The organism is Bosea sp. 29B (genome assembly GCF_902506165.1).
GTDB lineage: Bacteria > Pseudomonadota > Alphaproteobacteria > Rhizobiales > Beijerinckiaceae > Allobosea.
Genome location: NZ_LR733817.1, coordinates 218,715 through 272,673, shown reverse-complemented (window position 1 = coordinate 272,673; position 53,959 = coordinate 218,715). Strand labels below are relative to the sequence as shown.

General features: G+C 67.4%; 57 protein-coding genes and 1 other RNA gene (2 of these 58 only partly in view). 27 read left to right on the top strand and 31 right to left on the bottom strand.

Annotation, left to right across the window (positions count from 1 at the left end; genetic code table 11):
• Window positions 1-305, bottom strand: the 5' portion of a protein-coding gene (gene purE / locus GV161_RS01445) for a 5-(carboxyamino)imidazole ribonucleotide mutase (RefSeq protein ID WP_152012180.1). 205 nt of this gene lie to the left of the window's left edge; the window shows 305 of its 510 coding nt (coding positions 1-305); it begins with the start codon at window positions 303-305; its stop codon lies off the left edge, out of view.
• 257 nt (window positions 306-562) lie between these two features.
• Complete coding sequence (locus tag GV161_RS01440) at window positions 563-781, bottom strand: DUF465 domain-containing protein (protein ID WP_152012181.1); 219 nt, start codon at window positions 779-781, stop codon at window positions 563-565.
• 229 nt (window positions 782-1,010) lie between these two features.
• Here GV161_RS01440 and GV161_RS01435 point away from each other — a divergent pair, with 229 nt between their 5' ends.
• From GV161_RS01435 to argE, 5 genes are all read left to right on the top strand, one after another.
• A complete protein-coding gene (locus tag GV161_RS01435) occupies window positions 1,011-1,199 on the top strand; it encodes a DUF465 domain-containing protein (RefSeq protein WP_152012182.1) in 189 nt (62 codons plus the stop codon).
• A gap of 194 nt (window positions 1,200-1,393) precedes the next feature.
• Window positions 1,394-2,239, top strand: coding sequence for an AraC family transcriptional regulator (locus GV161_RS01430; protein WP_152012183.1), 846 nt, complete (start codon window positions 1,394-1,396; stop codon window positions 2,237-2,239).
• A 66-nt stretch (window positions 2,240-2,305) separates the two neighbouring features.
• Complete coding sequence (locus GV161_RS01425) at window positions 2,306-3,025, top strand: alanyl-tRNA editing protein (RefSeq protein WP_152012184.1); 720 nt, start codon at window positions 2,306-2,308, stop codon at window positions 3,023-3,025.
• A 7-nt stretch (window positions 3,026-3,032) separates the two neighbouring features.
• Window positions 3,033-3,971, top strand: a complete 939-nt coding sequence (locus GV161_RS01420; RefSeq protein WP_152012185.1) for a DMT family transporter — start codon at window positions 3,033-3,035, stop codon at window positions 3,969-3,971.
• A 6-nt stretch (window positions 3,972-3,977) separates the two neighbouring features.
• Window positions 3,978-5,087 carry an acetylornithine deacetylase gene (argE, locus tag GV161_RS01415; RefSeq protein WP_152012186.1) on the top strand — a complete coding sequence of 370 codons (1,110 nt, stop codon included), beginning with the start codon at window positions 3,978-3,980 and terminating at the stop codon, window positions 5,085-5,087.
• A gap of 18 nt (window positions 5,088-5,105) precedes the next feature.
• On the opposite strand, the gene GV161_RS01410 is transcribed toward argE, so the two are convergent.
• Window positions 5,106-6,029: a LysR family transcriptional regulator gene (locus GV161_RS01410; protein ID WP_152012187.1), complete on the bottom strand. Its 924-nt coding sequence runs from the start codon at window positions 6,027-6,029 to the stop codon at window positions 5,106-5,108.
• A 164-nt stretch (window positions 6,030-6,193) separates the two neighbouring features.
• Between GV161_RS01410 and GV161_RS01405 the strand changes: the two genes are divergently transcribed.
• The gene (locus GV161_RS01405) at window positions 6,194-7,744 is read left to right on the top strand and encodes an MFS transporter (protein ID WP_152012188.1); all 1,551 of its coding nucleotides are present in this window, start codon (window positions 6,194-6,196) and stop codon (window positions 7,742-7,744) included.
• Window positions 7,745-7,878: 134 nt separating this feature from the next.
• Here GV161_RS01405 and GV161_RS01400 read toward each other — a convergent pair whose 3' ends face one another.
• From GV161_RS01400 to GV161_RS01385, 4 genes are all read right to left on the bottom strand, one after another.
• Window positions 7,879-8,862: a Dyp-type peroxidase gene (locus GV161_RS01400; protein ID WP_152012189.1), complete on the bottom strand. Its 984-nt coding sequence runs from the start codon at window positions 8,860-8,862 to the stop codon at window positions 7,879-7,881.
• Window positions 8,863-9,003: 141 nt separating this feature from the next.
• Complete coding sequence (locus GV161_RS01395; RefSeq protein WP_152012190.1) at window positions 9,004-9,510, bottom strand: hypothetical protein; 507 nt, start codon at window positions 9,508-9,510, stop codon at window positions 9,004-9,006.
• Window positions 9,511-9,569: 59 nt separating this feature from the next.
• Window positions 9,570-11,198, bottom strand: coding sequence for an acyl-CoA synthetase (locus tag GV161_RS01390; RefSeq protein ID WP_152012191.1), 1,629 nt, complete (start codon window positions 11,196-11,198; stop codon window positions 9,570-9,572).
• 251 nt (window positions 11,199-11,449) lie between these two features.
• Complete coding sequence (locus tag GV161_RS01385; protein ID WP_152012192.1) at window positions 11,450-12,208, bottom strand: sulfite exporter TauE/SafE family protein; 759 nt, start codon at window positions 12,206-12,208, stop codon at window positions 11,450-11,452.
• A gap of 188 nt (window positions 12,209-12,396) precedes the next feature.
• Here GV161_RS01385 and GV161_RS01380 point away from each other — a divergent pair, with 188 nt between their 5' ends.
• From GV161_RS01380 to GV161_RS01370, 3 genes are all read left to right on the top strand, one after another.
• Entirely contained in the window at window positions 12,397-14,313 is a 1,917-nt protein-coding gene (locus GV161_RS01380; protein WP_152012193.1) for a propionyl-CoA synthetase, read from the top strand.
• 95 nt (window positions 14,314-14,408) lie between these two features.
• Window positions 14,409-14,732 (top strand): hypothetical protein, encoded by a 324-nt coding sequence (locus GV161_RS01375; protein WP_152012194.1) that lies wholly within the window; start codon window positions 14,409-14,411, stop codon window positions 14,730-14,732.
• On the top strand, window positions 14,729-16,423 hold the full coding sequence (locus tag GV161_RS01370; RefSeq protein WP_152012195.1) for a methyl-accepting chemotaxis protein: 1,695 nt from the start codon (window positions 14,729-14,731) through the stop codon (window positions 16,421-16,423). The genes GV161_RS01375 and GV161_RS01370 overlap by 4 nt, the downstream gene beginning before the upstream one ends.
• A 13-nt stretch (window positions 16,424-16,436) precedes the next feature.
• Here the strand turns inward: GV161_RS01370 and GV161_RS01365 are convergent, their stop codons facing one another.
• The 3 genes from GV161_RS01365 to GV161_RS01355 form a co-directional block, all read right to left on the bottom strand.
• A complete protein-coding gene (locus GV161_RS01365) occupies window positions 16,437-17,321 on the bottom strand; it encodes an MBL fold metallo-hydrolase (RefSeq protein WP_152012196.1) in 885 nt (294 codons plus the stop codon).
• Window positions 17,322-17,358: 37 nt separating this feature from the next.
• Window positions 17,359-18,093 carry a cell cycle transcriptional regulator TrcR gene (locus tag GV161_RS01360; protein WP_152012197.1) on the bottom strand — a complete coding sequence of 245 codons (735 nt, stop codon included), beginning with the start codon at window positions 18,091-18,093 and terminating at the stop codon, window positions 17,359-17,361.
• 141 nt (window positions 18,094-18,234) lie between these two features.
• The gene (locus GV161_RS01355) at window positions 18,235-19,233 is read right to left on the bottom strand and encodes an NAD(P)H-quinone oxidoreductase (RefSeq protein WP_152012198.1); all 999 of its coding nucleotides are present in this window, start codon (window positions 19,231-19,233) and stop codon (window positions 18,235-18,237) included.
• Between the two features lie 79 nt (window positions 19,234-19,312).
• Between GV161_RS01355 and GV161_RS01350 the strand changes: the two genes are divergently transcribed.
• The 3 genes from GV161_RS01350 (at window position 19,313) to GV161_RS01340 (ending at window position 20,996) form a co-directional block, all read left to right on the top strand.
• Window positions 19,313-19,510: a DUF1192 domain-containing protein gene (locus GV161_RS01350; protein ID WP_152012199.1), complete on the top strand. Its 198-nt coding sequence runs from the start codon at window positions 19,313-19,315 to the stop codon at window positions 19,508-19,510.
• A gap of 297 nt (window positions 19,511-19,807) precedes the next feature.
• Window positions 19,808-20,104: a hypothetical protein gene (locus GV161_RS01345; RefSeq protein ID WP_152012200.1), complete on the top strand. Its 297-nt coding sequence runs from the start codon at window positions 19,808-19,810 to the stop codon at window positions 20,102-20,104.
• Between the two features lie 364 nt (window positions 20,105-20,468).
• Window positions 20,469-20,996, top strand: a complete 528-nt coding sequence (locus GV161_RS01340; protein ID WP_152012201.1) for a DUF1465 family protein — start codon at window positions 20,469-20,471, stop codon at window positions 20,994-20,996.
• Between the two features lie 224 nt (window positions 20,997-21,220).
• On the opposite strand, the gene rpmE is transcribed toward GV161_RS01340, so the two are convergent.
• Window positions 21,221-21,454, bottom strand: a complete 234-nt coding sequence (rpmE, locus tag GV161_RS01335; protein ID WP_066471911.1) for a 50S ribosomal protein L31 — start codon at window positions 21,452-21,454, stop codon at window positions 21,221-21,223.
• Between the two features lie 144 nt (window positions 21,455-21,598).
• On the opposite strand from rpmE, the gene GV161_RS01330 reads away from it, so the two are divergent.
• Window positions 21,599-23,377, top strand: coding sequence for an ABC transporter transmembrane domain-containing protein (locus GV161_RS01330; RefSeq protein ID WP_244623885.1), 1,779 nt, complete (start codon window positions 21,599-21,601; stop codon window positions 23,375-23,377).
• Between the two features lie 110 nt (window positions 23,378-23,487).
• Here the strand turns inward: GV161_RS01330 and GV161_RS01325 are convergent, their stop codons facing one another.
• The 4 genes from GV161_RS01325 to GV161_RS01310 all read right to left on the bottom strand — a co-directional run bounded on the left by GV161_RS01325 (window position 23,488) and on the right by GV161_RS01310 (window position 28,541).
• Window positions 23,488-25,242, bottom strand: a complete 1,755-nt coding sequence (locus GV161_RS01325) for an ankyrin repeat domain-containing protein (protein ID WP_159650095.1) — start codon at window positions 25,240-25,242, stop codon at window positions 23,488-23,490.
• A 298-nt stretch (window positions 25,243-25,540) separates the two neighbouring features.
• Window positions 25,541-26,731 carry an extracellular solute-binding protein gene (locus tag GV161_RS01320; protein WP_152012204.1) on the bottom strand — a complete coding sequence of 397 codons (1,191 nt, stop codon included), beginning with the start codon at window positions 26,729-26,731 and terminating at the stop codon, window positions 25,541-25,543.
• Between the two features lie 37 nt (window positions 26,732-26,768).
• Window positions 26,769-27,791, bottom strand: coding sequence for an amidohydrolase family protein (locus tag GV161_RS01315; protein WP_152012205.1), 1,023 nt, complete (start codon window positions 27,789-27,791; stop codon window positions 26,769-26,771).
• A 6-nt stretch (window positions 27,792-27,797) separates the two neighbouring features.
• Window positions 27,798-28,541 (bottom strand): glucosamine-6-phosphate deaminase, encoded by a 744-nt coding sequence (locus tag GV161_RS01310; RefSeq protein ID WP_152012206.1) that lies wholly within the window; start codon window positions 28,539-28,541, stop codon window positions 27,798-27,800.
• A 231-nt stretch (window positions 28,542-28,772) separates the two neighbouring features.
• Here GV161_RS01310 and GV161_RS01305 point away from each other — a divergent pair, with 231 nt between their 5' ends.
• Window positions 28,773-29,117 carry a helix-turn-helix domain-containing protein gene (locus GV161_RS01305; RefSeq protein WP_152012207.1) on the top strand — a complete coding sequence of 115 codons (345 nt, stop codon included), beginning with the start codon at window positions 28,773-28,775 and terminating at the stop codon, window positions 29,115-29,117.
• Window positions 29,077-29,469, top strand: a complete 393-nt coding sequence (locus GV161_RS01300) for a VOC family protein (RefSeq protein ID WP_280179016.1) — start codon at window positions 29,077-29,079, stop codon at window positions 29,467-29,469. The genes GV161_RS01305 and GV161_RS01300 overlap by 41 nt, the downstream gene beginning before the upstream one ends.
• 25 nt (window positions 29,470-29,494) lie before the next feature.
• Here the strand turns inward: GV161_RS01300 and GV161_RS01295 are convergent, their stop codons facing one another.
• The 13 genes from GV161_RS01295 to GV161_RS01235 all read right to left on the bottom strand — a co-directional run bounded on the left by GV161_RS01295 (window position 29,495) and on the right by GV161_RS01235 (window position 39,454).
• Window positions 29,495-30,514 carry a peptidoglycan -binding protein gene (locus tag GV161_RS01295; protein WP_152012208.1) on the bottom strand — a complete coding sequence of 340 codons (1,020 nt, stop codon included), beginning with the start codon at window positions 30,512-30,514 and terminating at the stop codon, window positions 29,495-29,497.
• Window positions 30,515-30,566: 52 nt separating this feature from the next.
• Window positions 30,567-31,610, bottom strand: a complete 1,044-nt coding sequence (locus GV161_RS01290) for a flagellar motor protein MotA (RefSeq protein WP_152012209.1) — start codon at window positions 31,608-31,610, stop codon at window positions 30,567-30,569.
• A gap of 86 nt (window positions 31,611-31,696) precedes the next feature.
• A complete protein-coding gene (locus GV161_RS01285) occupies window positions 31,697-32,485 on the bottom strand; it encodes an inositol monophosphatase family protein (RefSeq protein WP_152012210.1) in 789 nt (262 codons plus the stop codon).
• A 97-nt stretch (window positions 32,486-32,582) separates the two neighbouring features.
• The gene (locus GV161_RS01280) at window positions 32,583-33,503 is read right to left on the bottom strand and encodes a tetratricopeptide repeat protein (protein WP_152012211.1); all 921 of its coding nucleotides are present in this window, start codon (window positions 33,501-33,503) and stop codon (window positions 32,583-32,585) included.
• A complete protein-coding gene (locus tag GV161_RS01275) occupies window positions 33,500-34,153 on the bottom strand; it encodes a thiamine phosphate synthase (protein ID WP_152012212.1) in 654 nt (217 codons plus the stop codon). The genes GV161_RS01280 and GV161_RS01275 overlap by 4 nt, the downstream gene beginning before the upstream one ends.
• A complete protein-coding gene (locus tag GV161_RS01270; protein ID WP_152012213.1) occupies window positions 34,150-35,304 on the bottom strand; it encodes a benzoate/H(+) symporter BenE family transporter in 1,155 nt (384 codons plus the stop codon). The genes GV161_RS01275 and GV161_RS01270 overlap by 4 nt, the downstream gene beginning before the upstream one ends.
• 8 nt (window positions 35,305-35,312) lie before the next feature.
• Complete coding sequence (locus tag GV161_RS01265; RefSeq protein ID WP_152012214.1) at window positions 35,313-36,137, bottom strand: TIGR00282 family metallophosphoesterase; 825 nt, start codon at window positions 36,135-36,137, stop codon at window positions 35,313-35,315.
• Between the two features lie 180 nt (window positions 36,138-36,317).
• The gene (locus tag GV161_RS01260; protein WP_152012215.1) at window positions 36,318-36,893 is read right to left on the bottom strand and encodes a 5-formyltetrahydrofolate cyclo-ligase; all 576 of its coding nucleotides are present in this window, start codon (window positions 36,891-36,893) and stop codon (window positions 36,318-36,320) included.
• A gap of 4 nt (window positions 36,894-36,897) precedes the next feature.
• Window positions 36,898-37,053: non-coding RNA, 6S RNA (gene ssrS, locus GV161_RS01255), on the bottom strand.
• A 48-nt stretch (window positions 37,054-37,101) separates the two neighbouring features.
• A complete protein-coding gene (locus tag GV161_RS01250) occupies window positions 37,102-37,560 on the bottom strand; it encodes a GNAT family N-acetyltransferase (RefSeq protein WP_244623886.1) in 459 nt (152 codons plus the stop codon).
• A gap of 11 nt (window positions 37,561-37,571) precedes the next feature.
• Window positions 37,572-38,657: a D-alanine--D-alanine ligase family protein gene (locus GV161_RS01245; RefSeq protein WP_244623887.1), complete on the bottom strand. Its 1,086-nt coding sequence runs from the start codon at window positions 38,655-38,657 to the stop codon at window positions 37,572-37,574.
• Window positions 38,658-38,777: 120 nt separating this feature from the next.
• Window positions 38,778-39,146 carry a cell division protein ZapA gene (locus GV161_RS01240; RefSeq protein WP_152012217.1) on the bottom strand — a complete coding sequence of 123 codons (369 nt, stop codon included), beginning with the start codon at window positions 39,144-39,146 and terminating at the stop codon, window positions 38,778-38,780.
• Window positions 39,146-39,454: a DUF4164 domain-containing protein gene (locus GV161_RS01235; RefSeq protein WP_244623888.1), complete on the bottom strand. Its 309-nt coding sequence runs from the start codon at window positions 39,452-39,454 to the stop codon at window positions 39,146-39,148. Before GV161_RS01235 ends, GV161_RS01240 begins: the two co-directional genes overlap by 1 nt.
• A gap of 258 nt (window positions 39,455-39,712) precedes the next feature.
• On the opposite strand from GV161_RS01235, the gene tkt reads away from it, so the two are divergent.
• The 6 genes from tkt to fba all read left to right on the top strand — a co-directional run bounded on the left by tkt (window position 39,713) and on the right by fba (window position 46,356).
• Entirely contained in the window at window positions 39,713-41,716 is a 2,004-nt protein-coding gene (tkt, locus tag GV161_RS01230) for a transketolase (protein WP_152012218.1), read from the top strand.
• A 107-nt stretch (window positions 41,717-41,823) separates the two neighbouring features.
• Window positions 41,824-42,834 carry a type I glyceraldehyde-3-phosphate dehydrogenase gene (gene gap, locus GV161_RS01225; protein WP_152012219.1) on the top strand — a complete coding sequence of 337 codons (1,011 nt, stop codon included), beginning with the start codon at window positions 41,824-41,826 and terminating at the stop codon, window positions 42,832-42,834.
• A 71-nt stretch (window positions 42,835-42,905) separates the two neighbouring features.
• Complete coding sequence (locus tag GV161_RS01220; RefSeq protein ID WP_152012220.1) at window positions 42,906-43,364, top strand: hypothetical protein; 459 nt, start codon at window positions 42,906-42,908, stop codon at window positions 43,362-43,364.
• Window positions 43,361-43,930: a putative glycolipid-binding domain-containing protein gene (locus tag GV161_RS01215; protein WP_152012221.1), complete on the top strand. Its 570-nt coding sequence runs from the start codon at window positions 43,361-43,363 to the stop codon at window positions 43,928-43,930. The genes GV161_RS01220 and GV161_RS01215 overlap by 4 nt, the downstream gene beginning before the upstream one ends.
• A gap of 13 nt (window positions 43,931-43,943) precedes the next feature.
• Window positions 43,944-45,137 (top strand): phosphoglycerate kinase, encoded by a 1,194-nt coding sequence (locus tag GV161_RS01210; RefSeq protein ID WP_152012222.1) that lies wholly within the window; start codon window positions 43,944-43,946, stop codon window positions 45,135-45,137.
• Window positions 45,138-45,273: 136 nt separating this feature from the next.
• On the top strand, window positions 45,274-46,356 hold the full coding sequence (fba, locus tag GV161_RS01205; protein ID WP_152012223.1) for a class II fructose-bisphosphate aldolase: 1,083 nt from the start codon (window positions 45,274-45,276) through the stop codon (window positions 46,354-46,356).
• 108 nt (window positions 46,357-46,464) lie between these two features.
• Here fba and GV161_RS01200 read toward each other — a convergent pair whose 3' ends face one another.
• The gene (locus GV161_RS01200) at window positions 46,465-47,817 is read right to left on the bottom strand and encodes a globin-coupled sensor protein (protein WP_159650094.1); all 1,353 of its coding nucleotides are present in this window, start codon (window positions 47,815-47,817) and stop codon (window positions 46,465-46,467) included.
• 176 nt (window positions 47,818-47,993) lie between these two features.
• On the opposite strand from GV161_RS01200, the gene GV161_RS01195 reads away from it, so the two are divergent.
• Window positions 47,994-48,740, top strand: a complete 747-nt coding sequence (locus tag GV161_RS01195; protein WP_152012225.1) for a YebC/PmpR family DNA-binding transcriptional regulator — start codon at window positions 47,994-47,996, stop codon at window positions 48,738-48,740.
• A 42-nt stretch (window positions 48,741-48,782) separates the two neighbouring features.
• Here the strand turns inward: GV161_RS01195 and GV161_RS01190 are convergent, their stop codons facing one another.
• Window positions 48,783-49,562: a sulfite exporter TauE/SafE family protein gene (locus tag GV161_RS01190; RefSeq protein ID WP_152012226.1), complete on the bottom strand. Its 780-nt coding sequence runs from the start codon at window positions 49,560-49,562 to the stop codon at window positions 48,783-48,785.
• A 308-nt stretch (window positions 49,563-49,870) separates the two neighbouring features.
• Here GV161_RS01190 and GV161_RS01185 point away from each other — a divergent pair, with 308 nt between their 5' ends.
• Both GV161_RS01185 and ruvC read left to right on the top strand, forming a co-directional pair.
• A complete protein-coding gene (locus GV161_RS01185; protein WP_244623889.1) occupies window positions 49,871-50,401 on the top strand; it encodes a hypothetical protein in 531 nt (176 codons plus the stop codon).
• Between the two features lie 104 nt (window positions 50,402-50,505).
• Complete coding sequence (gene ruvC / locus GV161_RS01180; RefSeq protein WP_152012229.1) at window positions 50,506-51,024, top strand: crossover junction endodeoxyribonuclease RuvC; 519 nt, start codon at window positions 50,506-50,508, stop codon at window positions 51,022-51,024.
• Here the strand turns inward: ruvC and GV161_RS01175 are convergent.
• Entirely contained in the window at window positions 51,006-52,217 is a 1,212-nt protein-coding gene (locus tag GV161_RS01175; protein ID WP_244623890.1) for an FAD-binding oxidoreductase, read from the bottom strand. The genes ruvC and GV161_RS01175 overlap by 19 nt on opposite strands.
• Window positions 52,218-52,308: 91 nt before the next feature.
• On the opposite strand from GV161_RS01175, the gene ruvA reads away from it, so the two are divergent.
• The 3 genes in view from ruvA to ruvB are tightly spaced (at most 23 nt apart) and all read left to right on the top strand, a layout consistent with a single transcriptional unit that may run on beyond the window.
• Entirely contained in the window at window positions 52,309-52,926 is a 618-nt protein-coding gene (gene ruvA, locus GV161_RS01170) for a Holliday junction branch migration protein RuvA (protein ID WP_152012231.1), read from the top strand.
• Window positions 52,923-53,411 (top strand): GNAT family N-acetyltransferase, encoded by a 489-nt coding sequence (locus GV161_RS01165; RefSeq protein ID WP_152012232.1) that lies wholly within the window; start codon window positions 52,923-52,925, stop codon window positions 53,409-53,411. The genes ruvA and GV161_RS01165 overlap by 4 nt, the downstream gene beginning before the upstream one ends.
• Window positions 53,412-53,434: 23 nt before the next feature.
• Window positions 53,435-53,959, top strand: the 5' portion of a protein-coding gene (ruvB, locus tag GV161_RS01160; RefSeq protein WP_152012487.1) for a Holliday junction branch migration DNA helicase RuvB. It continues 498 nt past the right edge of the window; 525 of the gene's 1,023 nt are visible here — the first part of the coding sequence; its start codon is at window positions 53,435-53,437; its stop codon lies off the right edge, out of view.

Below are 53,959 nucleotides of genomic sequence, written 5' to 3'. Positions count from 1 at the left end.
AGGCTGTCCTGGCCGGAGAGCGCCTTGGATTCGACAGGGACGCCGAAGACGGGCAGGGGCGTGAGCGAGGCCGTCATGCCCGGCAAATGCGCCGCGCCGCCGGCACCGGCGATGATGACCTTGAAGCCTTCGGCCTTGGCGCCCTTGGCGAAGGCATACATCCGGTCCGGCGTGCGATGGGCCGACATGATGCGCGCATCGAAGGTGATGCCGAGCTCGGCAAGCGTGTCGGCGGCATGGCGCATCGTCGCCCAGTCGGACTGGCTGCCCATGATGATGGCGACGGGTGGGGTCGGCTCGGCCATGAAATCGGCGCTTCCCGGCAGGAGGGGGGAAGCGCGCGATCTAGACCGGCCGCAGCGTCACAGGCAAGCGCCGAATCGTATTGTGACTGCTTCTCCCAGCAGATTGTCCCGCATTTCCCACCCAACCGTGGTCATCCCGGACAAGCCGCGTAGCGGCGCCGATCCAGGATCCATTCCGGAGCTTTTCCGAAAGAGGTTCCGGAATGGATCCCGGGTCTCCCTCCGGTCGCCCGGGACGACCCGGTGTGTGGAGACAATCAGGCGATGATATCAGGCGTCAGCTGGTCTTCGAGATGGGAGATGCGGTCGCGCAGATAGAGCTTGCGCTTCTTCAGGCGCTGGATCTGGATCTGGTTGATCGGGCCGAGGCGTTCGAGCGCATCGATGGCGCTGTCGAGATCGCGATGTTCCTCGCGCAGACGCGCGAGTTCCGCCTGCAGGCCCTCGATCTCCTCCTGGCTCAGTTCGAATCCCATGAAGCCGTCTCATCATCGCCGCGATCGCGGCCGACTATGCGCAGGCGCGGGCGGCCCGGCAAGGGTGTCGTCGGCGCGATGCGGGCCGGCTCGCTTGCATTCACGCGCCTCGGGAAAGGTCTCGGAAGGGATCACAGAAACTCATGGTGCAGTGCACGCCTGCCCCGCAGACGTGAAGCCGGCTCTGTGTCAAACTTCTCTTGCTAGAACGCTCATCAGGAGGATCCAGATGTCGCTGCAGACACATCTCGCCGAGCTCGAACGCAAGCATCGCCAGCTCGAGGAAGCCATCGCCCAGGCGGTCGCCAGTCCCTCGTCGAACGATCTTGGCGTGGCAGAGCTCAAGCGGAAGAAGCTGCTGCTGAAGGATGAGATCGAGCGCGTGCGGCTGACCATGCCGGCACCGACACTACACTGAAATGACAGAGCGGACTGCGGCAGTCCGCGACGAATTCGCGCAAAAGGCGCGCTTTACCGGCCCCGAAAGGGGCCGGTTTTTTGTGACCACGAGCGCTGCGACCTGCCACCTGCGCTGGTGGCCCTGACGGACGCCGGGCTTGGACGCGATTGAGAGATCGTGCGAGAATGCGTGCAGTCGAGAGGAATGCGCCGTTGGCCCGTGTCGATAGACACAACACCGCACGCTACTGGAACGCGACCGGCGTCGACGGACTCAGCTGCCTCCACGCCGACTTCACCACGCATGACTACGCGCCGCACCAGCACGAGGCCTTTGTCGTCGCGGTGACGGAGAGTGGCGGCTCCGAGTTCAAGAGCCGCGGCCGCAGCGACGAGGCCCGCGAGAGCGTGCTGCTCGTCTTCAATCCCGCCGAGCCCCATTCCGGCCGCATGGGCTGGAGCAAACGCTGGCGCTATCGCTCGTTCTATCTGACGCAGCCCGCCATCGATCAGGTCACGACCGATCTCGGCATCGACCGCCCAGCCTATTTCATGCGCAATGTCGTTGGCGACGCCGATCTGATCGCGGCTTTCGGCCGGCTGCACCGCAGCCTGGACGACGGCCATGACCCGCTCGAAGAACGCGAGCTCCTCGTCGCCAGCTTCGGCCAGCTCTTCGCGCGCCATGGCGACGGCGCCCACGCGATCCCGACTGCGCCGCGCGACGAGGCTGCGCTTTCGCTCGTGACCAGGCGGATGGCCTCGCAGCATGCGGAAAGCGGGCTGAGCCTGACCGAGATGGGGCTTTGGGTCGATATGACCCCGTTCCAGCTCATCAGCCTGTTCAAACGCACGGCCGGCCTGACGCCTCACGCCTATCTGACCCAGCTCCGGCTGAAATCGGCGATTCGGCAGTTGAAGGCCGGCGCGCCGATCGCGGACGCGGCGCTGGCCAGCGGCTTCTATGACCAGAGCGCGCTGACGAGACACTTCAAGCGCTCGTTCGGCATCACGCCCCTGCAGTACCAGCGAGCAGGTGCTGTCGGTCTCGCCCGCTGATTCCTCAATTTCCGCCAATACCGCGCTAAACCCGATCGCCAGACTTCTTCGAAAAGGAGTCTTCGTGTGACGCGCTATTTCTGCCTGGACGAGCCAGAGGTGTTCGCCCTCGAAACCGTCGTGACGGCCGCCGAGCCGGGCCGTATCCGGCTCGACCGATCGCCGTTCTATCCCGGCGGCGGCGGCCAGCTTCCCGACAAGGGCGCATTGCAGTGGTCGGGCGGCGAGGTCGCGATCGCCGGCTTCGAGGATACAGGCGATGGCATCTGGCATCTTCTGGCCGAGCCGATCTTGCTCTCGGGGGCTGTGGTCGCCGAGGTCGACCGCCCGTTCCGGCAGCTCATGCGCGAGCTTCATACCGACCTGCACATCGTCAATGCGCTGGTCTATCAGGGCTTCGACGGTGCGCTCGTCACCGGCGTCCAGATGAACGAGGACGGCACGGCGCGGATCGATTTCGACCTGCCCGAGGCCGACAATGAGCGCCTGCGCGGCCTCGAGGGCGCCATCAACGACGTGATCAGGCAGGACCTGCCGGTTCGCGAAACCTATGTCGGTGAGGACGAAGCGTTCGACGAGCCTGGCCTGATCCGCTCGCGCTCGGTGACGCCGCCGCCGACGGCCGATGGCCGGATCAGGGTCGTCGAGATCGCCGGGCTCGATCGCCAGGCCTGCGGCGGCACGCATCTGGCTTCTACGGGGGCGTCGCGGCCGCTGCGCATCCTGAAGATCGACAATAAGGGGCGGCACAACCGGCGCCTGCGCATCGGCCTCGACGGTCTGTGAGGCCACCATGTCCACGCTGTTGAAAAGGCTCTGGGCGCGTCCGCTCCTGCTGCTCTGGCTGCCGCCGCTGTTCTGGGCGGGGAATCTCGTGCTCGGCCGCGCATTGGGGCCGAGCTTTCCACCGGTGTCGCTCGCCGTCGGGCGCTGGCTCGTGGCGCTGGCCTGCCTTGCCCCCTTCATCGGCCGGCAGGCCTGGCGGGAGCGGGCGCTGCTGCGGCAGCATCTTGCCCTCATCGTCGCCTGCGGCGCCTTCGGCATCGCCGGTTACAACGCGCTCGGATATCTCGCCTTGCGGACGACGCCGGCCGCCAGCGTCGCCTTCCTCAACTCGACCCTGCCGCTGATGGTGCCGCTTGCGGCTTTCGCACTCGGCGTCGAGCGTGTCTCTGGCCGGACGTTCGCCGGCATCGCACTGTCCTTCGCCGGCGTCGTCTGGATCGTCGCGCGCGGCGACCTGCAGCAGCTCGGCGGATTGCGGGCCGATGGCGGCGAGTTCCTGGTGCTGATCGCCGTCGCCAATTACGCGATCTATTCCGTCCTGCTGCGGCGCAAGCCGGCAGCCTTGAGCCCGCTGGTCTTCCTGGCCGCGACTATGGCCGCCGGCCTGCTGGTGCTCGCGCCGTTCTGGGCCTTCGAGCTGGCGCAAGGCGCGCGCATCCCGACAGATGCGGGCTCGGTCGCAGCCGTTCTCTATATCGGCGTGTTCGCCTCGCTCCTCGCCTTCATCCTCTGGGGGCATTGTGTGGCGACCCTCGGGCCGAGCGTCACCGGCGTCTCGTTCCATCTGGTCGCGCTGTTCACAGCCCTGCTCGCGGTCGTGGTGCTGGGCGAGCCGGTACGTGGTTTCCACCTCGTCGGCATGGCTCTGATCCTCGCCGGATTCTTCGTCGCAACCGGAAGATGGGCCGGCGCCCGGTTTCAGCCGGCACGGCAGCGGGGCGCTTAGGCAGACATGGATACCGTCGAGATCCTGCGCAGGCTCGTCGCCTTCGACACCACCTCACGGCGCTCCAATCTCGATCTGGTCAATTGGACTGCCGACTATCTCGATCGTGCGGGCGTGCGGGTCCGACTGACCAGCGATGCCTCTGGCGAAAAAACCAACATCCTGGCGATGATCGGGCCGGATGAACCGGGTGGCATCGTCCTCTCCGGGCATACCGATGTCGTTCCGGTCGATGATCAGGACTGGGCGAGCGACCCGTTCGAGCTCGCGAGCCGGGATGGGCGTCTGCACGGCCGGGGCGCCGTCGACATGAAGGGTTTCGTCGCGGCCTGCCTAGCAGCCGTCCCGGGCTGGCGGGCCCGAGAGCTGGGCAGACCGATCAATCTGGCTTTGTCTTATGACGAGGAGGTCGGCTGCCTCGGCGTTCCCTCGCTGATCGCCGACATGCTCGCGCATTGCCCGCCTCCCGCGCTCGCCATCATCGGCGAACCGACGCAGGTGCGGATCGGGCTCAGCCATCGCGGCTTCTACGGCTATCGCAGCGTCTTCCATGGCCGCGCCGCCCATTCGAGCGACCCGCGCCTCGGCTCCAGCGCGATCGAGCCGGCGGCGGCATTCGTCGCAGCGCTCGCCGGCTTCGGAAGGCAGGGCGACCGGACGGCGACCACCGTCAACATCGGCAAGATCGCGGGCGGCAGCGCGATCAACATCGTTCCCGAACGCTGCGAGGTCGTCTGGGAGTTCCGGCCGCCCGACGAGATTGCCATTGGCTCCGTGCTCGCAGCGGTGGAGAACTTCGTAGCTGGACTGCCTGACGGGGTAAGTGTCGAGACACTGCCGCTGGCGCGTGTCCTGCCGCTCGATTGCGCAGCGGACAGCCCGGCCGTGGCGGTGGCGCGTAAGCTCGGTGGCCTGTGGCCACCGCTTGCGATGCCGTTCGGGACCGAAGCAGGCTTCTTCCAGCAGGCTGGAATACCGGCCCTGGTCTGCGGACCCGGCTCGATCGCGCAGGCGCATCAGCCGAACGAATGGATCGCCATCGCCGAGCTCGCGGCGGCGGATCAATTCCTTGCACGCGTTGGGGACTGGGCGGCTGTCGACCGCAGCAGCGCCTGAGGCTGCGGCAAGCGACGCTCAGCCCGCCTTGACGCCGGCCATGAGGTCGCAGCGCGTCGAGAACAGCCGCTGTCCGACGAAGTCGACGAACACCCGCACTTTCGGGGAAAGATTGCGGTTGGATGGCCAGATCAGGCTGAACTGGCCGGGACCCTCGACCTCGGTATCCAGGAGCGTATGGAGCGCGCCGCTGATCAGCGGTTCGCGCACCAGGAAGTCCGGCATGCAGGCAATGCCGAGTCCCGCGACCGCAGCTCCTCGGACTGCCTCCATGTTGTTGCAGACCAGGGCGGTGCGCGGCGTTGGCGCCTGCTGGCCGGGAGGAAGGCGCAGCGGCCAGGGTTGAATCTTGCCGCTGTTGGGAAAGCGGAAGCGGATGCCGTGATGCCGACCGAGATCGCTCGGCGAGGCAGGAACGCCATGACGCTCCAGATAGGAAGGGGCGGCGCAGAGCAGCATCTGGAACGGGCGGAGCGGCCGCGCCATCAGGCGGGAATCCGGAAGCTCGCCGCTGCGGATCGCGACATCGATCCCTTCCTCGATCAGGTCGACGATGCGGTCGTTGAAATCGATGTCGACCTCGATATCGGGATACTGCGCCATGAATTCGGGCAGCACCGGAAGCAGCAGATGGTAGCTGACGATCGGCGCGCTGATGCGCAGCGAGCCGCGCGGGGTTTCCGCCGCTCGCGCGACCATCGAGCGGGCATCGTCGAGATCATCGAGAACGCGCCGGCAGCGCTCATGGAAGGCGCGGCCTTCTTCGGTCAGGCGCAGATTGCGGGTCGAGCGCTGGAAGAGCCGGACCCCCAGCTCTTCCTCCAGCCGCGACACCGCCTTGCCGACCGCCGAGGCGGAGATTCCCAGAACACGCCCCGCCGCGACGAAGCTACCGAGATCGGCGGTCCGTACGAAGGGCAACAGCCCGCTCAGCCTGTCCATGCCCTGCCTCTCGCCAGCATCAATTCGAGCGTTTTATTCCAGTATGACTGGAAGTCAGCCAATCTTATTGGGAGATTGCGTCCGACATAGCATGCTTTCAGTCGGAAGATGACGAAGCGGTTGTGCATCGCGTCTTCCGCGACAGCGAACGGAACCAGCTCATCATGACGGATCAGATCACGCGGTCGCGCGCGGCCGAGCGGGCGCTCGTACTTTTGTCTGTCTGCCTCGCGGCTGCCGCGATGCCGCTGACCTTTACCGGGACGGCGGTCGCTCTCCCGGCCATCGGCAAGGCGTTGGGCGGCAGCCCGATCGCCCTCAACTGGGTCACCAACGCTTTCATGCTGACGTTCGGATCGAGCCTGATGGCGGCCGGTGCGCTGGCGGACGCCTATGGTCGCAAGCGCGTCTTCCTGATCGGTATTGGAGCCTTTGCCGCAGTTTCGGCGGCGCTTGCCGCCGCGCCGGACATCGTCTGGTTCGATTTCGGCCGGGCAGTGCAGGGCGCGGCGGCGGCGGCGGCCTTCTCCGGAGGCATGGCCGCGCTCGCCCAGGAGTTCGACGGCGCGTCGCGCGTGCGCGCCTTCAGCATCGTCGGCACGAGCTTCGGACTCGGCCTCGCCTTCGGCCCGATCGGATCGGGCATGATGATCGATGCGTTCGGCTGGCGCAGCATATTCGGCCTTGTCGTCGTGCTGGCCATGCTCTCCCTGCTGCTCGGTGCGTGGAGCCTGTCCGAATCCCGCGATCCGCAAGCCCGCGGCCTCGATTGGCCGGGTGCGCTCAGCTTTACGGCCGCGTTGGCGTTGCTCACCTATGGCATGCTGCTGGTGCCGGAGCGTGGCTGGACCGATCCGAGCGCGCTTGGGCTGCTCGCCGGCGCCGTCGCCATGTTTGTCGCCTTCGGGATGATCGAGCGACGTGTCGCTCGGCCGATGCTGGATCTCACGCTGTTTCGCTATCCGCGCTTCGTCGGCGTGCAGTTGCTGGCGGCGGCGCCGGCCTATGCTTTCGTCGTCCTGCTGATCCTGTTGCCGATCCGGTTCATCGGCATCGAGGGCCTGAGTGAGATCGCAGCGGGCCGATTGATGATCGCGCTGTCGGCGCCGCTGCTGATTCTGCCGCTCGTGGCCGGACTGCTGACCCGCTGGCTCACGCCTGCCACGATCTGCGGTCTCGGCCTGCTGGTCTGTGCGCTCGGCCTGTTCTGGCTGAGCCGCGTGCCGGTTGGCGGCGATGTCACAGTGGTCATCATGCCGATGGTGCTGATCGGCATCGGCATCAGCTTGCCCTGGGGGCTGATGGACGGCCTTGCCGTCAGCGTCGTGCCGAAGGAGCGGGCCGGCATGGCCACGGGCATCTTCAGCACCACGCGCGTCGCCGGAGAAGGCATCGCGCTGGCGGTGGTCGGCGCCGTCCTGTCGGCGCTGACGGCACAGCATCTGGCGGCCGACGGTGGGGCGGCGGGCCAGGCGGGGCCTGCTGCTCAGAGGTTGGTCACAGGGAACCTCACCGGCGCGGCCGAGGCGATGCCGGTAGCCAGTCGCGCTGACCTGATCGCCGGCTATGGCGACGCCTTCACCATGCTGCTCCTGATCCTCTGCGCCGTCACGGTCGTCACTGCCTTCGTCGTCTTCGCCTTTCTCGGATGGAAGCGCGAGCCGGTTTCGGAGGCGGTCGAGGGCGTCGAAGACGGAGCGGCCTCGCGAGCCTGAGTGGCTCCCGGGCGCATTTGCCGGTCATGTGCCGCTCTCGGCCGCGCACGAAGCGGGCAGCGCCGAGCATGCGGTCACGACACCGACGCCATCGCGTTCAGCCCGAACTTCCGGACCTTGCAGAATTCGACCGGTCAGGACGCGGCAAGCTTCTCCTGCGCCGCCTGCACCAGCGCTTCCAGCGTCGGGCGGGTCGGAGCAAAGAAGGTCGTGCCGGTGTGCGGCGTCGAGAAATCCAGCAGCCGATCGTAGGCACCGGGCGGGGCGCCGACATACATGCGCTCCAGCATCGTCTCGATCACCCAGAGATAGCGCGAGTAGCCGATGAAATAAGTGCCGAACTCGCGCTGGCCGGGCCGGCCGAACGGCATGTTGTCGCGCAAGATGTCGTGCTCGTTGCCGTCGGCATCGACGATCGTGGCCAGCGACTTGTGCGATTTTCGCGGCGCGGCATCATCGTCGATCTCGACGTTGTCGATCTTGGTGCGCCCGATGATCGCTTCCTGAAGCGGCGTCGGAATCGCCGCCCAGGCCTTGAGGTTGTGCAGGTATTTCTGGATGACGACGTAGCTGCCACCGGCGAAATCGGCATCTTCGTCGCCGACCAGCGCCGATGCCGGCAGGTCGAGGCCGGTCGGATTGGCGGTGCCGTCGACGAAGCCCAGAAGATCGCGTGCGTCGAAATAGCGAAAGCCCGAGACCTCGTCGACGACCGCGACGCTGTCGCCGAGGCTGTCGAGCAGGAGGCGCTCGAATTCGAAGCACAGATCGGGGCGTTCCGAGCGGATATGGAAAAGCAGGTCGCCCGGCGTCGAAGGGGCATTGTGGACCGCTCCCGCGATCGGCGCGAAGGGCTTCAGCTCCCGCGGCCGGTTGCCAGGATCGAGACGGTTCCAGAGGCTGTGGCCGATGCCGACGATGCAGGACAGCCGGGCGGATAGGTCGCGGAATCCCACGGTCTTGACGAGGTCATCGAGCCCGTCGAGTGCTGCGCAGGCCTTCGCCAGGGCGGCTTGCTCGCTTCCGACGGTAGTCACGAGAAAGATTGCGGCGCGCGACAAGGGCGCGTCGATGCTTTGCGCCTCGATAGGCACCCTGTCCCAGTTCTTGCCCGTCATCCCGAGTGCTCCAGCCTGTTTCAGGAAGAGGTATCGATTCTGCGGTGCAGTACACCTGCATCGATGCAGCAGATCATGACATTGGCGCCATGACACCATGACACGAAATCGGGTGTCGACACGGTGCGGGGGCCTTGCGTCTCAGGGAGCGGCAGCAAGAGAGATTCCAGGGCTCTGCGGCGCGAAGCTGACTGCGGGAGCGTCGATGCGGCAGGCGTTGTCGATCGATGGCTTGGTGGTCGTTCTGGTCAGGTCGAATCTGGAGCACAGCCTGCCATAGCCCGGCGTTTCCACGGTTCCCGACATATTGGTGCCGCCTTGCCCGACCCGACCGTGGAGATCGACGGTAATGTAGCCGGCCGGCCGCTTGATCCATGCGGAGCCGGCGATGTCGAACGCTCCGCCGCTCCTGATACGGCCCGAAACCGTGAAGCAGCCTTCGGGCACGGTGATGTTCTCGCGCAGCGGGTAGAACTGGAAGACGCCGGAAAACGTGCTGCCCTCCTGTCGATCGATCGTCAGCGTCAGCCCGGTCTTGCCCTGTGCGCAGGTATAGGTGCCTTGCCAGTTCCCGGTGAGTGCGGCGGATGCGTCCTGGGCCCGAACCGGCGCTGCCAGCATGGCCATGAGCGCCAGCGCCGTGATCACATGAGCAACCGCAGGCCCGCTCCAGCGCGTCGTGGAGTGGCCCGTTTGCCCGCGCGCCATCACAGCGCCCGCGCCATCTCGCGCAGCTTGAACTTCTGGATCTTGCCGGTCGAGGTCTTCGGCACTTCGGTGAAGACAACGGTCCGTGGGCATTTGAACGAGGCTAGCAGTGTCTTGCACCAGGCGATGATCTCGTCCTGCGTGGCTGTCTGCCCCGGCTTCAATTCGACGAAGGCGCAGGGCGTCTCGCCCCATTTCTCGTCAGGCTTAGCGACCACGGCGGCGGCCTGCACCGCCGGGTGCTTGTAGAGCGCATCCTCGACCTCGATCGAAGAGATGTTCTCGCCGCCGGAGATGATGACGTCCTTGGAGCGGTCCTTGAGCTGGATGTAGCCGTCGGGATGCATCACGCCGAGATCGCCGGAATGGAACCAGCCGCCCTCGAAGGCGGCCTTGGTCGATTTCGGGTTCTTGAGATAGCCCTTCATCACGACATTGCCGCGGAACATGACCTCGCCCAGCGTCTCGCCGTCATGCGGCACGCGCTGCATGGTTTCCGGGTCGAGCACATCGAGCCCTTCCAGCGCCGGATAGCGCACGCCCTGGCGCGCCTTCAGCGCCGCCTGCTCGCCGCCGGGCAGGGCGTCCCAGGCGCTGTTCCATTCATTGACCACGGCGGGGCCGTAGACCTCGGTCAGCCCGTAGAGATGGACGACGTTGAAGCCGGCCTGCGCCATGCCGGCGAGCACGGCCTCGGGCGGCGGGGCGGCGGCTGTGAAGAAATTCACCTTCTGTGGGAAGCTGCGGCGCTCGGCATCGGGCGCATTGAGCAGCGCCGACATCACGATCGGCGCGCCGCACATATGGGTGACGCCATGGTCGGCCAGGGCGTCGTACATCGCCTTGGCCCGGACCTGACGCAGGCAGACATGGGTGCCGGCGAGCAGCGAGATCGTCCAGGGGAAGCACCAGCCATTGCAGTGGAACATCGGCAGGGTCCAGAGATAGACCGGGTGCCGGCCCATGCCGCCGGTAAGCACGTTCGAGGTCGCCAAGAGGTTGGCACCGCGATGGTGGTAGACCACGCCCTTGGGATCGCCCGTCGTGCCGGAGGTGTAGTTCAGCGCGATCGCATCCCACTCGTCGGTAGGCATCAGCCAGTCGAAATCGGGATCGCCCTGCTTGAGGAAATCCTCGTATTCGATGCTGCCGAGGCGCTCGCCGGGGCCGTCATAGACCGGGTCGTCATAGTCGATGACCAGCGGGTTCACCTTGCAGAGCGCCAGCGCCTCCCTGACCGTCTTCGAGAACTCCCGGTCGGTAATCAGCACCTTGGCCTCGCCATGGTCGAGCGAGAAGGCGATGACCGCGGCGTCGAGCCGAGTGTTGAGCGTGTTGAGCACCGCCCCGCACATCGGCACGCCGTAATGGCATTCGAGCATCGCCGGGGTATTCGGCAGCATCGCCGCGACCGTATCGTTCTTGCCGATGCCGTGCTTGCTCAGAGCCGAGGCGAGCCGGCGGGTGCGGGCGTAGAGCTCAGCGTAATTGCGCTTCAGGGGTCCGTGGATGACGGCGACATGGTTCGGGAAGACGCTGGCCGCGCGCTCGAGGAAGGGCAGCGGCGAGAGCGGCTGGAAGTTCGCCGGATTGCGATCGAGATCGGTGTCGTAAGGAGAGAGCGGCATGGCGTTCGGCGTTCCCGGCGGTTGTTGCCGGACAGCCTAGAAGCGCGCCCCGTCACGGGCAATTGGCAGAGGAAGAAGCCGCGAAAATTCCCTTCCCCCCGCTTGCGGTGGGGAAGGGCTAGGGATGGGGGGCAGGAAAGCAGGGCGAGGACATTCTTCGGCATAGCGCCAAGCGGCACTGCCCCCCACCCAACCCTCCCACCGCAAGCGGGGGGAGGGCTATCGCTGCAACGACCTGCGATGCGACGAGATCAGCCGAAGAGCGGACGCAGCCCGTCGAAGACCAATTTCAGGCCGACCGCGATCAGCAGCCAGTAGATGATGGTGTAGAAGCGCTCGGCCGGGACGCGCCGGACCAGCCAGACGCCGGCGACGGTCGAGAGGATCGCGACCGGCGCGAGTGCGGCCGAAGCCATCAGGTTCTGATGGCTGAACTGGCCGAGGAAGAAATACGGCAGCACCTTGATCCAGTTCATCAGCGCGAAGAACAGCGCGCCGGTGCCGACGAAGACCGCCGGCGGCAGGCGCTGCGGCATGGTGTAGATCTGGAAGGGTGGGCCGCCGGCATGGGCGATCATGCTGGTGAAGCCGCAGATAGCGCCCCAGAGCGTGCCGGCCGCATAGTTCGCCTTCGTCACCGGCTGGGCCGCGGTCTTGCCGGCGAGGAGGCGGCGCAGCGCAAAGCCGATCGAGATCACGCCGACCGCGAGGCCGACGACGGCGTCGGAGACCTTCGCCGCCAGGAGGTAGCCGGCGAGCACGCCGAGCAGCATGCCGGGGATGAGCGTTGCGAGGTTCCGGCGGTCGAAATCACGGCGATAGGACCAGACCGAGACGACGTCCTGGATGATCAGGATCGGCAGCATGATCGCCGCTGCCTGCACCGGCGAGACGATCAGCGCCATCAGCGGCAGCGAGAGCAGGCTCAAACCCGCGAAACCGCCCTTGGACAGCCCCATCAGGATGACGGCCGGCACCATGGCGGCGAAGAAGGTGAGGTCGAAGGTCATCGTCCCGCGCGGCTGCCGGCTGAGCCGGCTGTGCAGCACAGCCCATGCGGTTGCGCTGAAAGTCTGACAGAGGAGCGCTTGCACGCAAGCGGCGGACATGGGCACGATCCCGCGCCAAATCCGGCCCGCAGACGGCCAGCCCGGAGTTCAGCTCTAGGCGCAATACCCGGCGAAGAGGAACGCTTTTCATGACTGCCAGCCATGCAAGCCGCTATGCTGAGATCTATGCCGCCTGGCAGCGGGACCCTGAAGCCTACTGGGCCGAGATCGCCGGGGGCATCGAGTGGATCAAGCCGCCACAGAAGATCTTCAATGCGAGCGCCGGCATCTATGGCCGCTGGTTCCCTGATGCGAGCTGCAACACCTGCTTCAATGCGCTGGATAGGCATGTCCGTGATGGTCGCGCCGAGCAGACGGCGCTGATCTACGACAGCCCGGTCACCGGCACCAAGCAGCGTTTCACCTACGCGCAGATGCTCGACGAGGTTTCGACACTTGCTGCCGTGCTGCAGGACCAGGGCGTCGGCAAAGGCGATCGCGTCATCCTTTACATGCCGATGATCCCGGAAGCGGCCATCGCGATGTTGGCCTGCGCCCGGATCGGCGCGGTGCATTCGGTGGTGTTCGGCGGCTTCGCCGCCAAGGAGCTGGCGACCCGCATCGACGACGCCACGCCGAAGCTGATCATGACCGCGACCTGCGGCATCGAGCCGACCCGCGTGGTCGAATACAAGCCGCTGCTCGACGCGGCGATCGATCTCGCCACGCACAAGCCCGATGCCTGCATCGTGCTGCAGCGGCCACAGGTCGATGCCTCCATGCATGTCAGCCGCGACAAGAACTGGCGTACGCTCGTCGCCGCAGCCCGTGCAAACGGGCGCAAAGCTGACTGCGTCGAGGTCGCTGCGACCGATCCGCTCTATGTGCTTTACACCTCCGGCACGACTGGCCGGCCCAAGGGCGTGGTGCGCGACAATGGCGGGCACATGGTCATGCTGGTCGCGACCATGACCCAGCTCTACGACGTCAGGCCCGGCGAGGTGATGTTCACCGCCTCGGATGTCGGCTGGGTCGTCGGGCACAGCTATATCGTCTACGGGCCGCTGATCCAGGGCGCGACTTCGGTCCTCTACGAGGGCAAGCCGGTCGGCACGCCTGATCCCGGCGCCTATTGGCGCGTGATCGCCGAGCACAAGGCGGTGGCGATGTTCACTGCGCCTACCGCCTTCCGGGCGATCCGCAAGGAAGATCCGCAGGCGACCCATCTCAAGGATTACGATCTCTCGCAGTTCCGCACGCTCTTCCTCGCCGGCGAGCGCGCCGATCCCGATACGCTGAAATGGGCCGAGGAGGTGCTGAAGGTGCCGGTGGTCGACCATTGGTGGCAGACCGAGACCGGCGCCTGCATGGTCGGCAATCCGGTCGGACTAGGATTGCTGCCGATCAAGCACGGTTCGCCGAGCGTGCCGCTGCCCGGCTACGACATCCAGTGCCTCGACGAGGGCGGCCGGCCGGTGCCGGCCGGGACGATGGGCGCGATCGTCGCCAAGCTGCCGCTGCCGCCCGGCGCGCTGCCGACGTTGTGGCAGGACGATGGGCGCTTCCGCAGCGCCTATCTCGAGACCTATCCCGGCTTCTACAACACCTCGGATGCCGGCTTCATCGATGCGGACGGCTATGTCTTCATCATGGGGCGCACCGACGACATCATCAACGTCGCCGGCCACCGGCTTTCGACCGGCGGCATGGAAGAGGTGCTGGCCTCGCACCCGGCGGTGGCCGAATGCGCCGTGGTCGGCATCAGGGACGCACTCAAGGGCGAGCAGCCCTGCGGCTTCGTGGTGATGAAGGCAGGCGTCACGCAGTCGCCGGCCGAGGTCGAGAAGGAGCTGGTCGGCCTGGTGCGCGACAAGATCGGTCCGGTCGCCGCCTTCAAGCTGGCAATCACCGTGGCGCGGCTGCCGAAGACACGCTCCGGCAAGATCCTGCGCGCGACGATGAAGAAGATCGCCGATGGCGAGGAGTATGCGATGCCGGCGACGATCGAGGACCCGGCCGTGCTGGGCGAGATCGGGACCGCGCTGAAGGGCAGGGGACTCGGCTGAAGGCGCTGCCGAGCAGTTCGACGAAAGTACAACTTTACGTTGCTTTAAACAAAATCGTTCAGGATCGCAGGCGCTTATCCCGCCGGATTTAAACGATGGCGCCTCGCCCACGCATCGGATTGCTGGCCTTGGCGATTGGCGCGCTGCTCGCGCCGATCGGCGTCGTCCTCGCCCCGCGGGACGGAGCTGTTGTCGTCGTGCTCGCCACGAGTTCCGCCACGGCCGCCGAAGCGGTGAGCCGGGCGAACGGCGTCATCCTGGCACCGATCGGCCGCTTCGGCCTGCTGGCCCGTTCGGATATTCCCGGTTTCTCGGTGCGCCTCTATCAATCCGGCGCCGCGCTCGTCCTCGCCGGCCTGGGCGGCGGCTGCACCGGCCAGGCGCGCGATCCCCTCATTCCAGCGAGACGGTCCCTATGAGCCAGAGCCTCGAGACGTTCCGCCACGCCTTCGCCAAGCCGCTGATGACCGGGCAATGGCTCTTGGTGCCGGTGACCTGCGCCGTCGGCTGGCTCGCCGGCCACCCGGCGCTCGTCGCGATCGGGCTGGTCTCGATGCTGCTCGCCGCGGCGACCACCCTGGCCTGGCGCTCGGACGGGATCGGCCTGTCGACTCGCCTGATCTCGACCATCGCGATCAACGGGCAGGTGGCACTGCTGGTCTTCGCTGCCGAGGGCACGCGCTACCAGATCGACATGCACATGGCCTTCTTCGCCGCCCTGGCGGTGATGACGGCCTGGTGCTGCTGGCGCTCGATCCTGGCCGCGACGGTGGTCGTGGCGGTGCACCATCTCGTGCTCAACTTCGTCTATCCCGCGGCTGTGTTCCCCGATGGCAGCGAATTCGCCCGTGTGATCGTCCACGCCGTCATCCTGCTGGCCGAGGCGGGTGCGCTGATCTGGATCGCGCAGCGGCTGGCGGCGGCTCTCAGCCAGGCTGACGAGGCAGCCTCGACGGCACTGACCAATCAGGAGCGTGCCGAAGCACTCCGGCATGACAGCGAAGCGAGCGAGACCGAGCGCGCCGCGGTCGAAGCGCATTTGCTCGAGGCCGTCGCCGGCGTCGTCGATGCGGCCAAGCGCGGCGATTTCTCGGCCAGGACCGTTCGCACCGATGATCTCGGCCGGTTCAGCGCACTGGTGAGCGGCATCGACGAACTGACGCAGGCTTGCGAATCCTTCCTGGACGAGACCGACCACGCGCTCTCGGCGCTGGCCGATGGCGACCTCAGCACACGGATGTCGATCCGTTTCGAAGGCCGTCTGGCTGCCGTCGCCGGCAATTTCAACCGCTCGGCCGAGGCGCTCGCCGGAGCGCTGGCAGCGGTCGCGAGCAACGCCGCGCAGACGCGCAGCGCCGCAGACGACATCCTCTCGGCGACGCTCGATCTATCGCAGCGCGGGCAGAGCCAGGCCAATGCGTTGCAGGACACCTCCAGCGTCGTCGAGGAGATCGCGGCGACGGTGCGCCAGACCTCCGAGATCGTCCAGGTGGCAGCGCGCAAGGCGCGTTCGACCGCCGACGACGCCGGGGCCGGCGTCGCGGTGGCGGGGCGCGCGGTCGAGGCGATCGACAAGATCGACCAGCAAGCGCGCCGGATCGTCGACATCGTCGAGGTCATGGACGGGCTCGCCTTCCAGACCAATCTGCTGGCGCTGAACGCCTCGGTCGAGGCGGCGCGGGCGGGCGAGGGCGGACGCGGTTTCGCCGTGGTCGCGACCGAGGTCCGCCGGCTCGCCCAGCAATCGGCCGATGCGGCGCGTGACGTTCGGGCGCTGATCAGCGAGACCAAGGTCCATGTCGACGAGGGCGTGAAGCTGGTGCGCGAGACTGGCGCCAGCCTGACCGCCATCTCCGGCGAGGTCGAGGAGGTCGCGCAGGCCTTCGGCGAGATCAACCAGGCGACCGCTGAACAGTCGCAGGGCGTCGGCGCGATCGAGCGGGCGTTGGCCGAGATCGATGCCGCCACGCAGGACAATGCCCGGGCGGCGGAACGCACCGCAGCCGCCGGGCGCGGCATGGCCGAGGCGGCCGAAGCGGTTACGAGGCTGGCGGGGGGCTTCCGGTTCGATGGTTCGCAGGCCGGCGCCGGATTGCGCCGGGCGGCGTGAGCCGCACGGGCGGTCAGAACCCGATCGCGGCGCCATTCCAGCGCAGCAGCCGCGCCGGCAGCTCCAGCCGCATCAGATCCTCGCCGACGATCAGCGGCTCGGCATAGCCGCCGGCCCGGAGCTCGGCGAAGAGCGCCGCGGTGTCGGCCCCCGGCGGGACGAGATGGGTCAGCGCCAGCGTCTTGACGCCGGCGCGCCGGGCGAGGCCGGCCACAACCGCCGGGGTCATGTGATAGCTCTGCACCGAGGCCACCGTCTGCGCCGAGCGCACGCCGGCGGTGACCGGCATCTGGCTGTCGATGAAGACCTCGCAGACCAGGAGATCGCAGCCTTGCGCGGCCTGTTCGAGCGACGGCGTCAGGCGGGTGTCGCCGGAGAAGACGATACGGCTGCCATTGGCCGAGAGGCTGAGCCCGAAGGCCGGCTCGACCGGCTTGTGGTCGACGAGGAAGGCTTCGACAGCGAGGGCGCCGAGCCCGGCGACCGGGCCTTCCCGCAGCTCCTCGAACACGACTTCCAGGCCGGTCGCATCAGGGCGCTTCTCGAAGGCGATGCGCAAAGCGCGCTCGCGAGCGAAAGCCTCGTACTGCCCGCGCATATTGGCGAGCGCCGGCTCCGGCGCGAGCACGCGCCAGGGCCGATTGCGGCCCTGATGCCAGGACGAGACGATCAGCTGGTAAAAATCGACCAGATGGTCGGAATGCTCATGGGTGACGATGAGCGCGTCGATCTGCGCCCCGGCATGGCCGGCGGCGACGAGGCGCTGGCTGACGCCCGAGCCGCAATCGACCAGAACCTTGACCCCACCCGCCTCGACGAGATGGGCCGGGCCGGCGCGGCGCAGGCTGACGGGTGGCGCGCCGCTGCCGAGAAAGGTGAAGGCGAGGCCGGTTGTCATCGTCACTCGCCTCCAATCGTGGTCCGGTCGGCCGGGCTCAGTAGCCGCCGTCGTCGTCCTCGTCGGCCGGGCGCTTGAGCTGCTTCAGCTTGGCGAAGACCGAATCGACGTCGATCTTCTCCTCGTCCTGCCGCTTCGGCCGGCTCATGTCGGCGAAGGGCTGCGAGGACGGGGCCGGCTCAGGCGCGGTGGTCACCTCGGCCGGGAGCAGGGTCGAGCCGGTGTTCTGCAGGACCATGGCCGGCCGCTCCTTGGCGGCGCGGGCCACTTCGAAGTCGAGGTCGATCTGCGAGGCAAGGCCGAGGCTGACCGGGTCGATCGGCTGCAGCTGCTGGGTATTCCAGTGCGTGCGGTCGCGGATCTGGGCGATCGTCGTCTTGGTCGTGCCGATCAGGCGGATGATCTGCGCGTCCTTGAGCTCGGGATGGTTGCGCAGCAGCCAGAGGATCGCGTTCGGGCGGTCCTGGCGCTTCGAGACCGGGGTATAGCGCGGGCCCTTGGTGCGCTTGATCTCCGGCACCTTGACCTTGCGCTCGGCCAGCTTGAGCTGGTGCGACGGGTTCTTGGCGGCGCGCTCGAGCTCCTCGCGGGTGAGCTGGCCGGAGGTGATCGGGTCGAGGCCCTTGATGCCGGCGGCGACTTCGCCATCGGCGATGCCGCGCACTTCGAGCGGATGCAGTTTGCAGAACTCGGCGATCTGCTCGAAGGTCAGCGAGGTGTTCTCGACCAGCCAGACCGCAGTGGCTTTCGGCATCAGCGGCGTTTGTGACACGGGCCGTCTCCTGGAATGTCGCGGGCAATAGCTCTCAGGCGCCGACCGGCCGCCCCGGCCGGTCATCCAAATCATCAACGATGAGGAGGATAGGCCGCCTTATAGGCAAAGCCGGGAAGGCTGTCCAATCAATCCGATCGCTCAGATCGTCAGCACGATCTTGCCGATATGGGCGTTGCTTTCCATCAAGGCGTGCGCCTGTGCTGCCTGTGCCAGCGGGAAGCGGGCGTGGATCACCGGCTTGCAGCGCCCTTCCGTCAGCAGCGGCCAGACCTTGTCCTCGAGCTCGCGCGCGATCGCGGCTTTCTCGGCAATCGTGCGCGGGCGCAAAGTCGAGCCGGTATGGGTCAGCCGCTTCATCATCAGGCGGCGGAAATCGACCTCGGCCTTCGGCCCGTTGAGGAAGGCGATCTGGACGATCCGGCCGCTCTCGGCGGCAGCATCGTAATTGCGGTTGATGTAGTCGCCGCCGACCATGTCGAGGATCAGGTTGACGCCGCGCCCGCCGGTCGCGGCCTTCGCCGCTGCGACGAAATCCTCGGTACGATAGTTGATGGCATGGTCGGCGCCGAGATCACGGCAGGCGGCGCATTTTTCGTCCGATCCCGCGGTCGCCAGCACGGTCGCGCCAAAAGCCTTGGCGAGCTGGATCGCGGTGGTGCCGATGCCCGAGGTGCCGCCATGCACCATGAAGCTCTCGCCCTTCTTCAGCCCGCCGCGCTGGAAGACATTGGTCCAGACGGTGAAATAGGTCTCGGGGAGCGCGCCGGCTTCTTCCAGCGACAGCCCGGAGGGAATCGGCAGGGCATTGTCCTCATGGACCACGGCGTATTCGGCGTAGCCGCCGCCGGCGACGAGCGCACAGACCTGGTCGCCGACCTCGTAGCGCGAGACACCTTCGCCGAGCGCGACGATCCGGCCGGCGATCTCCAGCCCGGGAATGTCGGACGCCCCGGGTGGCGGGGCATAGCCGCCCATGCGCTGCAACACGTCGGGCCGATTGACGCCGGCGACCGCGACATGAACCAGAACCTGGCCGGGACCGGGCTGCGGCACCGGGCGCTGCTGCGGTTTCAGCACATCGGGGCCGCCGGGGGCATCGAAGCCGATGGCGGTCATTGTCGCGGGCAGGGCGGTCATGCGGTGTCTCCTCGCCTGTGGTGCTGGCGTTGTGCTGCGATTAAGCTCCCGCGCTCCGAGGATGCAAGGCGAGGCTATGATGGCTGGATTTCTCGACGATGATCGCCCCGTGCCGAAGCGGGCCCATGAGATCGGGCAGGATCTGTCGCAACTCGCGGTCACCGAACTCAGCGAGCGGATCGCGGTTCTGGAAGCGGAGATCGAGCGGCTGAAGGAAGCGCGCGAGAAGAAGTCGGCCTCGCGCTCGGCAGCCGACGCCTTCTTCAAGAAGGCCTGAGGCGAAACCGCGGCGGTCAAGAGCGGCAACGGGCAGGGCGGCATTTCCGCTGGCGGGTGAGTCCTTCCCGCCACGCGACAAGATGCACCAGCCGATGAACGGATATTCATCTTCGCAGCGCGAGCCGAAGCGCCTATCCTGAGGACGTGGACAGAAGGCGGCCGAACGCCGCCCGCCCGCGCCGACGCAACGTCTCGGCCGGGGCCGCTTCCGACAATGACAACAGGTGGAAACGAGCGGAGAGACGGCTGCACGCCGTCCCCGATCGCGCGCCTGCTTTCGACAGGAGACAAGACGATGCGCCTCGTCGCACTCGCCATAGCCTTGCTCGCCGCCATGCCGGCTCTCGCCGTTGAGGACACTGCCAGGATCGGGCTGCGCGAGGATGGCGGCAAGCCGCTCGCAGCCTTCCAGCTCCGTTGGCCGCAGACCACCGTGATCATGCAGGCGCCGGTCACGGTGCTCGGTGGCCACAGCATCGAGATCCGGCGCGAGATCGCGCCCAGCGTCAGCCTGGGAGGCACCTATCGCTATTCGCTCGGCGAGCGCTTCGTCAGCGAGCGTTTCGGCCTGAAGCTGACGGTGACGCGCTGAGATTCTGGAATGCGTCAGGATCGTTCGAATTTGTCGCATTTTCGGGCGGCGTTAACGGCCGCTTAACGATTCCAAAGTATGAATCGCATCATCCAGTTTGTCTGGATGTCGAGTGGCTCCTGCCCACTCTGTTTGACGCCTCCCTGTTGACCTTCGAGCCGCCTTCGGGGCGGCTCTTTTTTTGGTCTGCTGCCCGGATTATCGGGCAAGGGCGGGGCGCCACCGGGCCGGACCATGGCACCGTTAACCTTAATGATATGTTACCGCGGCGCCGACAGAGTGATGGCGTTATCCTTGCGATGTCCCGGCCAGTCCGGCGTCGCGTCCTTCGATCGCGCGCCACTGTGCCGATTGGAGACATGGGATGACCGATTTGACGATGCTGAGGCCCGAGGCCGACGATGGCGCGATCCCGTTTGCGCGCAGCTTCGTCAAGTCTGACGCGTTCATGCAGCTGTTCCGCGAAGGCATGGGTTTGGTCGAGGCCACCGCCTCCTATCTCGATGGCGAGGGGCGGGCCGAATCGGCCGCTCTGCCGCGCGAGGTCTCGCTGACCTATGCGACCGAGAGCATGCGCCTGACGACGCGGCTGATGCAGATCGCCTCCTGGCTCCTGGTGCAGCGCGCCGTCGCCGAGGGCGAGATGAGCGCCGATCAGGCGCGCAGTGAACACAACAAGGTGCGCATCGCCGAGCCGATGCTGCAGCCGAGCAGCGCCGAGGCGGCGCGTCTGCCGCAGCGCCTGCGCGATCTGGTCGCTCACTCGATCCGCCTGCAGGAGCGCATCCGCAATCTCGACCAGCAGATGTCGGGCGCCGTTCGCCCCGCGCTGGCAAATCCAGTGCGCGGCCAGATCGAGAGCCTGCAGGCCCGGCTCGGCCTGCTGCGCTGAAAATTCCAGACGTCATGCTCGGGCTTGACCCGAGCATCTCAGGCCGGAGGAGGCTCCTGATAGCGCCTTCTCGTCCTGAGATTCTCGGGTCTACGCTTCGCTTCGCCCGAGAATGACGCCAAGCCTGACCGCGGCCTATCGTCGCCATCAACGCAAAAAGCCCGGCCGTGAGGCCGGGCTTTTCTGTCGTGCTCGCGGGCCCGAAAGGCCGCGAAACCCGAGAATTACTTCTTGCCGAGGGCGCCCAGCGCGCCGAAACGCGAGTTGAAGCGCGAGACGCGGCCGCCGCGGTCCAGCATGTGCTGGGTGCCGCCGGTCCAGGCCGGGTGGGTCTTCGGGTCGATGTCGAGGTTGAGGGTGTCCCCCTCCTTGCCCAGCGTCGAACGCGTGAAGTATTCGGTGCCATCGGTCATGACGACCTTGATGGTGTGGTAGTCGGGATGAATGCCGGTCTTCATGGCGAAATCCTCAATTCGAAAAGCTGGCGGCCGGAACTCGGCGCGCATCGCCGGCTCTTCGAACAATTCGTATGAGCCTGTTGTGAAGTGGGCTGCCCATAGCGCAGCCGCAGCGACGGTGCAAGCTTTTCAGGATGAGTGAGCGTGGCGAACGAGAACAACGAAGACCAGAAGGCGCGGCCCGATTTCAGCGCGCTGCGCTCGTTCTGGCCCTATGCGCTGGCCCAGAAGCAGCGGATCGCCTTCGCGCTGGTTGCATTGATCGTCGCCTCGGTCGCGACCCTGGCGCTGCCCATGGCGGTCCGGCGCGTCATCGACGTCGGCTTTTCCGGCGGCGAACAGCAGCTGGCGAATTCCTATTTCGCGATCCTGATCGGCGTCGTCGCCGTTCTGGCGCTGGCGAGCTCGTTTCGCTTTTACCTGGTGATGACGGTCGGCGAGCGTGTCGTCTCGCAATTGCGGGCCGACGTCTTCGCGCATCTGACCCGGCTCGAGCCGGCCTTCTTCGATGCCAGCCGCGCCGGTGACCTGGTCTCCCGCCTGACCGCCGATACCACGCAGATCAAGTCGACCTTCGCCTCGACCGCCTCGATCGCCCTGCGCAACGGCATCATGTTCCTTGGTGCGCTGGCGCTGATGATCGCGACCAGCCCGCAGCTCTCGGCGATCGTGATCGGCGCGATTCCGCTCGTCGTGCTGCCGCTGGTCTTCTCGGGCCGCAGCGTGCGCAAGCGTGCCCGTGCCGCGCAGGACCGGCTCGCCGACGCCTCCGCCTTCGCCTCGGAAGCGATCGGCGCGATCCGGACCATGCAGTCCTTCGGCGCCGAGCGCGCGACGACGCAGCGCTTCCAGGGCGCCTCGGACGGCGCCTATGACGCCTCGCGCGATGCGACGCGTTCGCGCGCCTGGCTTTCCGGCATCGCGATCTTCCTGGTCTCGGCCAGCGTCGTGCTGGTGCTCTGGGTCGGCGCGACCGAGGTCTTCGCCGGGCGGATGAGTGGCGGGCGCCTGTCGCAGTTCGTGCTCTATGCTGTGCTGGCGGCAAGCTCGCTCGGCCAGCTTTCGGAAGTCTATGGCGATATCTCCGCCGCGGCCGGCGCAGCCGGACGGCTCGGCGAGATCCTTGCGACCAAGCCGGCGATCGCCGCGCCGCCGCATCCGAAGGCGTTGCCGACACCACCGGTGGGCGCGCTTTCCTTCGAGGGCGTCTCCTTCCACTATCCCGGCCGCAGCAATCTCGCGCTGGCCGATCTCGACCTTTCGATCAAGCCAGGCGAGCGGGTCGCGCTGGTCGGGCCTTCCGGCGCCGGCAAGAGCACGGTGCTGCAACTGGCGCTGCGCTTCTACGACCCCTTCGCCGGTCGCGTCGTCGTCGACGGCGTCGCGGGGCCCGAGGCCGATCCGACCGAGTGGCGCAGCCGCTTTGCGCTGGTGCCGCAGGAGCCGACCGTGTTCGGCGTCTCGGTGGCCGACAACATCGCCTATGGCCGTCCTGGAGCGAGCCGGGCTGAGATCGAGGACGCCGCTCAGCTCGCCGCCGCCGACGGCTTCATCCGGGCCTTGCCCGAGGGTTACGACACCATCATCGGCGAGCGCGGTGTCACCTTGTCGGGCGGACAGCGCCAGCGCCTCGCCATCGCGCGCGCCGTGCTGAAGGATGCCCCCATCCTGTTGCTGGACGAGGCGACCTCGGCGCTCGATTCGGAAAGCGAACGCGCCGTGCAGGATGCGCTCGACCGGCTGATGCAGGGGCGGACCACTTTGGTCGTCGCGCACCGCCTTGCGACGATCCTCTCCGCCGACCGTATCCTGGTGATGGAGGACGGGCGGGTGGTCGAGGAAGGCACCCACGCCGCCCTCGTCGCCAAGGGCGGGCTCTACGCGCGGCTTGCGGCGCTCCAGTTCGGGCTGGAGGCGGCCTAAGCTTCCTTTTCCCTGGAGCCTCCTCCTCCCCTCGGGGGAGAAGGTCCGGCAGGGGATGAGGGCGGTTCGACCGGGTGAGACGAAAAAGGGCCGCTTGCGCAGCCCTTCCCTCATCCGTCAGCGCTTCGCGCTGCCACCTTCTCCCCCGAGGGGAGAAGGGAGGCTTCGATCAGCGCTGCGGCATCCAGCAGCCCTCGCTTGCGCGCGACTTCCGCCGGCGTCAGCTCTTCCGCGTTGCGTACCTTCGGATCGGCCCCGGCCGCCAGCAGGAAGTCGACGAGATCGCAGGCGCTGATGTCGTCGTCGGGGAGGCAGAACAGCGGCGCCTCGCCGGAGCGGGCCGGCGCAGTGGCCAGCGCCGGCTCCTCAGCGATGAGCGCCTCCAGCCGCTCGATCTCGGCGGCTTCGCACAGAGCCTGGATGTCGCTGCTGCGCGAGGCCAGATAGATCTGCGCGGCACTGGCGCCCTGATGCCGCGCCCAGCCGAGCGGGGTCGAGCGATAGCGGCGCTCGATCGGATCGATCTGCGCGCTCGCCTCGACCAGGAGTGCAACGATCTCGATCGCATCGCTCCCTGCCGCCTCGTGCAAAGCGCGGACGCCGTCGCGTGTCTGTGCATCCGGCGAGACGCCTAAGCGGAGCGCCAGCGCCGCGATCTCTGGCTTGCCCTGCCGGATTGCGACGAACAGGGGCGCAGGGCTGAGCAGGAACTCAGGATTGCCGGCGAGCAGTTGGCGCGCCTGTATCTCGTCGCCACGAGCTACCGCTGCGGTGAAGGCCTCCTGCCCATGGAGCTCGACCGGGCTGGCGCCATTGTCGACGAGCAGGCGCACGAGATCGCTGCGGCCGTCGAGCATGGCTTGCTTGACCAGGCTTTGCTGCGAATAGGCGTTGAGCGCGTGGGCATCGGCGCCATGGGCGAGAAGCCAGGCGGCGCGCTTTGGCTGGCGCGGCACGGCGTTGCCGAGGAGGTAGTCGAGCGGCGGCGCCGGCAGCTCCCTCACCGGCTCGCGCCAGCGCCCGATCTCACCGCGCTTCTCCGTCTCGTTCCAGAGCAGGTCGAGCCAGGTGACGTCGTCGGCGCCGAGCGAGGAGTTGTAAAGCGCCTGACCATTGAGCGGATCGGCGCCGCGGGCGATCAGGAGCCGCGCCAGCGCCTCTGCCCGCGGGTGCGGGGGCTGGTTGCCCTCGCCGCCGCCGATGACGCCGGTCAGCGGGGTGAAATGGTTGCTGCCGTCGCTGAACAGGGCATTTGGGTCGGCGCCATGGTCGAGCAGGAGCTGCGCGATCGCGACAGCGTTGCGTGACAGGGCTTCGTTCGGCAGCCGGGTGAAGGCGAGGCGGACGAGCGGCGTCCAGCCATCGAATTCGCTCGGCTTGTTTGAGAGCGCGGCATCCTTGCGCAGGAGGGCGCTGACAGCATCGAGATCATGCGCGGCAACGGCCGTGTGGATGCTGTCACGGGCGATGTCCGGATGGCGTTCGAGCAGGCGCTGCGCCAGCGCGCCGCGCGCTGGCCGGTCGGCCTCGTACTCGCCCCAGCTTTGCGTTCCCGGCCTGACGCCATAGCGCAGCGCCGACTTTTCCAGGAACAGCGCGACGAGCGTGGCATGGCCGCGCGCCGCCGCCTCGCGCGCGATCAGCTCCTGCTTCAGCGCCGCCCAGTTCGGGAGACCGTAATCGCGGGCGAGGGCATGCTGCACCTCGCGCAGCTTCGGCGCGCCGGCATGGTTGGGGATCAGCTTGCGGAAGCGGGCAATGGTCTCTGTATCGCCGGCCTCGATCTCCTTCAGCCAGCGCTTGGCCTGGCGGCGGATCGTTTCGAGGGTCGAGCGGGACGTGAGTTCGCGGGTCGCGTCAGACATGGGTCTTCCTTCCGAGGAAAGCCTGATGTCCGCTCGACAGGCCGGAAGAAAGCGATGATGCAATGTCGTCGCTTGAATATGGGTGGGAGCAGGCTCCCTTGCCGCGGACTGGTGGCGCCCCATGCGCTCTGCGCTGATGAAAAGCGCATGGCAACGGCGAAGTCAATGCGCGCCAGCCATCTGCCGTCATGCTCGGGCTCGACCCGAGCATCTCAGGCCGAAGGTGTCTCCACTGGCACCTTCTCGTCCAGAGATTCCCGGGTCGGCGCGATGCGCCGCCCGAGAATGACGCCTGGACTCACTTCGCCCGCTTCGCACCCACCAGCTCGTCCCACTTCCGGAACGCCACGACCATCTTGTCGGGCTTCAGGGGCAGTTCGATCGGGTTGTTGGCGATGAGGTCGGCATATTCCGGCCGGCCGAACTCGGCGATGACCTTCTGGCTCGATTCCGGCGCCAGCGAGAGCGGCACGTTCTTCACCGCCGGGCCGGGATAGAGATAGCCTTCGTCATAGGAATAGGCCTGCATCTTCGGCGTCAGCACATGCGCCATGATGTCGAGGACGACGGCGAGCCGGTCATTGGGCAAGCCCTTGGGCACGCACATGAAGAAGGCGTCGGAGACCCAGTGGAAGCCCTTCAGCGTCTGGATCTTGGCTTCCTTCGGGACGATGCCGAGCGCGCGCGGGTTGATGTCCCAGCCGGTGGTCGAGATGATGATGTCGCGCGAACCGTCGCCGAACTCCTTCATCGTCGCGCCGGTGCCGGCCGGATAGTACTCGATGTGCTGGCCGAGCTCCTGCAGATAGGCCCAGGTCTTGTCCCAGCCGCCGACCGGGTCCTGCGGGTCCTTGTCGCCGAGGAGATAGGGCAGGCCCATCATGAAGGTGCGGCCCGGGCCGGAATTGGTCGGGCGCGCATACATGAACTTGTTCGGATTGGCCTTGGCCCAGGCGAGCAATTCCTCGGCCGTGGTCGGGACATTCTTGACCCGGTCCGGCATGTATTCGAGCAGCGGGCCGGAGGGGTAGTAGTTGACGACGACTCCGAAGCCGTCGCCCTGCGCCTTGTGCAGGTTGAGCGCGGCCGGCTCGTAATTGGCCTCGATGTTCGGGAATTTGTCGGCGAAGTCGGGCAGGATCTTCTGCCAGAGCTTCTGCTCGAGGCCGGCGGCAAGGCCGTCGCTGCCGGTCAGGATCAGGTCGAGGTCGACCTTGCCGGCATCCTGCTGCGCCTTGAGCTTGCTGGCGAGTTCGGGGGCAGGGGCCTTCACGAAGGCGATGCGCGAGACCAGCTTGGGATTGGCAGTGCGATAGTCCTCGAAAGCCTTCTGCATCAGCGCCAGCGCGCCGCCGACGTCCATGACGCTGATCACGACCGGGCTGGTCGGCAGCGGCGGCGAGGCGGCGAGCGCCGGCCCGCCGGCCGCGAGCGCGCCCAGGCCGCCGAGCACGGTGCGGCGGTCGATGCCCTTGAGATGCTTGGTCATTGCCTTCCCCTCTTGTTGTTGCGCCGTTTGGTGGCGCTCATGCGTCGTAGCGGCGTTCCTGATCGGCGAGGCGGACGCGCCGGACGAAGAGATCATCCGACCATTCGATCTCACCCTCGGCAAGCACGATGCCATGTGCCTTGAGCGCCGGCCGGATCGCGGCGAGCGCATGGTCGGAGGCCATGGCGAAAGCCTGTGCGGGTGTCGCGATGCCCCAGGCGACGACATTGCGGACAGCTTCATCCAGACACAGCGCCGAGCCGGCGAGCAGGCCAGCCTCCTGCCGCACCGAGCCATCTGGCATGCGATCGACGGCCATGCCGGCGAAATGGTAGCGGCCGACCGGCGCCGCGGCGGCGACCACCGCATCGGTGACCAGGATCGAGCGTTCGAAGCCCTTGGCCCGGATCAGCGCGGCAAGCGCCCTGGGATGGATATGGATTCCATCCGCGATAAAGCCGGCCATCAGCCGGTCCTCGGCGAGCTGGGCGAAGATCGGGTTGGCGAGCTTGTGCAGCGTCTGCGGCACGCCATTGCCGAGATGGGTCGAGAGCGAGAGTCCGGCATCGGCAGCGGCAGAAACCTGTTCGAAATCGGCGGCCGAGTGACCGATCGCGACGATCTTGCCGGCATCGGCCAGGCTCTTCGTCAGCGCGACCGCACCTTCGCTCTCGGCGGCGAGCGTCACCATCAGGATCGGCCGCGTCAGGCCGCGCTCGATCTCGGCGATCAGCTCCGGCCTTGCCGCCGTCATCGCCTGCGGCGGATGGCAGCCATGATAGCCCGGCGCCGGGTTCAGGAACGGCCCTTCGAGATGGTAGCCCGGGCACATCAATGGCCCGAGCCTGCTGCCGGCGGCGGCTTTGTCCAATGCCCGGAAGCGCTCGACCAGCTCGTGCGGATGGGCGGTGATGATCGTCGGCAGGCAATGCGTGACGCCGGTCGCGAGCATCGCCTCCAGCGCCCGGTCGAGATCGGCCGGGGTGATCGCCGGGTCGTTGAAGTCGACGCCGGCGAAGCCGTTGATCTGGAGGTCGACCAGGCCGGGCGAGACGGGCATCGCCGCTCAGCCCTGCTTCAGCAGCGATGCCGCCGGCGGATCGAGGAACAGCACCGTGTTCGGGTGGCGCTGCAGGATCGAGGCCGGGTGCAGCGGCGTGACCTCGCCTTCGAGTGCGTCCTTCACCGCCTGCGCCTTGCGGGCGTCCGGCACCGAGAGGACGATGAACTCGCTCTTCAGGATCTGGCGGATGCTCATCGAGATCGCCTGTTCCGGCACCGCTTCAAAGGTCTCGAACCAGCCCTCGCCGAATTGCTGGTTGCGGCAGGCCTCGTCGAGCGTGACGACGATATAAGGCTCTTCGGTCTCGAAATCGGCCGGCGGATCGTTGAAGGCGAGGTGGCAGTTCTCGCCGAAGCCGGCGAAGCAGAGATCGATGCGGCGGCCGGCGATCAGCGCGTTGAGGCGCTTCGTCTCGGCGGCAGGATCGCCCTCGCCATTGACGAAATTGAAGGCCGGCTTGACCGCGAGCGGGGCAAGGAAACGCTCCCTGAGATAGCCGCGGAAGCTCGCCGGGTGGCTCTCGGGCAGGCCGACATATTCGTCGAGATGGAAAGCGGTGACTTTCGACCAGTCGATGCCCTCGGCAACGACGAGGTTCTGCAGCATCTCGAACTGGCTCGCACCGGTGGCGACGATGATCGTCGCCTCGCCATGGCGGGCAATCGCCGCGCGGATCGCCTTGGCGCCGAATGCAGCGGCCTGCCGGCCGAGCTCGTTCTTGTCGGGGGTGACGCGGATATCGATCATGCTGCTCCCTGTCCGCCAAGCGTGCGGTATTTTTCGTGTGGTATACTACCATACCAGCCAGCATGCTAGCACGGACACGAGAGCGCGCACCCATCGCAAAGGCATGGCGCTTCGCAGCTTTTCGCGGGGCTTGCGCGCATAGGTTTTCCAGACGAGCAGGCGCAGCCTGTGGCGATCTAATCATGCAATCATTTGATTGCATGATATCTACCCTCGTGCTAACAACCGCCCATGGATTTCGACCGCCTTTTCCGGGCGCTGGCCGATCCGACCCGCCGGCGCATGCTGGACGAGCTGGCGGAGCGGGACGGCCAGACGCTGTTCGAATTGCATGTGCGCCTGATCAGCTGGCACGGGGCGAGCCTGTCCCGGCAGGCCCTGTCGAAACACCTGCAGGTGCTGGAGGAGGCGGGCCTTCTCCGTACGGAATGGCGCTGGCGCAGCAAGCACCATTTCCTCGAACGCTCGCCGCTGCGGCAGATGTGGGATGTGTGGATGCGGCCGCTGGCCGAGCCGCCGGAGAAGGAGACGAGCGATGCCGATCAAGATCGTCGTGACGAGCCTGCTGGTCGATGACCAGGAGAAGGCGCTGCGCTTCTACCGCGACATTCTCGGCTTCGAGCCGAAGGACGACATCCCGATGGGCCATCATCGCTGGCTGACCCTGACCTCATCAGGCGATCCCGACGGCGTCGAGCTGCTGCTCGAGCCCGACGAACATCCGGCGGCGAAGCCCTGGAAGACCGCGCTCGTCGCCGACGGAATCCCGGCGACCTCGTTCGGGGTCGAGGATGTCCATGCCGAGCATAGGAGGCTTGCGGGTCTGGGCGTCGCCTTCACCCAGCCGCCGGTAAATCTCGGCCTGGTCACGACAGCAGTCTTCGACGACACCTGCGGCAACCTGATCCAGATCGCCCAGCGGCATTGAGGGAGTGTCGCCAGGAAAAGCTCTCTCACCGCTCGGTGATCTTGAACTCGATCCTGCGGTTGCGGCGCCAGGCGTCGTCATTGTTGGCGACGTCGAGGGGCTGGAACTCGCCGAAGCCGGTGGCGGCGATGCGGTCGGCGGGAATGCCCTTGCTGACGAGGTATTCGACCACGGCGACGGCGCGGGCGGTCGACAGGCTCCAGTTCGACGGGAATTGCGGCGAGCGGATCGGCCGGTTGTCGGTATGGCCGTCGACGCGCAGGATCCAGGGCAGGTCTGGCGGCATTTCGCGGGCGAGATCGGCGATGATGGCGCCCAGCTTGTCGAGCTCGCCGCGGCCTTCCGGCTTCAGCACGGCCTGGCCGGCGTCGAAGAAGACCTCCGACTGGAAGACGAAGCGGTCGCCGACGACACGGATGTCGGGCCTTGTGCCGAGTACCTGCCGCAGGCGGCCGAAGAAGTCTGAGCGGTAGCGCGCCAGCTCCTGCACGCGCTGGGCCAGCGCGACATTGAGGCGCGAGCCGAGCTCGGAGATGCGCGTCTGGGATTCCTTGTCCTTGACCTCGGCGGCGGCGATCGCCTCCTCCAGCGCCGCGAGCTGGCGGCGCATGGCGACGATCTGCTGGTTGACCAGCTCGACCGTGGCCTGCGCCTTGGCGGAGAGCTGCTTTTCGGCGTCGAGCGCCTTCTGCGTCTCGGCGAGCTGGGTCGGCGCGTTGGTGCGGGCGGCGCCGTCGAGCAGGCCCTGGACACGGGCGCGTTCGGCCTGCTCGCCGGCGAGCGAGGATTGCAGCAAAGCGAGCGAATCCTTCGCCTCCTTGCCGGTCGAGCGCTCGAGGGCGAGCAGGTCGCTGAGCTCGGCGATCTGGCGGTTGAGCCGGTCGAGCACTGTGTCGCGGCCGGAAATCTCCTGCGACAGGAAGAACTGGCCGAGGACGAAGACCGACAGCAGGAAGACGATGCCGATCAGCATCGTCGAGAGCGCATCGACGAAGCCCGGCCAGAAATTGACCTCTTCCCGGCGATGCGAGCGCGACAGGGCCATGCTCAGCCTTTCCTGCGATCAGTGCCCGCGATGCCGCAGCACCATGGCAGGCTCATGACTCGCTCACCCGTTCGGCGGCGAGGCGCTCGATCAGGCGCTTCAGATCCTTCTCGCGCACGGCCTGCGCCTCGACCCAGTCGCGGATCAATTGCTGCTCGGAGCGCATGTGCTGGACGAGACCCTGGATGCCCTCGGCGAGATTGGCCAGCGCCTGCGTCGCCGCACGGTTGTTGGAGCCGTCCTGCATGGCGGCCTGGAGCTTGTCGAGGCGCTCGACCACGACGTCGCCGGCAACCGTCGGGCCGGCGACCGACATCGCCAGCGGGATCGTCGCGGAATGCGCCGTGGCGGTGCCGAGATAGCCCTCGATTTCGTTGCGGAAGCGGCGCTGGCCCTGGCCGACTTGCAGGTCGAGGAAGCCGAGGATCAGCGAGCCGGCGATGCCGAACAGCGAGGACGAGAAGGACAGGCCCATGCCGGCGAGCGGCGCGGCAAGGCCCGCCTTGAGTTCGTCGAAGAGCACGCCGGCCTCGGCGCCGGTGCGCAGGCTCTTGATGACGTTGCCGACCGAGGAGACGGTCTCCAGCAGGCCCCAGAAGGTGCCGAGCAAGCCGAGGAAGACGAGCAGGCCGGCAAGGTAGCGCAATACCTCGCGCCCGTCGTCGAGCCGGACCGCGATCGATTCGAGCAGGCTCGCCGCCTGGCTGGAAGCGAGGTTGCGCTGCTCCAGCGCCGGCAGCACGGGGGCGAGCGGGCTGATCACCTGGTTGCGCCGGATCGTCGCCCCGGCCGGATTTGCGGCGAGGCGGGTAGCGGCGCGCGCCTCGCTGTCGACGCGCCAGAGCTCCCGCAGCGACAGGAGGACGCCGACTGCCAGCGCGCCAGTGATCAGGCCGTTGAGACCGGGATTGGTCATGAAGGCGGTGAGCAAGCCCGCCTGCAGGATGAAAATCAGGAAGCCGATCAGCGCGAGGAAGACCAGCGCGCGGAGGAAATAGCGCAGCGGGCGGGAGAAGCGGAACGTCTGCGGCCGATTGGGGCTCGTCGCTGGGGGCTCCAGCGGCGGGACCTCCGGGGCCGCCTCGTCATTGGCCATGCCTGCTCATCCGATCCGGTTTCGTCGCGGCGGCGACTGTCGCCTCCCGCCACGCCGGGATCAAGCTGAAAACCGCCGCGATTTCGTCAAAGAACGGTCTTGAGGACTGCGCGCAACGCCGGCTCGCCGGCCTCGTTGCCGCAGATCACGTCCTTGGCCGAGGTCGGCTGCTTGCCGTCGAGCGTGCCGAAGGTGCCGCCCGCTTCGCGGACCATCACGGCGCCGGCGCCGAAATCCCAGGTGTTGAGGCCGCGTTCCCAATAGGCGTCCATGCGGCCGGCGGCGACATAGGCGATGTCGAGCGCGGCCGAGCCCATGCGGCGGACATTGGCGAAACGGCTCATCACCGCGCCGAGCTCCTTCAGGAAGAGCGGGTGGCCGCCCTTGCCGATATGCGGCACGCCCATGCCGATCAGCATGTCCGCCGATTCGCGCCTGCCCGAGACGCGCAGGCGACGGTTGTTGGCATAGGCGCCCTTGCCCTTCTCGGCGATGAAGAGCTCGTCCTTGGCGGCGTCGTAGATCACGCCGGCGATGAACTGGTTGTCGCGCTCCAGCGCCACCGAGATGTTCCAGTGCGGGATGCCGCGCAGGAAGTTGTGGGTGCCGTCGAGCGGGTCGATGTGCCAGCGATTGCTCTCGTCGGTGCCGGCGACGACGCCGCTCTCTTCCATGACGAAGCCGTAGCCGGGCCGGGCCTTCTCCAGCGAAGCGCGCAGAATCTCCTCGGCCTTGTGGTCGGCCTTGGAGACGAAGTCGCCCGGGCCCTTGGCCAGGACCTGCAGGTTCTCGACCTCGCCGAAATCGCGCTTCAGCGAACGCGACGCCTTCATCACGGCGTCGGTCATCACGGTCATCAGGGGGGAGCGGATCATTGTACAAACCTCGAGGCGCGCGACGCGCGGCGGAAGAGAACAGGCTATCAAAGAGCGATGGTGGGGTGGCGCCAGCGTTGCGCCACGAATTTCGCCGTCACTTGCTCGGTTGGCTCGGCGTCGTCAAGGCCGTGGCCTCGATCCGGTCGGCGGCGAGGCGGGCGGCGCGGGCACGCTGCTCGGGCGAAAGCCGCTCCAGCACCTGGTCGAGCGTGGCGTCGGCAAGGCCCTGGGCGCGCGCGGCGAGGTGCCAGGCGGCCGCCTCCGACAGGTCGGGCGGAACGGCGCGGCCGAACTGGTAGAGCTTGGCCAGGCGGTTCTGGGCGATAGCGTTGCCCTTATTGGCAGCGCGGATGAAGAGCTTGGCTGCTGCGCGCTCGTCCTTGGCGATGCCGTCGCCGTTGAACAGCATGATCGCATACTCGACTTCGCCGGCGATCAGCCCGTTGGCGGCAGCCTTGCCCATCCATTCGGCCGCCAAGGCATCGTCCTGCGCGACGCCGCGGCCAATCTTGTAGAGCACGCCGAGTGCGTGCTGGGCGTCGGCGAGATCGGCCGCTGCGGCGATCCTGAGACAGGCTATGGCGCGCTGGTCGTCCTGCGGCCGCCCGGTCGCGAGCAAGGCGAGGGCGAGATTGTAGTTGGCGGCGGGATGTCCGGCGGCGGCGGCCTTCTCCAGCAGGGCGCCGCCGGTCTTCGGATCGCGCGTCAGGCCACGACCTTCCAGCATCGCCATGCCGAGGGCGAAGATCGCATTGACGTCGCCCTTGTCGGCCGCGAGGCGATACCAGTCGGCGGCGGCCTTGGGATCGATGCGGACACCGAGCCCCTGCCGGTAGATCTCGCCGAGCAGCGTCATCGCCGCGGCGTCCTTCGGATCGGCCTCGAGCCGCTTCAAGGCGTCCGCTTGGGCGCGCCGGTAGTGTCCGGTCTGATAGGCGCCATAGGCGAAGTCCGGCTCCGCCGCGGTGGCAGGGAGGGCGAACGTCAGGGCGAGCGCTACGAGCGCAAGCCTCATCGTGCCATCCTGCGGGCGTGCTGCGCCGCAATCGCGGCATCGGCCTGTGCGACCGCGGCGCGGATGTCGACATCCTCGGCGAAGACCCATTCGCCGAGGGCGACGAATTCGGCACCGGTCTCGATCAGCGCCGGAACCGACTCGGCATCCGGGCAGTAGGCGATGCAGGGCGTCTCGAAGATCTCGGCCCACCAGGAAGCGCGCTCGATCACCGCCGGCAGCGCCGGCAGCGAGCCGTCCGGCCGCGGCTCACCGAACATGACGTAGTCGACGCCGGTCTCGCCGATATCCATGGCGTCATGGCGCGAGCGCAGGCCCCCGGCGCCGATGATGCGTTCCTGCTTCAGGCTGGAGCGCGCCTCGGCGACCGCCTCGGCTCCCGCCGTCAGATGGACGCCGTCGGCGCCGCCGCGGCTGGCAACCTGCGCCGAGGCCTCGACGACCAGGGCGACATTCTGCGCCTGCACCGGCGGGGCCAGGGCCTTGACCCGTTCGGTGAGGCTGCGCTCGTCGCCGGGCGCGAGCCGCAGCAGCACAGCGGCGACATCGCCGCCCGCGAAGGCCTGCATCAGGCGAAAGGACAGTGCGCCGGGATCCAAGATCGGCGGCGTGACGAGCATCAGGCGGGTGCGGGGGACAGATGTATTCATGATCGTCCGCGCAAACGGCCCGCGGCGTGGTCCAATGTCAAGACCATAAGCCCGGCGACGAGGCTCCAGAAAGCGGAGCCGACGCCGAACAGCGACAGGCTGGAGGCCGCGACGGCGAAGGTGACGACCGCGGCGAAGCGGTCCTTGTCGCTGCCCATTGCCTGGCTGAGTGCGCCGGTGAGCGAGCCGACGAGGCCGAGGCCGGCGACCGCGACGATCAGCGCCTTCGGCATGGCGAGGATCAGCGACAGCAGCAAGCCAGCGGTCGCCGCGACGACAAGCCAGAGCAAAGCGTACCAGATCCCGGCCTTCCAGCGCTCCTTCGGATCGGGATGGGTGTCGGCACCGGTGCAGATCGAGGCGCTGATCGCCGCCATGTTGACCATATGGGCGCCGGTCGGGGCGGTCAGGAACGACATCAGCCCGGTGACGAACAGGCAGGATGCCGTCGGCGGCTGGTAGCCGGAGGCGCGCAGCACGGCGAAGCCCGGCAGGTTCTGCGCCGCCATGGTGACGAGATAGAGCGGGATGCCGATGCCGACGATGGCGGTGAGGTCGAGATGCGGGACGATCAGCTCGATATGCGTCAGCGCGACGGGGCCGGCGGGCAGTGTCGCTGTGCCGGTGGCGAAGGCGAGGGCGAGCCCCGCGCCGAGCGCCGCGATGACGCCGAGGAAGGGGTTCCACAATCGCGCCAGCAGGAAGACCATGAGCAGCGTCAGCACCAAAGCCGGCTGCAGGCGCATCTCGTCGAAGACGGCGACGACGAAGCGGAAGATCACGCCGGCGAGCATGGCCGCGGCGATGCTCATCGGGATCCGCTCGACCAACGCCCCCAGCGGGCGGAAGGCGGCGGTCGCCATCATCAGCACGGCGGCGGCGAGGAAGGCGCCGACGGCCGAGGCTATGTCGACGCCGCTCACCGCCGCGATCAGCGCCGCACCGGGCGTCGACCAGGCGCAGATGATCGGCATCCGATGCCGCCAGGACAGGATGAGGCTGGACAGCCCCTTGGCGATGGCGAGCCCGGCGAGCCAGGAGACAGTTTGTCCTGGCGTCGCGCCGACCGCCTGCGCGGCGGCGAGGATCACCGCGACCGAGGCCGCGTAGCCGACGAAGACGGCGACGAAAGCAGAGAAGAGCTGCGACATCGGCGGGTCTATTCGTCCCAGGCAGTCGGCCAGGTCTCGGCGAGGGTGGCGCCCAGGCGCACCGGCCAGGCCGCCTTGGCGAGGCCGGTGCGGTCGTCGGTCTCGACCGCGATGCCCGAGAGCGTGCCTTCGCCGAGGGCAGGCTCCAGCCGTGAACCCGGTGTCTTCTGCAGGAAGCGGCGGATCGCCTCCTCCTTCTGCATGCCGAGGATCGACTCGTAGTCGCCGCACATGCCGGCATCGGTCTGGTAGGCGGTGCCGGCGGGCAGCACGCGCGTGTCCGAGGTCGGGACATGGGTGTGGGTGCCGACGACGAGGCTGGCGCGGCCGTCGAGATAATAGGCCATGGCGAGCTTCTCGCTGGTCGCCTCGGCATGGACGTCGACGATGACGGCGTCGGCGGCGTCCCCGAGCGGGCAGGCGGCGAGCTCGCGCTCAAGCGCGGCGAAGGGGTCGTCGAGCGCGTCCATGAACAGGCGGCCCATGACGTTGACGACGAGGACCCGCGCGCCGTTGCGCGCCTCGATCACAGTCGCACCACGGCCGGGCGTACCGGGCGGATAGTTCGCCGGACGGATCAGGCGCGGCTGGCGCTCGATGAAGACCAGCGCCTCGCGCTGGTCCCAGGAATGGTTGCCGAGCGTCACGACATCGGCGCCGGCGGCGAGCGTCTCGTCGCAGATCGCCTCGGTGATGCCGAAGCCGCCGGCGGAGTTCTCGCCATTGATGACGACGCAGTCGAGCTTCCAGCGCTCGCGCAGGCCGGGGAGGCGATCCTGGACGGCGAGGCGGCCGGCGCGCCCGACGATGTCACCGAGAAAGAGCAGACGCATGTCACTATCCAACGCTTGGGCCGTGCATCACGGCCCGTTATTTCGCATCTCCGCACAAGACAGCCGTCCCGGCTTTCCCCAGGCCGCGCGGTACGATTGTGCGGTCCGGAAAAACACGGCAGGACGGCGGCGTCTTGAAGGAAAGGCGCAGCCGCTAATGACGTGATCGCTGCGGCGAAATCAACCGCAGCGGATCGCCTCGTCCTGCGTGACGACCCAGTCGAGGCGGCGATCATGCGGCTCGGCGGGAACGTCCGCGATCTCCTGCGCCGCATAGGCGATGCCGACGGTCAGGACCGGTTCGAGCTCGGTGATGGCGCGGTCGTAATAGCCCTTGCCATAGCCGATGCGATAGCCGCGCCGGTCGAAGGCGGCGAGTGGGACGATCAGGATGGCGGGCTTCACCTCAGGCTGCTCGGGAGCCGGCACCAGCGTGCCGAAGCCGCCGGGCACGATCGGCTCCCAGGGCGCCCAGCGCCGGAAATGCATGCGCTTCTCGACGATCGCCGGCAGGCAGAGCGGCAGGCCGCGCTCGTGCAGGGCTTCCAGGATCGGGCGCGGATCGGCTTCCGAGCGCATCGGCCAATAGGCGGAGACCGGTCCCTGAGTGAACCCCGGCAGCTCCAGCACGCGCGCGACGATGGCCTCGTCCCAGAGCAGGCGATCGTCCAGTTCGAGTGTGTCGCGCCGGGCGAGCGCTTCGGCTCGCAGCGCGGCCTTGCGCGGGGAGGGGGCGAGAGAGACGTTGTCGGTCATAGGGTGCGGAGCCACCTCGGCCGTGGAGATTTCGATCCCGGGACACCTACAAAGTAGGTGGGCGCCGTGTGTCCGGGTCCAGGGACCCGGTCAGGGACAGCTCCCTAGGGAGTCGTATGGGCCCGGGAATACATGACTCGCACGTACCAGGCAGCCCCGCCGGCTCAATGTAGGGAAAGCGCAGGTGAAGCGCCAGTGGCGATTGTCGCTACAACTCCATGTGGACGATCTCTATCGGTTGCCCGCCTAGGCCGTGCGAGAAATGGCCGCGGCCGATGCTGCGGAAGCCATGCTTCCGGTAGAAGCCCTCGGCGTTCATCGTGGATTCCAGCCTGATCGCTCCGACATGCCCGGCGCGCGCGCGTTCGATGCCGATATCGAGGAGCCGCCTTCCCAGCCCGGTGCCCGCCGCCTCCGGCAGCAGGAACAGCCGGGTCACCTCGCCGGGCTCGGCGTCCACGAAGCCGACAACCGCCCCCGCGCGTTCGGCCACCACCATGCCGCCCTTGGCGATCAGCGCCTCGTAATAGGCCGGCGTGCGCTCGCCCATCCAACCGGCGATCTGCTCCGGTGAATAATGCTCCGACGCCAGCGCGGCGACCGAGCGTCGCGTGATCTCGAAGACCGCCGCGCCGTCGCCTCGCGCCGCGTCGCGCAGCACCGCCATGTCCGTCGTCGTCATGCCCCGGCCCCGCGCGCCATCCCATGCCGGATCACCCGGTCGATCAGGTCGGGATAGGCGACGCCGCTGGCGGCGAGCGCCTTGGGGAACATGCTGATGTCGGTGAAGCCGGGAATGGTGTTGATCTCGTTGACCAGCGCACTCCCGTCCGGGCGCAGGAAGAAGTCGACGCGAGCCATGCCGTCGCAGCCGAGCGCGTAGAAGGCACGCTTCGCCAGCTCCTGCAGGTTGGTGATGGTTTCCTCCGGCAGATGGGCCGGAACCTCGACGCGAGCGCCATCCTCGTCGAGATATTTGGCCTCGTAGGTGTAGAAGCCGTGGCTCGCGGCGGCGACGATCTCGCCCGGCAGCGAGACGATGGTCTCGCCATCGGCCTGCTCCAGCACGCTGAGCTCGATCTCGCGGCCGGCGATGAACTCCTCGACCAGCACCACGCTGTCGTGCCGGAAGGCCTCGGCGAGCGCCGCTGCGAAGCTCTCGGCATCCATCGCCTTGCTGACGCCGACCGAGGAGCCCTGCCGCGCCGGCTTGACGAAGAGCGGCAGGCCGAGCGCGGCGCTGGCCTGCTCGAAGCTCAGCGCCTCGCCCCGTCGGACGGTGAGCGAGCGGGCGACGCCGAGGCCGGCCTCGCGCAGCAGCCGCTTGGCGATGTCCTTGTCGAGCGCATTGGCCGAGCCGACGATGCCGCAGCCGGCGAGCGGGATGCCGGCGACCTGGGCCAGCCCCTGGACCGAGCCGTCCTCGCCATCGAGACCGTGCAGCACCGGGAAGAGCACGTCGATCTTCGGCAAGGTCTGCGGTGCCGCGCCGTCCTGCAGGCGCAGGAGGCGCCCGTTCCCACCCGGCAGCAGGCAGAGCTCGGCGCCGTCCTGCGGGATCGGATCGGGCATCACGCCGTTCTGCAATTCGAGCTCGCGCCACTCGCCGGCCTTGGTGATCAGGATCGGCACGACGTCGTATCTCGCCTTGTCGATTGCCTTGACCACATTGGTGGCGGACATCAGCGAGACCTCGTGCTCGGAAGACCTGCCGCCGAGGAGAATCGCCACCCGAACCCTGTCGCCCATTGTCGCCGCCTTCATCGATTCGCTTCTGCCTGGAAGCGTCAATCAGGCATGATTGAGGAATTGCAAAGGCGGCGGGGAAGCGTTCGCTCTTCCATCGCGATTAAGGGAGCATGACGGCGTTGCGGAGCTCGCCGCCTATCCCACCTGCCCGGGCAGCAGGCTTCTCGCCACGGTCTCGATGCGCTCGGCTGCGGTATTGAGCGCGGCAGCGGCCCTCTCCTCGACATCGCCGGCGCGCTGGTCGGCGAAGCCGGCATCGCCTTGCAGCGACTGCAGACGGCCTTCCAGCGTCTCGATCTTCTTCTTCAGCTCGGTGACCTCGTCGGCGACCATCAGCGCCGCCATCACGTGCAGGCGCATGTCGCCGATCTCGCCGAAGGCCTGGCGCATCTCCTCGATCTTGCCGTCATAGAGCTGGGCGAGCGCCTCCAGATGCGGCTCCTCGCCTTCGCCGCACGCCATGCGATAGGCCTTGCCGGAAATGGTGACGTTGACCTGGGGCATCAGGCGTCCTGCTCGGCTTCTTCGTCGGGGTGGGCCTCGACGCGGGCGATCACTTCGGTAAGCGCCGTCATGGCGCGGTCGAGCTTGCGGTCGACCTCCTGCGCGACGCCCTCGACCTGGCCGATCCGGGCCATGGCGCCGTCGAGCTCGACGGCGAGGCGGGCGCGATCGTCCTGCATCAGGGTGAGTTCGGTTTCGAGATTGGCACGACCACGCTCGACCTCGAGCCGCCTGCGGGCGGCTGCTTCGAGCTGGCCGAGCGCGCCTTCGAGGCGCGACAGGGCGTGATCCAGTGCTGGAGACGCCACGCTTCTTCCTTTGCGTGCCGGGGAAGCCGGCTCATCCGATTCGGAAGCCTAGTTTAACAAATATCTCCGTGGAAAGCGCTTCGACGGGTTCGATCTGATCGAAGCGTGGGGAAAAGTCGAGATCTGCGTCCTTGCAGGCGAATTGACTCCGCTTGAGCGGGCGGCCTATCGAACGCGCGACCTTTTTCTCAAGAGTTCGCTGCTCGCCGCCGGCCAGCTTCGGCGCGAGCCTCGTTCCGCCTCCGCCGGAGAGATTCCATGACGACGCCTGCGATCGACCGCGCCCAGCACGAGCGGCTCGCCAACGCCATCCGCTCCCTCGCCATGGACGGCGTCGAGCAGGCCAAGTCCGGCCATCCCGGCCTGCCGATGGGCGCGGCCGACGTCGCGGCCGTGCTCTTCACCCGCATCCTGAAATACGATGCGGCCGAGCCGCGCTGGCCTGATCGCGACCGTTTCGTGCTCTCGGCCGGCCATGGCTCGATGCTGATCTACGCGCTGCTCTATCTCACCGGCACGCCCGGCATGGAGCTCGACGACCTCAAGAAGTTCCGCCAGCTCGAATCGAAGACGCCGGGCCACCCCGAGAACTTCATGACCGCCGGCGTCGAGACCACCACCGGCCCGCTGGGCCAGGGCCTGGCGACCGCGGTCGGTATGGCGATGGCCGAGCGCATGCTCGCCGCCGAGTTCGGCAAGAAGCTGGTCGACCACAAGACCTACGTCCTCGCCTCCGATGGCGACCTGATGGAGGGCATCAGCCAGGAGGCGATCGCTCTCGCCGGCCATCAGAAGCTCAACAAGCTGATCGTGCTCTGGGACGACAACGGCATCTCGATCGACGGGCCGCTCTCGATTTCCGACTCGGTCGACCAGCTCGCCCGCTTCAAGGCCTGCGGCTGGAAGGCCGAGCGCGTCGACGGGCATGATCCCGACGCGATCGAGGCGGCGATCCGCCGCGCCCAGAAGTCGAACAAGCCGACGCTGATCGCCTGCAAGACCGTGATCGGCTTCGGCGCGCCGAAGAAGGCCGGCACCTCCAAGGCGCATGGCGAGCCGCTCGGCGCCGAGGAACTCGCCGCCGCCAAGAACGCGCTCGGCATCACCGGCGGGCCGTTCGAGGTCGCGGCCGACGTGCTCAAGGCCTGGCGCGGCTTCGGCGCCACCGGCTTCGCCGAGCGCAAGGAATGGAACGAGCGGCTGGCGGCGACCTCCGGGCGCAAGCGCGCCGAGTTCGAGCGCCGCCTGGCCCACACCGTGCCGGCCAAGCTCGCCAAGACGCTGGTCGCGCACAAGAAGGCGCTGGCGGCGAACCCGGTCACGGTCGCGACCCGCAAGGCTTCGGAACTGGCGCTGGATGTGATCGTGCCAGTGATGCCGGAGCTGGTTTCGGGCTCGGCCGACCTGACGCCGTCGAACAACACCCGCGCCAAGGGCTTCGAGGACTTCACGCCGAAGACCCCGAAGGGGCGCTATGTCCGCTATGGCATCCGCGAGCACGGCATGGCCGCGGCGATGAACGGCATCACCCTGCACGGCGGCTTCCGCACCGCCGGCGGCACCTTCCTGGTCTTTGCCGACTATGCCCGCCCGTCGATGCGGCTCGCCGCGCTGATGGGCCTGCCGGTCGTCTACGTCATGACCCATGATTCGATCGGCCTCGGCGAGGACGGTCCGACCCACCAGCCGGTCGAGCAGATCGCCTCGCTGCGCGCCATGCCGAACATGCGTGTGCTACGTCCCGCCGACGCGATCGAGACGGCGGAAGCCTGGCAGATCGCGCTGGAGCGCACCGACGGCCCGACCGTTCTGGCGCTCTCCCGCCAGAACCTGGCGCCGGTCCGTACCGAGGGCACGGCGACGAACCGTTCGGCCAAGGGCGGCTACGAGCTGCTGGCGGCGGAAGGCGGCAAGGCGCAGGTCTCGCTCTTCGCCTCGGGCTCCGAGGTCGAGATCGCGGTCGCGGCCCGCAAGCTCCTGGCCGAGAAGGGTATTCGCGCCCGTGTCGTCTCGGTGCCTTCGCTCGAGGCACTGCTGGAGCAGGACGAGGCGACCAAGGCTGCGATCATCGGCGATGCCCCGATCAAGATCGCGGTCGAGGCTGCCGTGCGCTTCGGCTGGGATGGCGTGATCGGTGCCGATGGCAGCTTCGTCGGCATGTCCTCTTTCGGGGCGAGCGGCCCCTACAAGGAGGTCTACAAGCATTTCGGCATCACGCCGGAGGCGGTTGCCGAGGCTGCGATCAAGCGCCACAACGGCTGACTTCCTTGAAATTTTTAAGGCCTGCCCTTGCGTTCCGCCATGGTTTGGCCGATTTGCCCGCGTGAATGACCCGGCCCTGCCGGTGAACGGCGAAGGAGAGGATTGAGATGACGGTCAAGGTGGCGATCAACGGCTTCGGCCGTATCGGGCGCAACGTTCTGCGCGCGATCATCGAGTCGAAGCGCAAGGACATCGAGGTCGTGGCGATCAACGATCTCGGCCCGGTCGAGACCAACGCCCATCTCTTCCGCTTCGACTCCGTGCATGGCCGCTTCCCCGGCACCGTCACGGTTTCCGGCGACACGATCGACGTCGGCCGCGGCCCGATCAAGGTGACCGCGATCCGCGATCCCAAGGATCTCCCGCACAAGGCGCTCGGCGTCGACATCGCGCTGGAATGCACCGGCATCTTCACCACCCGCGACAAGGCGGCGGCCCATCTCGCCGCCGGCGCCAAGCGCGTGCTGGTCTCGGCCCCCTGCGACGGCGCTGACCTGACCGTTGTCTTCGGCGTCAACAACGAGGCCCTGACCAAGGATCACATCGTCGTCTCGAACGCCTCCTGCACGACCAACTGCCTGGCCCCCGTGGTCCGGGTGCTGCATGACGCCGTCGGCATCGACAAGGGCTTCATGACCACGATCCACGCCTATACCGGCGACCAGCCGACGCTGGATACGATGCACAAGGATCTCTACCGCGGCCGCGCCGCCGCGATGTCGATGATCCCGACCTCGACCGGCGCCGCCAAGGCGATCGGCCTCGTCATTCCCGAGCTCAAGGGCCGGCTCGACGGCACCTCGATCCGCGTGCCGACGCCGAACGTCTCGGTCGTCGATTTCAAGTTCATCTCGAAGCGCAAGACCACGGTCGAGAAGATCAACGAGGCCATCATCAAGGCGAGCAAGCGCGGCGCCCTGAAGGGTATCCTCGCCGTCACCGACCAGCCCAACGTCTCGATCGACTTCAACCACGATCCGGCGTCGTCGACCTTCGCGCTCGACCAGACCAAGGTCCTGGACGAGAAGTTCGTCCGCATCCTCACCTGGTACGACAACGAGTGGGGCTTCTCGAACCGCATGAGCGACACTGCCGTCGCCATGGCGAAACTGATCTGACGCATACTCCCTTCGCAGCCGTGCCGGACTGGCGCGGCTGCGCCTAAAACTGCCGAGGAACGGACCGCGCAATGAACAAGATCGAGCCGACCGTCGCCACGTCGACCGTCGAGACCATCGCCGTGCCGCCGGCGCCCAGCATGGCCGAGATCGCTGCAGCGCGGACGACCGAGGCGAAGCCGGCCGAGCCGCTCGCGCCGAGCGATCCGCGCAAGCTCGACCAGCTCTCGCGGATCGAGGACAAGACGGCCCGGATCGAAGAGAAGTTCGCGCGCTACGAGGCGGTGCTGACCCGCGCCGAAGCCTCTTTGGAGCGCAGCGCCCAGAAGGTCGATCTCGCCGCTGGCACCATGGACTTCGCCGGCCTGCGCGAGGAGCTCTCGGCCCTGCGCCAGCGCGTCAATTCGACCCCGCGCTTCGGCGCGCTGCTGCTGACCGGCATCGTTACGGCGGTTCTGACCGTCATCCTGACGGTGATCGTGCTGAAGAGCGGCGTTCCCGGCGTTCTGCCGCCGATCCTGCCGCGATGAGCTTCCGCCCGGCCGCCGATCTCGCGGACGGGCGCAGTGTCCGCTGGCGGGCGCTGGAAGGCGACGGGCTTGAACATCTGACATTGCGCGCGCAGGCGGATGGCTTTCGCGCCGATGCCGCGCTGGTCGGTGAGCGCGAGGGGCGGCGCTTCGGCGCAAGCTATCGGATCGATTGCGCCGCCGATTTCACGGTGCGCTCCTTCGAGATCGCGACGACCGATGGCCGTGGTCTCGCGATGATGCGCCGAGACGGCGCCTGGCATGACGGCGAGCGTGGCCATCTGCCGGCCTTCGACGCCTGCGTCGACATCGACCTCTCCGCCACCCCCTTCACCAACACCTTGCCGATCCGCCGCTGCTCGTGGCAGCCGGGCCAGCAGCGCCGCATCGCCATGTTCTTCGTGCCGTTCGACAGCTTCGAGCCGTTCGTCACCGAGCAGATCTACACTTGCCTGGAGCCAAGGCTCTTCCGGTTCGAGACGGCCGATGGCAGTTTCACCGCCGAGCTCCCGGTCGACGAGGACGGCCTCGTCATGGATTATCCCTGTCTGTTCCAACGCCTGTAAGAGAGCGCCCTCCATGCCTGCTTTCCGCACCCTCGACGACGCCGATCTCGCCGGCAAGCGCGTCCTCGTCCGTGTCGACCTCAATGTGCCGACGGAGGAGGGCAGGGTCACCGACACCACCCGGATCGACCGGATCCTGCCGACGATCCGCGAGATCGCGCAGAAGGGCGGCAAGGTCATTCTGCTGGCGCATTTCGGCCGGCCGAAGGGGCGCGACGAGAAGAACAGCCTGCGGCAGGTCGTGCCGGCGCTGGCGCATGCGCTCGGCCAGCCGGTGATCTTCGTCGGCGACTGCATCGGCCAGGAGGCGCCGAAGGCGATCGCCGCCGCCAAGAACGGCGAGATCCTGCTGCTGGAGAACACCCGCTTCCACGCCGGCGACGAAAAGAACGACCCTGAGTTCGTCAAGGCGCTCGCCGCCAATGGCGATCTCTATGTCAACGACGCCTTTTCGGCCGCGCACCGCGCCCATGCCTCGACCGAAGGGCTGGCGCATCTGCTGCCGGCCTATGCCGGGCGCACCATGCAGGCCGAGCTGGAGGCGCTTTCCGCCGGTCTCGACAACCCGGCCCGGCCGGTGATGGCGATCGTCGGCGGCGCCAAGGTCTCGACCAAGCTCGAATTGCTGGGGAACCTCGTGCAGAAGGTCGATGTGCTCGTCATCGGCGGCGGCATGGCCAACACCTTCCTCGCCGCCCGCGGCGTCAATGTCGGCAAGTCGCTCTGCGAGCACGATCTCGCCGGTACCGCCCGCGAGATCGAGGCGAAGGCCAAGGCGGCCGGCTGCGAGATCATTCTGCCGGTCGATGCGTTGGTGGCGCGCGAATTCAAGGCCAATCCCGGCCATCGCGTCGTCTCGATTGGCGAAGTCGGGCCCGACGAGATGATCCTCGATGCCGGCCCGCTCAGCGTCGCCGAGGTCGTGCTCAAGCTCAACACCGTGAAGACCGTGGTCTGGAACGGGCCGTTCGGCGCCTTCGAGCTGCCGCCCTTCGACACGGCGACGGTCGCCGTGGCCAAAGCGGTGGCGGAGCGCGTCCGCGACGGCAGGCTCGTCGCGGTCGCCGGTGGCGGCGACACGGTTGCAGCGATGAACCATGCCGAGGTCGCCGAGGACCTCACTTATGTCTCGACCGCCGGCGGCGCCTTCCTCGAATGGATGGAAGGCAAGGCGCTGCCGGGCGTCGAGGCGTTGCGGAAGAGCTGAGCGAGAGGAGCGTGTCGGGGTGCTGAAAGCACCCGGCCGCTGATCGCGTTCACTTTTTTGGCCGGTTTCGCTTTGCGTCCGCCACAGTTCGATTCTAAACCCTCCGGATAAAGCAGAGCCCAACCGGAGGATCATCGTGGCCCGCATCACGCTTCGCCAATTGCTCGACCATGCCGCCGAGAACGACTACGGCGTTCCGGCCTTCAACATCAACAACATGGAGCAGGCGCTCGCGATCATGGCCGCGGCGGACGCGACGGACGCGCCGGTGATCATCCAGGCCTCGCGCGGGGCGCGCTCCTACGCCAACGACATCATGCTCAAGCACATGATGGACGCGGTCACCGAAATCTACCCGCACATCCCGGTCTGCGTGCATCTCGACCACGGCAACGAGCCGGCGACCTGCATGACCGCGATCCAGGCCGGCTTCACCTCGGTGATGATGGACGGCTCGCTCAAGGTCGACGGCAAGACCCCGGGAGACTGGGACTACAATGTCGGCGTGACCAGGCAGGTCACCGAGATGTCGCATCTCGGCGGCATTTCGGTCGAAGGCGAGCTCGGCGTGCTCGGCTCGCTCGAGAGCGGCGAGGGCGAGAAGGAGGACGGCCACGGCTTCGAGGGCAAGCTCAGCCATGACCAGCTCCTGACCAACCCCGACGAAGCCGTGAAGTTCGTCGCCGAGACCAAGGTCGACGCGCTCGCCATCGCCATGGGCACTTCGCACGGCGCCTACAAGTTCACGCGCAAGCCCGACGGCGCGATCCTCGCCATGCATGTCATCGAGGAGATCCACAAGAAGCTGCCGAACATGCATCTCGTCATGCACGGCTCCTCCTCGGTGCCGCAGGACCTGCAGGACGTGATCAACCAGTACGGCGGCAAGATGCCCCAGACCTGGGGCGTGCCGGTCGAGGAGATCCAGCGCGGCATCAAGCACGGCGTGCGCAAGATCAATATTGACACCGACAACCGGATGGCGATGACCGGCCAAATCCGCAAGATCCTGTCCGAGCACCCCGGCGAGTTCGATCCGCGCAAGTATCTGAAGCCGGCGATGGAGGCGATGACCGCGCTCTGCAAGAAGCGGTTGGAGGAGTTCAACACCGCCGGCCAGGCCTCGAAGATCAAGCGTGTGATCACGCTGGCCGACATGGCCAAGCGCTATGCCAAGGGCGAGCTCGACCCGACCTTCGGCGCCAAGAAGGCGGCGTGACGATCCTGTAGGCCGATACTCCGGCTTTCACAGAACAAGGACGCCCGGCTCAGGCCGGGCGTTTCTCGTTTCAGAAGGCGCCGGACAGGCCGGTGCGGCGCGTTCCGTTCAGGCGACGCGGTTCTGCCTGCTCAGATTCTCGAAGGCTTCGGTCAGGGTCCCGGCCCGCTGGGCCAGCGTCTGGGCGAGGCCGAGCATTTCGCCGACGCCGGCTCCGGCGGCCTGGGCAGAGTCGTTGACGCTGGCGATGGCTTGCGCGACCTCCTGCGTGCCCTGCGAGGCGAAGCTGATGCTGCGCGCGATCTCCTGGGTCGCCGCCCGCTGCTCGTCGACGGAGCTCGCGATCGTCAGTGTCGTCTGGTCCATGTCGCCGACGAAGCCGACGATGCTCTCGATCGCCTCGACGGCTTCCTGCGTCGCGGCCTGCATGGCCGGCACCTGGGCCGCGATCTCGTCGGTCGCCCTGGCGGTGCGCGCGGAGAGCTGCTTCACCTCCTGGGCGACGACCGCAAAGCCGCGCCCGGCCTCGCCGGCGCGGGCCGCCTCGATGGTCGCATTGAGTGCCAGCAGATTGGTCTGGGCGGCGATGTCGCGGATCAGGTCGACGATCGAGCCGATCGTCTGCGCCGACTGCGCCAGGCCCTTGACGATCGCTTCCGTTCGCAGCGCCGCGTTGCTGGCATGGTGAGCCTTGGTCGTGGCGCTGGCGACCTCCCCGGAAATCGCGCTGAGGGAGATGGAGAGCTCCTCGGTGGCGCTGGCGACGCTGCCGACATTGTCGGAGGCCTCATCCGAAGCCCGGGCGGCGGCGACGGCCTGCACGCCGGTCTCCCTGACGAGCCCGTTCATCGTATGGGCCATGTCCTCGACGATGCGGGCGCTGCCCGTCACGGCGCCGACGACCTCCCGGATCGTGACCTCGAAGGCCGAGATCTCGCGCCGGGTAATCTCGCGGCTCTCGCGCTGGACATGGGCATAGGTCTCGAGCAGCAGTTCGAGGTCGAGCTGCACAGCCTTGTTCAGGGCGGCGCGCAGGGCGATGCGCCGGTTGTATTCCTTGGCCTGCCAGACATGGCTGAGCTTGGCGAGGCCGTCGCGCAGCAGGCCGAGCTCGGCACCGATCGCGTTGCCGACGATCGCATGGCAGATCGCGACGGCATGGGCGGGGACGCCATTGTCGTTGAAGGCGCTGGCGAGGGCGCGTGCCGATTGCAGGTAGCCGTCCTCGAACTCGCCCGAGACCAGCCTGATCCAGTGCGCGAGCCTGAGCTCATGCACGTCCGGCCGCTGCATGGCGCTCAGGATCTCGGGCCACGCTTCGAAATGCGGGTGCAGTTCCGGCAACAGGGTGGGCAGGCGCTGGCGCGCGAAGTCCGCCTGCTGCCGCAGCTGGCCGATATCGGTGGCGTCGATCCGGAAGGTCCGCAGGCGCGCCGTATGCTCGACGATGGCGTTGGTCATGCGCGCTGTGTTCGATTCCGCTTGAGGTCCGACAGGGACATTGCGGACAGTTCGCCAACAAACGCTTAAGCATGGGGCCAAGAGCGGATAGGCTGGAAAGCCTGCGGCTGCGCTTGCCTCGCGCCGAGCCGGCTGAGTATAAGCCGGCCGGCGCATTACAGCGGAGATCAGGGCGTATGGCCGGCCATTCACAGTTCAAGAACATCATGCACCGCAAGGGCAAGCAGGACGCTGTGCGCTCCAAGCTGTTCTCGAAGCTGGCCCGTGAAATCACCGTCGCCGCCAAATTGGGCATGCCCGACCCGAACATGAATCCGCGTCTGCGCATGGCCGTGCTGGCGGCGCGGGCCGAGAACATGCCGAAGGACAATATCGAGCGCGCCATCAAGAAGGCGCTCGGTGGCGAGGGCGACAACTATGACGAGGTCCGCTACGAGGGCTATGGACCCGGCGGCACCGCCGTGATCGTCGAAGCGCTGACCGACAACCGCAACCGCACGGCCTCGGCGGTGCGCTCCTACTTCACCAAGTCCGGCGGAGCGATGGGCGAGAGCAATTCGGTCTCCTTCATGTTCAACCGCGTCGGTGAGATCAGCTATGCGCCGGAGGCCGGCGACGCCGACAAGGTGATGGAAGCCGCGATCGAGGCCGGCGCCGACGATGTGATCTCCGATGAGAACGGCCACACCATCCTGTGTGCCTTCGACGCTCTGAACGAGGTCTCCAAGGCTCTCGAAGCTTCGCTCGGAGCGCCGGCTTCGGCCAAGCCGGTCTGGCGGCCGACCACGACGGCGCCGCTCGACGAAGAGAAGGCGGCGTCGATGATGAAGCTGATGGAAGCGCTCGACAATGACGACGACGTCCAGAATGTCTTCGCCAATTTCGAGATCGCCGACGACATCATGGCCAAGCTCGGCGGCTGAGGCCGTTCTGCCGTCATGCTCAGCCCGAGCATGACGGCCTTGCTACCGCCCGATCAGCCCGTCCCAGATCGGCAGGCTGACGAGCGCGCTCAGGAAGATCGTCAGATAGGCGATACGGCGGAAGGTCTGCTCGGAGGCGATGCCGAAGGCATGTGTGCCGAGCCAGAGGCCGATGCCGTAGATCGCAAAGAGCGGTAGCGCCATCAGCGCCGAGGCGAGCGTGATGATGCCCTTCAGCGCCAGGATCGCGCCGCTGACAAAGGTGCTGAGGCCGATATAGGTCTGGAGGTTGGCGCGGGTCTTGTGCCGGTCGTTGCGCTGGGCGCCGAGCCAGAACACTGCGAGCGGCATGCCGCCGATGCTGGCGAGGCCATTGCACAGGCCCGACGCCGCGCCGACCCCGAGCGAGAGCGGGATGCCCGGCTTGCCGTGATAGCGCCAGCCCGAGGCCATCAGGCCGACCGCCGTCAGCACGAGCAGCGCCAGGATCCAGCGCATCGTTTCCCGATCAAGCCAGGTCAGCAGCGCGATGCCGACCGGCAGGGTCAGTGTCGCGGCGATCAGCAGCGGGATGACCTCGCCCCACTCCGCGCGCTTTGCCGCCCTGAACCCGATGGGCAGGGCAAAGGGCATGTCGATCACCCAGATCAGTCCGAGCGCCGCGACCGGACCGAGCACGAGCGAGGCGAGCGGCATGAACACCATGGCGAAGCCGAAGCCGGTGAAGCCACGCACCAGCCCGCCGAGAAAGGTCGCGACGAGGAGGATGGCGATGCCCTGGAGCGTGACACCGGGAAAGAGCAGGGGAAGGAGATCGGTCATCACGCCGCCGGAGAAGGATTTTCTTTCCTTCACGCAAGCAGCGAAGCGATCAACCCCCGTTGCAGTGATGACAGTGATGATTCCCGTTCATCGATGCCTCGACTGCGTCTCCGTCTTTCGCTCTGCTTCCCGGTTGGACGGGCTCTTGTGCGAGGGTGGATGGCCGGCGCGGCGGTGGCAATACCTTACGAAACTTTAATGGGGCCCATCATCTCGCGTTCATCTTGGCGGTCCTAGCGTCCTCTCGCCGCGTGACCTCCCGGAATGTCCCGCCAGGCCGACGCAGCGCCCACCCGGCCCCATAGGGGATGACGCTCATGACACGCACCAGATTCGCGCTTGCCGCCGGCCTTCTCGCGCTCAGCGGCGGTTTCATGTTGCAGACATCGTCGCCGGCGCTCGCGCTGACGATGAAGGAGTGCAGCACCAAGTATAATGCCGCCAAGACGGGCAACACGCTCGGCGGCCAGTCCTGGAACGATTTCCGCAAGGCGCAATGCGGCGATGCCGCTGCCCCCGCTGCGGCGACCCCCGCCGCGACGGCGGCTCCGGCAACGGCCGCCCCGGCCAAGCCGGTCGCCGTGGCCCCCGCGGCTGCGGCCAAGCCCGCGGCCAGCGCTCCTGCCGCTGCCGCCAAGTCTGTCGCAGCCGGCAATGTTGTGTTCCCGAACAAGGTCGATCCGAAGTACTCGACGCTCTCGGCTGGCAAGCAGCGCTTCAAGACCTGCAACGACCAGTACGACGCCAACAAGGCCAATGGCGGCAATGGCGAGCTGAAATGGATCCAGAAGGGTGGCGGCTATTACAGCCAGTGCAATACCCGGCTGAAGGGCGCCTAAGCGCCAATTTCGATCCGTACCGCGAAAAGGGGGGCCGGGCTTCAGCCCGGTCCTGCATCAATCGACTGGATGCGCCGGGGTGCGATCGGGCATAGCGTTCGCGCATGTCCGATCCGATTCGCATTCTCGGCCTCGATCCCGGTCTCAGGAAGACCGGCTGGGGCCTCATCATCAGCGAGGGGACGAAGCTGTCCTTCGTCGCCTGCGGTGTGGTCGAAAGCGACGAGAAGCAGCCCTTGGCCGATCGTCTCAGGCAATTGCACGAGGGCATCGCCGACGTGATCGCGCGGCATCAGCCGCAGGAGGTCGCAGTCGAGGAGACCTTCGTCAACCGCGACCCGCAATCGGCGCTGAAGCTCGGACAGGCACGCGGCATCGCGCTGGTCGTGCCGGCGCTGGCCGGGCTCGACGTCGCCGAATACGCCGCCAATCTGGTGAAGAAGACCGTGGTGGGCGTCGGCCATGCCGACAAGAAGCAGGTGCAGGCGATGATCCGCGTGCTGCTGCCCAGGGCAGAGACGCGCAGCGCCGACGCGGCGGACGCTCTTGCCGTCGCGATCTGCCATGCCCAGCACCGCGGCGCCCGGGCGCTGCTGGCACAATATCAGCTGCGGAAGGCGTAGAGCTCGGCGTCGGGGTCGCCCTTGCCGGTGAGACCGGCGCGGACGATCTCGGCGCCGACGCGGCTATAGGTGATGCCGTTGCCGCCGAAGCCCATCACCGTCCAGCAGTTCTTGAGGCCAGGCATCGGACCGATGGTCGGCAGCCCGGTGGTCGAGGCGCCGAATGTGCCGGTCCAGCTGTAATCCGCCTCGGTCGATACCTCAGGCAGGAGCTTGCCGAGCTTGCGCTGCAGGGCCGCGACCTTCTGTCCGAGCAGTGCATCGCGCTTATCCTCGTCGACGAAATCCTCGTCCTCGCCGCCGCAGATGATGCGGCCGTCCCGGGTCGTACGAAGATAGAGATAGGGGTCGGAGGCCTCCCAGATGAAGCAGCATCGCGGCCAGAGGCTGCCTTTCTGCGGCGCGGTGGCGAGCGCCCAGGTCGAGAGCACGCCGTGCCCTTTCGGCATCTCGCCGAACGGCAGTTCGTAGCCAGTGCAGAAGATCAGGTGGCGGCAGCGGATGCGGTGGCCGTCCTTGGTGCGCAAGCTGACCGAGCGCGGGCTGGCGTCGAGATCGACGATCTCGACAGGCCAGGCGATGCGGGCACCGCGGGCGACCGCGGCGCGAAGGAACCCGGTGGCGAGCACGACCGGATCGGCTTCCAGATTGTCGTAGCCCAGCAAGGCCGCATCGCGATCGATGCCGAAGTCCTCCTTCAGCGCGGCGGCATCGAGCAGGGCCGTTTCCAACCCGGCGCGGCGGCGCGCCTCATGCTCGCGACCGAGCCCTTCGGCATCCAGCACGTCGCCGGCCAGGTAGAGCGAGTCGCGACGGATGACGGGCGCGATCGACAGCGCCCTGATCCGCGCTCCGAGCCCATCGACGGCGAGGCGTGAGCGGCGCCAGGCGCGGATGGCCGCTTCCTCGCCGATCTGGCGCGTCAATTTTATCAGGGGCTGGTCGACCTCGAATTGCAGCAGGGCGGTGCTCGCAGGCGTCGAGCCGCGCACGGGGCCGCGGCGGTCGACGACGAGGACGCTGAAGCCCGCTTCGCTCAGCATGTCGGCCTGCATCGCGCCGGAGATGCCGGCGCCGATGATCACGACGTCGCTCTCCGTGTCCGCCGTGATGTCTTGCTTGGGGAAGCGCGGTGGTCGCTCGCCCTGCCAGACCGAGCGACCGGTCCGCAGGTCTCGTTGTTTCGTCAGCACGTTCCAGAGCCCTCCATGTCGCGGTGGAGAACGCGCGGCCACCCTGATTGATCCGGTCTGGCGGCCGGCTGCCGCCGTGCTAACAGGAGGCATGATCGGAAAGCTCAAGGGCCTCATCGATTCGTATGGCGAGGACCATGTCATCGTCGACGTGCAGGGCGTCGGCTATGTCGTGCAATGCTCGTCGCGCACGCTGCAGCGCCTGCCCAAGATCGGCGAGGCGGCGGCGCTGTCGATCGAGACGCATGTCCGCGAGGACGCGATCCGGCTCTACGGCTTCATGTCGGATAATGAGCGCGACTGGTTCCGGCTGATGCAGATGGTGCAGGGCGTCGGCGCCAAGGTGGCGCTCGCCATCCTCTCGACGCTCGAGCCCGGCGCGCTCGCGACCGCGATCGCAACCAACGACAAGACTGCGGTGGCGCGCGCGCCCGGCGTCGGCCCCAAGCTCGCCCAGCGCATCTGCGCCGAGCTCAAGGACAAGGCGCCCGCTTTCGGCCATGTCGACCCGGCGCTGGCGCAGCTCTCCGGCGCGCTCGAGGACAAGCGGCTGCCGCAGCCGGTGGCGGACGCCGTCTCGGCGCTCACCAATCTCGGCTATCCTCAGGCGCAGGCTGTTGCGGCGGTCGCGGCCGCCTCGCGTGAGGCAGGGGAGGGCGCCGGCACGGCGCAACTGATCCGGCTCGGCCTGAAGGAGCTGGCGAAATGAGCAAGGGACCGACGGTGATCTTCCGCGAGATCGCCGACAAGTCGACCTTCCTCGCGCTGATGATGCGGCACTGGGGCTCGCATCGCATGATGATCGGCTCGAAGCTCTATGATTGCGCCGAGCTGCCCCTGATCGGCATGTTCACGGCCGAGGGCGAATTGCTGGCGGTGGCGAGCTGGGCCCGTGACGGCGATATCGCGGTGCTGTGCGCCCTGCACTCCCTCAAGGAAGGGGAGGGTGCGGCCTCGCGCATGCTGGAAGCAGTGAAGGCAGCGGCCAAGGCGGCCGGCGCGCGCAAGCTCAGAGCGATGCTGACCAATGACAATATGCCGGCCCTGATCTTCTACCAGAAGCATGGCTTCCGCTTCTCGGGCCTCTATATCGAAGCGATCGACGCCTATCGCGCGATGGTTCCGACGATCATCAAGACCGGCTACCAGGACATTCCGGTGCATGACGCGCTGGAGCTGGAGATCGAGTTGTGAGCGAGCCGAAGCGTCCCGGCCTGATGACGGCGGACAAGCGCGACGACGACAGCGAGGCGTCGCTGCGGCCGCTGTCGCTCGCCGATTTCACCGGGCAGGCGGCGGCTCGCGCCAATCTCCAGGTCTTCATCAACGCCGCCCGCACGCGCGGCGACGCGCTCGACCATGTGCTGTTCGTCGGGCCTCCGGGGCTGGGCAAGACCACGCTGGCGCAGATCGTGGCGCGCGAGCTCGGCGTCAGCTTCCGCTCGACCTCGGGGCCGGTGATCGCCAAGGCCGGCGACCTTGCGGCGCAGCTGACCAATCTCGAAGAGCGCGACGTGCTCTTCATCGACGAGATCCACCGCCTCAACCCGGCGGTGGAGGAAATCCTCTATCCGGCGATGGAGGACTACCAGCTCGACCTGATCATCGGCGAGGGGCCGGCGGCGCGCTCGGTCAAGATCGACCTGCCGAAGTTCACGCTGGTCGGCGCCACCACCCGCGCCGGCCTGCTGACGACGCCGCTGCGCGATCGCTTCGGCATCCCGATCCGGTTGCAGTTCTAC

What these genes read in the sequence shown, in the direction of transcription:
- GV161_RS01440 (WP_152012181.1), bottom strand. Translation starts at nt 781, where the DNA reads ATGGGATTCGAACTGAGCCAGGAGGAGATCGAGGGCCTGCAGGCGGAA.
- GV161_RS01435 (WP_152012182.1), top strand. Translation starts at nt 1,011, where the DNA reads ATGTCGCTGCAGACACATCTCGCCGAGCTCGAACGCAAGCATCGCCAG.
- GV161_RS01420 (WP_152012185.1), top strand. Translation starts at nt 3,033, where the DNA reads ATGTCCACGCTGTTGAAAAGGCTCTGGGCGCGTCCGCTCCTGCTGCTC.
- argE (WP_152012186.1), top strand. Translation starts at nt 3,978, where the DNA reads ATGGATACCGTCGAGATCCTGCGCAGGCTCGTCGCCTTCGACACCACC.
- GV161_RS01410 (WP_152012187.1), bottom strand. Translation starts at nt 6,029, where the DNA reads ATGGACAGGCTGAGCGGGCTGTTGCCCTTCGTACGGACCGCCGATCTC.
- GV161_RS01405 (WP_152012188.1), top strand. Translation starts at nt 6,194, where the DNA reads ATGACGGATCAGATCACGCGGTCGCGCGCGGCCGAGCGGGCGCTCGTA.
- GV161_RS01400 (WP_152012189.1), bottom strand. Translation starts at nt 8,862, where the DNA reads ATGACGGGCAAGAACTGGGACAGGGTGCCTATCGAGGCGCAAAGCATC.
- GV161_RS01390 (WP_152012191.1), bottom strand. Translation starts at nt 11,198, where the DNA reads ATGCCGCTCTCTCCTTACGACACCGATCTCGATCGCAATCCGGCGAAC.
- GV161_RS01385 (WP_152012192.1), bottom strand. Translation starts at nt 12,208, where the DNA reads ATGACCTTCGACCTCACCTTCTTCGCCGCCATGGTGCCGGCCGTCATC.
- GV161_RS01380 (WP_152012193.1), top strand. Translation starts at nt 12,397, where the DNA reads ATGACTGCCAGCCATGCAAGCCGCTATGCTGAGATCTATGCCGCCTGG.
- GV161_RS01375 (WP_152012194.1), top strand. Translation starts at nt 14,409, where the DNA reads ATGGCGCCTCGCCCACGCATCGGATTGCTGGCCTTGGCGATTGGCGCG.
- GV161_RS01370 (WP_152012195.1), top strand. Translation starts at nt 14,729, where the DNA reads ATGAGCCAGAGCCTCGAGACGTTCCGCCACGCCTTCGCCAAGCCGCTG.
- GV161_RS01365 (WP_152012196.1), bottom strand. Translation starts at nt 17,321, where the DNA reads ATGACAACCGGCCTCGCCTTCACCTTTCTCGGCAGCGGCGCGCCACCC.
- GV161_RS01355 (WP_152012198.1), bottom strand. Translation starts at nt 19,233, where the DNA reads ATGACCGCCCTGCCCGCGACAATGACCGCCATCGGCTTCGATGCCCCC.
- GV161_RS01350 (WP_152012199.1), top strand. Translation starts at nt 19,313, where the DNA reads ATGGCTGGATTTCTCGACGATGATCGCCCCGTGCCGAAGCGGGCCCAT.
- GV161_RS01345 (WP_152012200.1), top strand. Translation starts at nt 19,808, where the DNA reads ATGCGCCTCGTCGCACTCGCCATAGCCTTGCTCGCCGCCATGCCGGCT.
- GV161_RS01340 (WP_152012201.1), top strand. Translation starts at nt 20,469, where the DNA reads ATGACCGATTTGACGATGCTGAGGCCCGAGGCCGACGATGGCGCGATC.
- rpmE (WP_066471911.1), bottom strand. Translation starts at nt 21,454, where the DNA reads ATGAAGACCGGCATTCATCCCGACTACCACACCATCAAGGTCGTCATG.
- GV161_RS01325 (WP_159650095.1), bottom strand. Translation starts at nt 25,242, where the DNA reads ATGTCTGACGCGACCCGCGAACTCACGTCCCGCTCGACCCTCGAAACG.
- GV161_RS01320 (WP_152012204.1), bottom strand. Translation starts at nt 26,731, where the DNA reads ATGACCAAGCATCTCAAGGGCATCGACCGCCGCACCGTGCTCGGCGGC.
- GV161_RS01315 (WP_152012205.1), bottom strand. Translation starts at nt 27,791, where the DNA reads ATGCCCGTCTCGCCCGGCCTGGTCGACCTCCAGATCAACGGCTTCGCC.
- GV161_RS01310 (WP_152012206.1), bottom strand. Translation starts at nt 28,541, where the DNA reads ATGATCGATATCCGCGTCACCCCCGACAAGAACGAGCTCGGCCGGCAG.
- GV161_RS01305 (WP_152012207.1), top strand. Translation starts at nt 28,773, where the DNA reads ATGGATTTCGACCGCCTTTTCCGGGCGCTGGCCGATCCGACCCGCCGG.
- GV161_RS01300 (WP_280179016.1), top strand. Translation starts at nt 29,077, where the DNA reads ATGCCGATCAAGATCGTCGTGACGAGCCTGCTGGTCGATGACCAGGAG.
- GV161_RS01295 (WP_152012208.1), bottom strand. Translation starts at nt 30,514, where the DNA reads ATGGCCCTGTCGCGCTCGCATCGCCGGGAAGAGGTCAATTTCTGGCCG.
- GV161_RS01290 (WP_152012209.1), bottom strand. Translation starts at nt 31,610, where the DNA reads ATGGCCAATGACGAGGCGGCCCCGGAGGTCCCGCCGCTGGAGCCCCCA.
- GV161_RS01285 (WP_152012210.1), bottom strand. Translation starts at nt 32,485, where the DNA reads ATGATCCGCTCCCCCCTGATGACCGTGATGACCGACGCCGTGATGAAG.
- GV161_RS01280 (WP_152012211.1), bottom strand. Translation starts at nt 33,503, where the DNA reads ATGAGGCTTGCGCTCGTAGCGCTCGCCCTGACGTTCGCCCTCCCTGCC.
- GV161_RS01275 (WP_152012212.1), bottom strand. Translation starts at nt 34,153, where the DNA reads ATGAATACATCTGTCCCCCGCACCCGCCTGATGCTCGTCACGCCGCCG.
- GV161_RS01270 (WP_152012213.1), bottom strand. Translation starts at nt 35,304, where the DNA reads ATGTCGCAGCTCTTCTCTGCTTTCGTCGCCGTCTTCGTCGGCTACGCG.
- GV161_RS01265 (WP_152012214.1), bottom strand. Translation starts at nt 36,137, where the DNA reads ATGCGTCTGCTCTTTCTCGGTGACATCGTCGGGCGCGCCGGCCGCCTC.
- GV161_RS01260 (WP_152012215.1), bottom strand. Translation starts at nt 36,893, where the DNA reads ATGACCGACAACGTCTCTCTCGCCCCCTCCCCGCGCAAGGCCGCGCTG.
- GV161_RS01250 (WP_244623886.1), bottom strand. Translation starts at nt 37,560, where the DNA reads ATGGCGGTGCTGCGCGACGCGGCGCGAGGCGACGGCGCGGCGGTCTTC.
- GV161_RS01245 (WP_244623887.1), bottom strand. Translation starts at nt 38,657, where the DNA reads ATGAAGGCGGCGACAATGGGCGACAGGGTTCGGGTGGCGATTCTCCTC.
- GV161_RS01240 (WP_152012217.1), bottom strand. Translation starts at nt 39,146, where the DNA reads ATGCCCCAGGTCAACGTCACCATTTCCGGCAAGGCCTATCGCATGGCG.
- tkt (WP_152012218.1), top strand. Translation starts at nt 39,713, where the DNA reads ATGACGACGCCTGCGATCGACCGCGCCCAGCACGAGCGGCTCGCCAAC.
- gap (WP_152012219.1), top strand. Translation starts at nt 41,824, where the DNA reads ATGACGGTCAAGGTGGCGATCAACGGCTTCGGCCGTATCGGGCGCAAC.
- GV161_RS01220 (WP_152012220.1), top strand. Translation starts at nt 42,906, where the DNA reads ATGAACAAGATCGAGCCGACCGTCGCCACGTCGACCGTCGAGACCATC.
- GV161_RS01215 (WP_152012221.1), top strand. Translation starts at nt 43,361, where the DNA reads ATGAGCTTCCGCCCGGCCGCCGATCTCGCGGACGGGCGCAGTGTCCGC.
- GV161_RS01210 (WP_152012222.1), top strand. Translation starts at nt 43,944, where the DNA reads ATGCCTGCTTTCCGCACCCTCGACGACGCCGATCTCGCCGGCAAGCGC.
- GV161_RS01200 (WP_159650094.1), bottom strand. Translation starts at nt 47,817, where the DNA reads ATGACCAACGCCATCGTCGAGCATACGGCGCGCCTGCGGACCTTCCGG.
- GV161_RS01195 (WP_152012225.1), top strand. Translation starts at nt 47,994, where the DNA reads ATGGCCGGCCATTCACAGTTCAAGAACATCATGCACCGCAAGGGCAAG.
- GV161_RS01190 (WP_152012226.1), bottom strand. Translation starts at nt 49,562, where the DNA reads ATGACCGATCTCCTTCCCCTGCTCTTTCCCGGTGTCACGCTCCAGGGC.
- GV161_RS01185 (WP_244623889.1), top strand. Translation starts at nt 49,871, where the DNA reads ATGACGCTCATGACACGCACCAGATTCGCGCTTGCCGCCGGCCTTCTC.
- ruvC (WP_152012229.1), top strand. Translation starts at nt 50,506, where the DNA reads ATGTCCGATCCGATTCGCATTCTCGGCCTCGATCCCGGTCTCAGGAAG.
- ruvA (WP_152012231.1), top strand. Translation starts at nt 52,309, where the DNA reads ATGATCGGAAAGCTCAAGGGCCTCATCGATTCGTATGGCGAGGACCAT.
- GV161_RS01165 (WP_152012232.1), top strand. Translation starts at nt 52,923, where the DNA reads ATGAGCAAGGGACCGACGGTGATCTTCCGCGAGATCGCCGACAAGTCG.